Origin of the sequence: Pseudoalteromonas sp. SR44-2, from assembly GCF_014163745.1 — a bacterium.
Taxonomy (GTDB): domain Bacteria; phylum Pseudomonadota; class Gammaproteobacteria; order Enterobacterales; family Alteromonadaceae; genus Pseudoalteromonas; species Pseudoalteromonas distincta.
This window is the reverse complement of sequence record NZ_JACJDW010000017.1, coordinates 57,672-99,439: the sequence shown is the minus strand read 5'-3', so window position 1 is coordinate 99,439 and position 41,768 is coordinate 57,672. Positions and strand designations below refer to the sequence as shown.

The window sequence follows — 41,768 nt, the reverse complement described above, 5'->3', positions numbered from 1 at the left end:
TGTTTGGCATTAATGCTACGTTATCGCCCATTTATGGGGAATAACCACACTACATAGGCTCTGCCTTGCCTAAATACCAAACAGACTGCTGCAAATTTAACCTTGAAAGATCAACAGACCCTAATCGGATTGGTATAAAACACTTAGATTACAGACACAAAAAAGCCGTATTCAGATTGAATACGGCTTTTTAAACTCTTAATTTTAAAGTTTATTTAAATTAAGAAATGATTTCGTGTAGTTCAACATCAAATACAAGCGTTGAGAAAGGTGCGATTGCAGCACCTGCGCCACGTTCACCATAAGCAAGCTCATGAGGAACGTAGATACGCCATTTAGTACCTACAGGCATCATTTGTAATGCTTCAGTCCAGCCTTTGATCACGCCACCAACTGGAAATTCAGCTGGTTGACCGCGCTCGTATGAGCTATCAAACACAGTACCGTTAATTAGTGTACCGTGGTAATCGACACGTACTGTAGACTCAGCAGTTGGTTTTTCGCCTTCGCCAGTCGCTAGTACTTCGTATTGAAGACCAGACTCAGTTACTGTGATTTCAGGACGTTTTGCGTTTTCTTCTAAGAATGCAATACCTTCGGCAGAAAGTACTTTAGATTCTTCTTCACGACGAGCTTGGATCTCTTCGTTAATCTTTTCGAATGCAGCTTGAATCTCAGGGATCTCAACTTGAAATGCGCTACCAGCGTACGCATCTTTCATGCCTTCAAATACTGAATTTAGGTTTAAGCCTTCAAAAGGATTAGACTTAAGTTGCTCACCCATTTGTAAGCCAATACCGTAACTTGCTTTTTCAGCATCTGTAGTAAAATTATCTGACATAATGTGTTTTTCACGTTTTGTTAGTTAAAAGACACGTATATGCTATCACAAAATAAACCCCGTTTGGGGCTAGTTTTTGCTGAGTTTTAGCTTAATTAGGCCAACAATATAACTACAAAGCGGTAAAGTGAATAAAATTCCAACAAGTAAAGGAGTAGCTAATAATCCAGGTTCGCCAGACAGTAAAAATGGCACTGCAACTAAGCCTACTAAACCAATAAAAGCAGAGCCAATTACTGGCCAATGTTTATCATATTTAGTAATAAGATGGGCAGCCAAAATATTAAAACCAAGACCATAAGCAAAAGCGGTAATTAATGGATATTCTGGCTGTGCGTCGACCGCCATTTTTGCCAACAAGCTAATAGCACTTTGATAGCAGTAACCAAATACCACCCATAATAAAAGATGTTTTATTAATAGCTGTGAGGTTGATAGGTTTGTTGCTTTAGTCATTAATTAAACTCCACAAAGCAAAAAACCGCCTATAAGGCGGTTTTTTTAAATAATGGTGGAGAGATAGGGATTTGAACCCTAGATGGGCTATAAACCCATGCCGGTTTTCAAGACCGGTGCATTCGACCACTCTGCCATCTCTCCGTACGGCGCGAATAATATGGTTAAACGTGTTACTTGTAAAGAGCTAAATATAAATTAATCATAAATAATAATTAAACGATTAAAAACAAGTCACATTGCTCTTTTGTTGCGCTATTTACTGCAACACGCTTATTAATTCAATACTCAGTAATATTGTTTAGGCCTGCGAGCAATCCAAGAACAAATTAAACAAGCCAATAAACTCAATGCCGCGAATGTTACACTTTGAAAAATTAAGTCAAATCGATTTAAATCATCACTTGGCACTATTACAAACATAAAAGCGGGGAGTACACTTAGCGCTAAAACATAACAACACACTTTAAATGCCCGTCCAAAGTCAAAACGTTTAGACTGTTGCATCCATAAAGTTAACAGTATTAGCATACCTATTGCAGAGCCTGCTATAAAATGCGCTGCATTTGTACTCATTGCAACATACAAGGTTACAAAAGCACCAACAATTCCCCAAATTGACCACGCAAGCCAGTTTTCTTTTTCCTGTAAAAATAAATTTCCCATTGTTTTCGTCTTCTTTATCGTTATTTTTATTAAGACTTTCCATAATGTATCAAAAAACAACCGATTAAAAAACAAACTGAAGAAGAATTATTAACTTTTGTGCTTCCAAGCGCTTCTCACAGCCAAACCACTAACTCTTTTATATTACTCTTAGTAACCTTAATGAATTATGACTATGCAAATTGCATAAAGTTCATACTATTTCACAAATTACTAAAATAATGTTCTGGTTTATGGCGAGGTGACTTTTTACACTCGACTTGAGGAGTACCTATGTATAAGTACCCTACTATTTCATCTTGCTCATGTAAGTTAAGCGCTTTTTTGACTGCTCTACTTTGTGCAAAGTAACCTGTGCGCCAAACACCACCTAAACCTTGAGCAAATGCAGCTTGTTGCATTGCTAATACACTACAGCCTGCACTTTGTACTTGCTCGATACGAGGAACTTTTGGGTGTTCTTGATATTTAGCGATTGCTATTACAATCATAGGCGCACGAAGGGGAAGCTCTTTAGCACGGTTAATTACTTTTTCTGTCTGTTGCTCTGCCACTGCACTTTGATGGTAAATTTCACCCAGTTTATTGCGTGCATCACCTTGAGCAATGATGAACTGCCACGGTGCTATACATCCATGATCAGGAACACGTAATGCTGCTTGCTTAATTATGTCGAGCTGCTCAGGCGTAGGACCCGGCTCTGTTAGTTTAGAGTCTGATTGGCGGGTAAGTAAAAGCTCGATAGCGTTCATAACGATTCCTCAAAATTCAAAACGATAGAGTAACATTTAAAACCTTAAATAATAAATACCGAGAAATTAAAAATGCAAAACGGCCGCAAAGGGTCAACTATGCAGCCGTTAATAAAATACATTTAATGCGTTATTTTTTTATAACGTTTCGCTTTAACCAGTAATCAATACTAACAAAACGCCCACCGCCCATAAAAAATAAACTTAGGAGCATAGCAAAATAAATTGCCGAAAATTCTATGCCATTATTTAAAATAGATGGTTTACCTTTTTCGTATAGGTAATCAGGAAAGCCATGCTCTTCAACTAAGCCTCGAATTTTCCCTATCCTGTCTTGTACTTCTAATGAGTTTTCGAGGCTTTCTTTTGCACCAGGGATAGATAGCCAATCAAGTACTTGCGCAGCACTTGTTTCTGGATTAGTCGGCGCTATTGCAAACCACCCGTTATGCCAATGTACTGAAGTAGCCGCTACAACCATTGTGAACATAAGCGGGATACTGACTAAGCGAGTTAAAAGGCCAAATAATAACAACCAACCACCTAAAAATTCACTCCATCCAGCTAAAAAAGCTAGTAAATCAGGAAACGGTAAGCCTAAACCCCATTCACTATTACCAAACCATTGAACGACATCAGGCGATGCTAAAAAGTTATTTAGAAAGCCTTCTGTTTCAGTGCTTATAGCAAGTTTGTTATAACCTGCGATGATCATAACAGGAGCTAAAATTAAGCGAAATAGTAAAGCAGGTAAACCATCTAAAAACGATAGTTTACCCAATATTGTGTTATAAAAACTGATTAGTTTATTCATGCGTATCCTGTGTGTTCAATGTTTATTAAGTTATAGACTATAAACAACAAAGACCGTATGAATTGATAAACTATTTCAATTTATTTACAAAGGTTAAATACTTCTCGCCACTTGTAGAGCTTCAAAAGTAGCGCGTTTAGCATCAATTGCAGCAGCCAATTTAGCTCCGCCTATCACATGCACTTTTGCGTTATCTGTGTAACCTTCTAGCACTTCGCTATTGGAAACCTGACCAATACACGCAATAACAGTATCTACCGGCAGTACTTGAACTTCTCCAGCAACATCAATTGTTAACCCATTTTTATCAAAACTTTGATATTGGCACTCAGCAATTTGTTTAACACCATGCTGTTTAGCAACTTGGCGATGTATCCAACCAGTGGTTTTACCAAGCTCACTACCAAAACGACCCGAACTGCGTTTTAACATATACAATTGGCGCTCATCTTTATGGGGTTGTGCTTCACACTCAATCCCCCATTGCGTTTTAAACTCGCTAATAGATTGTGATTTATGTTCACTTAAAAAAGCAACCATATCAAAACCAATACCGCCAGCACCTAAAATAGCGATTGATTTGCCCAATTCAACTTCGCCGCGTATGACTTCGTCATAAGCAAACACACGCTTATCATCACTACATTTAATAGAGGCTTCACGCGGCCTAACGCCTGTTGCAAAAACAATATCATCATAATCTTTAAGCATTGAATCGTCGTAAGCTTTACTAAGCTCCACAGTTACTTTTAATCGCTCGAGCTCATTAGTGAAGTAAGTAAGTGTATGGTTAAAGTCTTCTTTACCCGGTATCTGCATGGCTAAATTAAATTGGCCGCCCATTTGCGATTTTTGATCAATTAACGTGACGTTATGCCCTTTTTGAGCCAAGTAACAACTTGCTGATAAACCAGCAGGACCTGCACCGACAACTAATACATTTTTAGCTTTAGCTGCTTGCTCTAGCGGGTAATCTAGCTCAAATGCAGCTTGTGGATTAACTAAACACGTAGCACGTTTATTTTTAAATACGTGATCTAGACAACCCTGGTTACAGCCAATACAAATATTGATTTGTTTAGATTGATTGTTTACGTACTTATTAAAAAACTCAGGATCAGCTAATAATGGACGTGCCATCGAAATTAAATCAGCCTCGCCTGCATTTAAAATATCGTTAGCAATTTCTGGAGTATTAATTCGGTTAACAGCAATCACAGGGACATTAACTACGTCTTTTAAACGCTTTGATGCTTCTTTAAATGCACCCGGTGGCACCATACTCGCAATAGTCGGTACACGCGCTTCGTGCCAACCAATACCAGTGTTAAATATATCAACACCCGCTTTTTCAAGTTCGGTAGCTTGAATAACAACTTCCTCTGGTGTTGAACCGTTTGGAATCAAATCAATGACCGACAATCTAAAAATAATTAAGAATTTTTCAGATACTTTTGCTCTTACAGCTTTAACTATTTCAAGTGCAAGTCGCATTCTATTTTCTAAGCTGCCACCAAACTCATCATCACGTTTATTGGTGTGCGGCGCCATAAACTCATTAATCAAATACCCTTCAGAACCCATGACCTCTACGCCATCGTAGCCGGCTTTTTCAGCCATATAGGCAGAATGCGCAAAGTCTTTAATTGTTTTTTTAATCGAGCCAAGCGACATCGCTTTAGGTTTATAAGGATTAATAGGTGCTTTTATTGCACTTGGTGCTTGATTGAAAGGATGGTATGCATAACGTCCAGCATGTAATAATTGCAAACAAATTTTTCCACCGTGTTTATGCACAGCATCTGTGTAAGCCCGATGCTTAAACACATCGTAATAGCTATTAAATGAGGAAGAAATAGGTGTTAGCTTGCCACGTAAATTAGGGCTGTATCCGCCTGTAATTAACATTGCGGTGCCACCTTTTGCACGTGCTTCATAAAATGCGCGTAAGCGTTTGCGATTATGCCAGCCCTCTTCAAGACCTGTATGCATTGAGCCCATAACCAAGCGGTTACGTAATTGTGTGTGTTTTAGTTGTAATTGTTGTTCTAACATCTTGTGCCCCGTTAACTGGTCTAACCTGTATACATTAGCCAATTCTGCTTTAATGGCAAGTAATAAGCAATATGTGCATGCATTTAATTGAAAATAGCAGTAAAAACTTACGTTTATATAGGTTCATAAACACTTCGTTACGATTTAGCAGTTAAATTTATTTTTATTCTAGGCTAAGATGGAACTAATGTATTAACTGTACCAAATTAAGGAGCTATTTTGATAGCAAAGGTATTTAAAGGTATTTGGGCTGGAATTAATTTTTCTCGTCGCTTAATACTAAACATTTTGTTTTTATTACTGGTAATTGTTTTCTTTGTGTCACTTTCAAGTGACGATGATCAAATAATAGTTGAAAATGGCTCTGTACTTAGGCTTAACTTAAATGGCCCTATTGTTGAAGAGAAAACATATATAGACCCAGTTGAAGCCGCAATTAGTGATGCAACTTCTGGCTCTGAAGCACCAAGCGAAATATTACTCGACGATATTGTTGAAGTAATAAACGAGGCGACTAAAGACGATCGTATCACGGTGATATTGCTTGATTTACAAGAGATGCCTAAAGCACATTTAAATAAACTTAAGCAAATTACAAAGGCTATTGATGCCTTCAAGCAAGCTGGCAAAAAAGTAATTGCATCGGGTTATTACTATACTCAAGCGCAATACTATATTGCATCGCATGCTGACGAAATAGCTATGCACCCATACGGCAGCGTAGGTATTGAAGGTTATGGCATGTACCCGCTTTACTTTAAAGATGCACTTGAAAAGCTTGAAGTAACGCAGCATATTTTCCGTGTTGGTACATTTAAGTCAGCAGTAGAACCTTTTATTCGTAACGACATGTCCGATGCAGCTAAAGAAGCTAACCGCGTTTGGTTAGGCGCTCTTTGGAGCGAATACAAACAAGATGTTGCCGCTGTTCGCCCGTTTGATGAGTCAAATTTTGACGAAACAATGGACGTATATCTAGAAAAAATGAAAGCTGCCGATGGCGATGCAGGTAAATATGCACTTGATCACCAGTGGGTTGACTCTTTAAAAACAAATCAGCAAGTTCGCAAACAATTAATTGATTTAGTGGGCACACAAGAAGATGGTAAGACATTTAAGCAAGTTTCATTTCGTGAATACTTAAGCTTAATTAAACCGCCTATTGAAATTGATAACCCTATTACCGAAAAAGTAGCGGTAGTTGTTGCTAAAGGTACGATTGTTGATGGTGAGCGTAAAGCGGGCGAAATTGGGGGTGACTCTACAGCTGCCCTACTTCGTAAAGCACGCCTTGATGATAAAGTTAAAGCGGTTGTACTACGTATCGACTCTGGTGGCGGTAGTATGTTTGCCTCTGAAGTTATTCGTGCTGAAGTATTAGCGCTTAAGGCTGCTGGTAAACCTGTTATTGCTTCAATGAGTTCTGTGGCTGCATCAGGTGGTTATTGGATTGCCTCTGCTGCAAACGAAATCTGGGCAGCACCGAGTACTATTACAGGTTCAATTGGTGTATTTGGTACCTTTATGACATTTGAGAAAACCTTATCGAAAATTGGTGTTTATTCAGATGGCGTTGCAACAACCGAAATGGCTGGCTTTTCTATCACTCGTCCACTAAATGAAAAAATGGGTCAAGTAATTCAAATGAACGTTGAGGAAGCATACGGACGCTTTTTAAATGTTGTTGCTGATGCGCGTAATATGACGCCTGAGCAGGTTGACAAAATTGCCCAAGGCCGTGTATGGATTGCATCTCAAGCACTTGAACTAGGTTTGGTTGATAAGCTAGGCGACAAACAAGGTGCGATTGAAGCCGCTGCTGCACTTGCCAAGCTTAATCATTATGAAGTTAAAACTATTAAACAAGATTTAAGCTCGCAAGAAAAAATGATCCAAAACATTTTTGGTAATGCGTCTATTAAATCTATGCTTGGTTTGCAAACACAAAAAACATCTGTGTTAGCAACACAAGCTAATTTACAAAGTGTTATTAACCAATTAAGTACTGAAGTTGAAAACCTTAAAGATTACAACGATCCACAAGGTGTATACGCACGCTGTTTAGTGTGTAACGTTGCACAATAAAAGTGCATAGCTTCACCTAATCAGCTGTATTTAAAGCTACTTAACGTTATACTAGGCCCAGTTTTTTTACTGGGCTTTTTTTATGAAACGTAAACGCATTTATATCGCTTATACTGGCGGTACTATAGGTATGAAAAAATCGAGTCGAGGCTATATTCCGGCTGAAGGTTTTTTAACAGAAACCGTAGTGAATAACGCAGAATTTAATCGTGATGAAATGCCTTTGTTTGATATTCACGAATACTGCCCTCTTATAGATTCTTCAGATATGTCACCAGAGCATTGGCAACTCATTGCTAATGATATCAAAGATAAATACCAAGATTATGATGGTTTTGTGGTGCTCCATGGCACTGATACTATGGCGTATACAGCCTCAGCGCTGTCATTTATGTTCGAAAATTTGACTAAACCTGTGATTGTAACCGGCTCACAAATTCCGCTCTCACAATTACGTTCTGATGGCCAAGTAAACTTACTTAATGCCATGTATTTAGCTGCAAATTATCCTATTGCTGAAGTAAGTCTCTTTTTTAATAACCAACTGTTTAGAGGTAATAGAGCAACTAAAGCACACGCGGATGGGTTTAATGCTTTTGCCTCGCCTAATCTAGACCCCTTAGCGTTATCAGGTATTAATATTCAATTTATTAAGGGTCAACTTAGCCCATATGTTGAAAATGAGCTGCAAGTTACACCAATTACACCTCAACCTATCGGGGTGCTTTATTTGTATCCTGGCATTAGCCAAGAGGTAGTTAAAAGCTTGGTCAATGGCAATATTAAATCACTGGTGCTACTGAGCTTTGGTGTAGGTAATGCACCACAAGATCCGAGCTTTTTGTCAATACTCGAAGAAGCAAGTAAACGTGGCGTCGTAATTGTTAACTTAACTCAGTGCTTAAAAGGTCATGTAAACATGGGTGGCTATGCAACAGGTAATGCGCTATTAAATATTGGTGTAATAAGTGGGTATGATATGACCCTTGAAGCATGTTTAACTAAGTTACATTATTTATTTAGCCAAAAGCTTGAAGTCGAAACGATTCGTCATTTAATGCAAGATAACTTACGTGGTGAGTTAAGCCGATAATTTTTACGAGCTAAAAATACAAAAGGCACGCTAAATAGCGTGCCTTTATCGTTTTAAACAACTGTTTTTTATCTAACTTTAGCGTCTATATCTACTAAATCAGTTAAATGACACATTTCACCACTGTGGGTTTTTATGCCGTGCTCACCAAAGTAATCACGCTGGGCTTGAACTAAATGCCCATTACTCGGTGTAGTTAATGTTGCTAAATACGTTTGTGTAGCTCCCAATACAGGGAATGCTAAACCAGTCATTATTGCTTGACCGGTAATTTTTCGCAAAGAGTTAGACTCTTTTTCAAGAGTGTCAATAAATTCAACACCTTGTGCAACGCTATCAAGGTAGTCAGCACGGATTATACAACCAGCGCGCCACGTTTGAAGCGTTTTAGATAAATCTACTTTCCACTGATGAGTACGTGATGCACCTTTGATTAGCGCTAAACCTTGACGATACGCAAGTAAGCTTGCAAGTAAGAACGCGTCTTTTAGCTCTTCTAAATCAATTTCAACATTGTTCGTTGATTTAGATGCATATGTCATCTCTTGTGCAGCCGTTGTGTTACATGCATTAGTTAAATGACGAGCTTGAACAGCAGCAACAAGTGAAGGGACAGCAATACCAAGTTCGAGTGCATTTTGCGCAGTCCAAAGACCAGTACCTTTAGCGCCAACTTTATTATCAATTAAGTCCGCAAGCGGTACATTATTATGATTTTCAAGTGACAATATATGGCTAGAAATAGACAGTAAGTAACTATTTAATTGACCTTCTGACCAGTCATTAAATATCTCAGCTACTTCTTTTGGTGAACGATTAGTACCTAAACGAAGTAATTGGTACACTTCTGCAATAAGTTGCATCAGTGCGTATTCAATACCGTTGTGAACCATTTTTACAAAATGACCACTTGCTGATTGGCCAACACGTGCAAAACATGAATCGCCATTATAGCTAGCAGCTACTTTTTCAAACCATGGCTCAATACGTTCCCAACCACCTTCAGAACCACTTGCCATCATTGCAGGACCATGGCGAGCGCCTTCTGCACCGCCAGAAATTCCCATAGTGGCAAATTCAAATTTATTTTGGTATTTGAGTTTACGCGTTATACCGTCTTTATAATTACTATTACCGCAATCGACTATCATATCGTCACAATTAACGCCGGCCTCTACAAGTTCATTACAAACTGTATCAACTAACTCACCAGCAGGAACAAGTAATAAAATAGAACGAGGTGCCTCTAAACGCCTTACCATGTCACTTAAATCAGAGACAATGTGAAGCCTATCAGCCATGCCTTGTGATTTGGCACAACTTAGTAACTCTTCACCCGCATGTGGGTTTTTATCATAAGCGACTAGCGTTATCCCTTTTTCAATCAAGTTTAGGGCAAGATTTTTTCCCATAACGCCTAACCCTACTAATGCAACTTGCATCTAGTGTCCTCCTCGGTAACAACTATTTGGTTAGAAAATTCAGTGTATAAATTAAATAATACCGCGTGCATTATACTCATACAGTCATAAAATACTAACTATGAGCCCATACAACATGCTTTTTTATTACAGATAAATAAGCTACGTAATTATATCAAACATCAATGCTCTCGGGGTGACTAAAAGCAACGCTAATTGAAATTAAGATCATTGACGCACTCTGACACCGGTGTCATAATGATGACACAATAGTTTTGTATAAAATAGTGGCAAACCTTTGAAGTTTGCACATAATTAAAATATTTTAATCTAATATAGATGTTTTAATTCAACAAAATAACGTCAACATGCTTTCACCAAGCAAACAGGAGAAATTGATGCTAAGACGCACGAAAATAGTTGCTACCCTTGGACCTGCTACCGATAGAGATAACAACTTAGAAAAAATTATTATCGCTGGGGCTAATGTAGTACGTTTAAACTTCTCACATGGTGTTGCCCAAGATCATAAAGACCGTGCGCAAGCTGTACGCGATATTGCAAAAAAATTAGGCAAGCATATTGCTATCCTTGCTGACCTTCAAGGCCCTAAAATCCGCGTTTCTACTTTTAAAGAAGGTAAAGTAACGCTTGCTGTGGGTGCAAAGTTCACTCTTGATGCAAAAATGGAAAAAGGCGAAGGCGATGTTAACTCTGTAGGTATTGATTATAAAGAATTACCTAACGATGTTAGCCCTAACGACTTACTACTCCTAAATGACGGCCTTATTCAACTAAGTGTTGATGAAGTAGCTGGGCACTTAGTACATTGTACTGTAACTGTTGGCGGTGTTTTATCTAATAATAAAGGTATTAACCGTTTAGGTGGTGGCTTAACTGCTCCAGCATTTACCGAAAAAGATAAAGAAGATTTAATAACTGCCGCTGAAATTGACGTAGATTACATTGCCGTATCATTCCCACGTAGTGGCGACGATATGCGCTACGTACGTTCACTTGCTGAAGCAGCTGGTTCAAAAGCGCAACTACTTGCAAAAATTGAACGTGCTGAAGCCGTTGAAACGCAAGAAGCTGTTGATGACATCATTTTAGCGTCTGACGCAGTAATGGTTGCTCGTGGTGATTTAGGTGTTGAAATTGGTGATGCTGCACTTATGGGCAAGCAAAAACTAATTATTCGTCGTGCTCGTTCATTAAATCGTACTGTAGTAACAGCAACACAAATGATGGAATCGATGATCGATAACCCTATGCCTACACGTGCAGAAGTTATGGATGTTGCAAATGCTGTTCTTGATGGAACCGATGCTGTAATGCTTTCAGCTGAAACTGCAGCGGGTGATTACCCTGAAGAAACAGTGGCAACTATGGCACGTGTTTGTTTAGGTGCTGAGTCTCAAAAAGAAACGCATGTTTCTAAGCATCGTTTAGATAGTCGTTTTTCTAACAATGCAGAATCTATCGCACTTTCTGCTATGTATGCAGCTAACCACTTAGACTCTGTTAAAGCTATCATCACGCTTACTGAGTCTGGTAGCACGGCTAAATTAATGTCACGCATCAGCTCTGGCTTACCAATCTACTCGCTTTCACGCCATGCGAGTACATTAGGTCAAACAGCACTTTATCGTGGTGTTTACCCAGTATTTTTTGATTCTACAAAAACTGAAAAAGACGGTATGGTTAAAGCGGCACTTGATACTTTAGTTTCTCAAGGTTCTTTACAGTCTGGCGATACAGTAATTATTACTCACGGTGACTCAATGGAAACTGTGGGTGCAACTAACACAATGAAAATTGTAACTGTTGCGTAATTAATTAGTAAATATAAAAAATGCGAGCTTAGCTCGCATTTTTTGTGCCTGTAATAAAAGCGTTAGCTTTAACTTGCTAATGCTGCTTTAACCTTATCACGGTAGCTACGGCTCACTTTTAATTCTTGGCCATTTTCAAGCACAAGTAAATACTCGCCACTTACTTGTGTAACCAGCTTACTAATTTGTTTTGTATTTACTATTGCACTGCGGTGTACACGTACAAATAACTGAGGGTCTAGCTCTTGCTCAAGCTCTTTCATTGTTTTACGAAGTATATGCGTTTGTCCATCTTCACAATGTAAACACATATAATCACCTGCAGCATCAACCCATTGGATAGTCGCTACAGGTACCCGTATAATTTCACCCTGCTCTTTTACTGCAAGCGATTCTGGGTAACGTCTATCTGTTAAGGTATCGCCAGTGGCTAATTTTTTTAATATTTCTTCGCAATTATTACCAGTAATACCGGCTACAAAACTCGCTAGTTTTTTCTTATGGGCGTTGTCTTGCTGCGTTTTTAAATAAGTATGCACTTTTTCTACCGCCTGTTTTAATCTGTTATCATCAACGGGTTTTAAAATGTAATCGAGAGCATGAATTTCAAATGCTTTTACAGCAAACTGATCAAAAGCAGTTACAAATACAATAGCAGGTAGTACTTTTGTACTTTCGCTAAGCGCTCTTGCCACCTCAAAGCCATTCATACCTGGCATCTGAATATCTAAAAAAACCAAATCGATTTTCTCGCTTTGGCACATTTCAATTGCATCAGCGCCTGAACTACACAATTTAATTACTTCAATATCAGAATATTCTTCAAGTCTTACCGCTAAACCTTTTCGCGCTAACGGTTCATCATCAACAATGAGTGTTTTTATTTTAGTCATTTTTCACAGCCTTCTCAAAAGGTACTCGCAGATTAACTTTTAATCCACTTGGCGTATTATGTGATAATACAAACGAATAATTATTTTCATACAACGTTTTTAATCTATCTTTGGTGTTAGCAACACCTACACCTTGAGCGTTAACTAATTGGCCATCAAGTATTTCAGTGCCTGGGCCGTTGTCACCCACTTCTAGTAATAATTCATTCGCAAATACTTGTGCTTTAATATCAATTACACCACCTTCTGTCAGATGGGCAATGGCGTATTTAATCGCGTTTTCTATAATTGGTTGCAAAATTAAGCTCGGTACTAAAGCCTCTTTTGCTTGCTCGCTAATATCTACATTTACTTTCAATCGCTCATCAAAACGGACGCGCTCTATTTCTAAATAAAGCATGAGAGCATGTAGCTCTTGCTCAAGCGGTACTTTTTTAATTGGATCGGTATTAAGTGTGTAACGTAAAAAGTCACTTAACCTTGCTACCATTAAGTTAGCATCTTTGTTTTCTTTAACCAAAATTAAAGTAGAAATAGCGTTAAGTGTATTGAATAGAAAATGGGGGTTGAGCTGATACCTGAGCATTTTTAGTTGCGCTTCGTGTGCCATCGTTGTGGCCTTTAACGCTTTTTGTCGCTCACTTTGTAATAACTGATAATATTTAACGCCAAAGTACAAACCACTCCAACATAAAATAATATAAACCGAATCTAAACCTTGCTGCAGGTAATAAAACCACTCCTCTGGTCTATAACCATGGCGGTATATTTCCCATAGATTGAATTTTTGAACGACAGCCCATAGAGTGCCCGTTATATAAGAGGCACCAAATACTACAATCATTAACACCCAGGGCGAGGCATTCCAAATTTTACGGTAAATATACCTAAGCGGCACTGTCATCAAACAACCAGCGTAAGCATTCAATAAAATAACAAATACATATATATCACGCATTTCAAATACTTTAGAGCCGATATAATTTACTAACGCGTAACCAATCCAGCCCGCGATTTGCAAAAGCCAAAAAAAACGTTGCCTGTTATCGACTAAAGATTGCCAGTTCAAAATAGATGTTTACTCCGTATGGTTAAAACTAATTCCATAAAATAGGCGTTTGTTATTTTTATTATTTTTACCTATGTAGGGCTAATTTTCACAAAATTAGGTAGTCTTATTATATAGATTTATGAGTTTGCATAGCACTACAGCTTGCCTTGCTTTTTAAGAGTCTTACCGCAAACAAATAGTCGAGACACTAAAAAAGCGAAAGGTTATCCGCCTTCCGCTTTTTAAATATCAATAGCCTTGTGTAAATTAAGCTAGTTTATCTGATGCTACTTTGTAGGTTGGATCTTCAATCACATTCACTTCAACTAAATCTCGTGCTTTATGAAGCAACTGCGTACAGTCTTTACTTAAGTGACGTAAATGAAGTTGTTTACCTGCTTTTGTGTATTTGTCAGCAAGTGTATCAATTGCTTCTATTGCACTGTGGTCAGCTACGCGGCTGTGTTTAAATTCAACAATCACATTTTTAGGATCATTTTTCACATCGAATAACTCAGAAAAGTTTTTAACAGAGCCAAAGAATAACGGACCATGTAGTTCGTACACCTTAGCGCCTTCCTGATCAATGTAGTTAGTTGTATATATCTGCTTCGCATGCTGCCAAGCAAATGCTAGAGCCGATACAATAACACCCACACATACAGCAATCGCTAAATCAGTAATAACAGTCACGCCCGACACAAGAACAATTACAAATGCATCAGATAATGGTACGCGCTTCATCATTTTAAAGCTTGCCCATTCAAATGTACCAAGTACTACCATAAACATAACACCAACAAGTGCAGCTAATGGGATCATTTCAATTAAGCTAGAGGCAAAAATAATAAAACCTAGTAGCATAAGTGCAGCGCTTATACCTGATAAACGAGAGCGACCACCTGAATTTATATTGATCATTGATTGACCAATCATTGCACAACCACCCATTGCACCAAACATACCGCAGGTAATATTTGCAGCACCTTGACCAATACATTCTTTATTACTATGACCACGGGTTTCTGTAATCTCATCAATTAAGCTAAGCGTTAATAATGATTCAATTAAACCAATAGCCGCTAAAATAAGTGCATAAGGAAAAATAATTTGTAGCGTTTCGAAAGTAAACGGTACCATAGGAATATGAAATTCAGGTAAGCCGCCAGCGATTGTTGCTGTTTCGTCGCCTGTCATTCCTTTTAAGAAATCTAATACTGTATGCGCTTCTAAATCAAACCCAATCACTAATCCAGTTACAGTTACAATAGCAACTAGAGATGAAGGCACTGCTGTAGTCAATTTTGGCAAAAAGTGGATTATTGCCATGGTTAATGCAACTAAGCCAAGCATGATAAATAATGGATTACCTGTCATCCATTCTTGTCCGCCCATACCGTCTGGCACTTTAAACTGCCCTAGTTGAGCTAAAAATATAACAATTGCTAACCCGTTTACAAAACCAAGCATTACCGGATGAGGAACCATACGGATAAACTTACCGAGCTTAAATACACCCGCGAGAATTTGCAGTATTCCCATCAGCAACACTGTTGCAAATAGATACTCAACACCGTGATCAAGCACTAAACTTACCATGACAACAGCTAGTGCACCGGTTGCACCTGAAATCATACCAGGGCGACCACCAAAAATAGCCGTAATTAAACCAACGATAAACGCGGCATATAGACCAACCAAAGGTTCTACATTTGCAACAAAGGCAAACGCAACTGCTTCTGGCACTAAGGCTAACGCCACAGTTAATCCAGATAAAATATCGTTTTTAGCAGAGCTAGGCGCCCTACTGAGTAAGTTAAACATTGAGGTCCTCAAATGGTGTAATGGGTATCAAAAAAAGCGCTAAATTCTACCAAATTAGCGCTCAGTTAACAATTGTCATTATGTGGTTAAGCTAAACTAAAAATGGTTTAGCTTTTAAAAGAAGTGCTTTTACAAAGGAAGGGAAGTACTGCGTTTTACACATGTCATTGTTACATTAGAATGTACTTCTTGGACGTATTCTAAACTTAGTAAATTATCACGCACAAAATGCTCATACCCTTCTATGCCTTGTGAAATTATGCGTAGCATAAAGTCCATGGTACCAGCCATAGTGTAACACTCTGTTACCTCGTCGTAGCTCATAATCAGCTTTTCAAACTCAGCAAGATTCTTTTTACCGTGATTTGATAAACGCACATGTGCATATACAAGCATATCAAAGCCAAGTTTTTTCTCATCTAAAAGAGCCACTTTGCTTTTTATATAACCATCTTGCTCTAGCTTAGCGATTCGACGCCAGCATGGAGATTGAGACAAGCCTACTTTATCTGCAATTTCTGCGGTTGATAAACTAGCATCTTGTTGTAAAAGTGCCAATATTTGGCGATCTACGTGATTTAGAGACATTTTATTTCTTATTTATCAAATAAACTGGTTAAATTATACAACCATTTTAAAACTCAGTCTGCTTATTTTTAATGTTTATGCAGTTTGTAAACTTAAAATAAGCAACTTAACCAAACTTACCACTCACAAAAGGATTTGTTTTCTTTTCAAATCCCACCGTAGTGTCGCTACCATGTCCTGCCAATATTTTAGTATTATCAGGTAAGGTTAAAATATGCGCGTCAATCGACTCAATAAGTTGTTCACTGTTCCCCTTAGGGAAATCAGTGCGCCCTACTGAGCCTTTAAAAATAACGTCACCGACAATAACGCACTCATAGTCTGGTTGGTAAAACACTATATGACCGGGTGTATGCCCCGGGCAATGTTTAACTAAAAAGCTAAGTTTTCCTACGCTCACTGTGTCGTTATGGTTTAGCCAAATATCCGGATAAAACGGTTCAATGGGTTTAAATCCAAACATCTGTGCTTGCATAGGTAAGTTTTCAAACCAAAAGTACTCATCTTTTTGTGGACCAATAATTTGTACGTTAAATTGATTTCGTAAAATATCAGCCCCACCCACATGATCTAAATGCCCGTGAGTTAACCAAATAGCACTTAATACTAGTTTATGCTCATTAAGGGCTGCTACTATTTTATCAGTGTCGCCACCTGGGTCGATAACCACAGCGTGTTTAGTTTCGCTACACCAAATAATACGGCTGTTTTGTGCAAAGGCAGTGACAGGTATAGTTATGATTTCCATATTAAATTTCTTTACTTTTTTGATCTGGAATAACAACTTCTTCTTCGAATGACATAAGTATTGGATACTTTAAGTACGCTTGATCATAAAATGGACTTTGCTCATATAACCAGTTTAATCGAGCTTCTGCGTCACTCGCGAATGATTTATCTTTAAGTTTTTCATCAAACTTAAGCGCAAGCTTTGGGTTATCTTTTAGCATTTGGCGTGCATACGGAATTAGCGCATAGTTTTCCATATATTCAGTACGCTGAAAAATAGTATTAAACTCACCCCACGCAAAAAATGAATCAGGGGCTTCCGGGTGCAACAAATGAACTGCTAATTCACCTGCTTTTTGTTGAGTATTGACTTGATACCAACCATCTAAATCTACATTTATAGCAGGGACGTAATCAAAAGTTGCTGATACTCTAAAACGCCCTTCAAATGGTGCTTTATCAAACGTGTAGTCTGCCACCTTTGCAACTTTCAAAGGCTGTGTGTTTGCCCCTTCAAGTTTATTAATAGAGACACCATGTAACTTTAGTTTCTCAATAATGTTGCTATATACAGGCGGAATAAAAAAAGCTTTAGGTACTTCAACTGTATGTTGTACATCTTTTTGCCAATAAATAGGTAAGTCAGTATATGTATGTGCTTTACCCAAATACTTCACTTCATTTTGACCCGAAAGTGAATTCATGCTTGATGAATATTCAATACCTTTAAACTGCGCAATCGTATCAGCTTGCTTGGCATAGCCACGCTTTACTATTAACTGTTTAGGAACAAATTCTTGTTCTTTTTTTACTGCATTAGCTAATTCATGACTGTGCTTTGATAGCGCAGTAATAGCACCATCTAAAAATACATAAGTTCCCAATACACGTTGCTTGTAAGGCTTCAATGAATGATTTTCGACTAAAATAGTCGGCAATGACTTTAAATCCCCCCAACCATTTGAAAAACGTGGCGTAGCAACCCAGCCCGCTAACCCTTTTTTAAAGTCGCGCTTGTCCATAACAAAAACAAGTGGTCCTGGGATGTGTCCTTGCTTCGCTAGCGTATCGTCAATGAGAGGTTTAAAAAACTGGTTTAATGTATCTGATACCGCAGGCGATTCGCTCGAAAATACCGGATTGTAACCATAAGTCACATCGTATTGGTAATCTGCGCCGTCGGTAACGTGTACATCAATGTATAAATTTGGGTTGTAGTCGTTAATAACCTTTAAAACACTTCTAACTTCTGGGGTATCTAATTTAGTAAAATCACGATTTAAATTAAGGTTATTAGCATTTGTTCTAAAGCCCATTTTTGCAGGGCCCCGTTGATTAATGCGATTGAATGCACTGCTACGTTCGTGGCCATCTACATTTAAAATAGGAATAAATAATATGTTTACCTTTTTTAAAATGTCACGGCGCTTACCCGTCGCTATATCTCTGAGTAACATGAACATGGCATCTTTACCGTCTATTTCCCCAGAATGTATTCCTGCCTGGATAAAAATAGTTGGCTTAGTGCTATTAGCCATTTGCCTTGCTTCAAAAAAACCTTGCTCACTGGCAATTAGCATTTTTATTGCACGCTTACTATTACTATAGCCAATGGTTTGAGATCGAAACTGAGTAGGGTTTGCAGCAACTAACCTATCTACAAATGCCATTGTATTTGCATAATCGGGCGACGCTTCACCTGCAGATAACTCAAAGTCAGTAGTTAACGGCCCTTGTTTTTGTAAAAGCTCTACGCTTTTCCCCTGCCACTCAATGAGTGGAGGTAAGTGTGCGTCATACGCCACACTTGCAGATAAAATGAGTAAACTTGCAAACATATAATTCTCTAACAAACGCCTTAATTATATAAATTATATCAACTAAATTTTTTATAATGAGGAAACTGCGGTGATTCAACAAAAAAATGCAGCCAAATACATTTCACTCATTCACACCCGTGTTTTTAGGCTTTATAACCTTATTAAGTATTATACCAATGCGCAATAATACTTAATCATTTTGCGGAGCTAACCATGTCGCTACCTGCGTTAAAAAACTCTCATTTACGACTGCATGGATGCAGGAGCAATTGCCGAGAACAACTAAATAGCGAATTTTTTGCCTAGCTATCAATACGTTTTTACGCTCTCAAAATAGATCCTTTAATTAAGCGAATTGGTATTACTCATTGGTTTAAGTTACTAAATTACAGGCACAAAAAAAGGAGCCATAGGCTCCTTTTTAATACTTATATAAAAAAGCTTAAGCGGCTAGGCCTTCTTTTGCTTTTTCTACAAGCGCTGCGAATGCAACTTGGTCATAAACAGCGATATCTGCAAGGATCTTACGATCGATTTCTACAGAAGTCTTTTTAAGACCATTGATAAAACGGCTGTAAGACAGACCATTTTGACGTGAAGCAGCATTGATACGTGCAATCCATAATTGACGGAAAGTACGTTTCTTCGCACGACGGTCACGGTAAGCGTATTGACCCGCTTTAGTAACAGCCTGGAAAGCTACGCGGTAAACACGTGAACGTGCTCCGTAGTAACCTTTTGCTTGTTTTAAAACTTTTTTGTGACGTGCACGTGCGACAACGCCGCGTTTAACTCTTGCCATTTCTAAAAACCCCTATTAAGCGAACGGTAACATACGTGAAACTAGACCATGGTCATTTTTATGAACCATCATCTTAGGACGTAGGTGTAACTTACGCTTAGAAGTTTTCTTAGTCAGAATATGACGAAGATGCGCTTGTTTACGCTTGAAACCGCCAGAAGCAGTCTTTTTGAAACGCTTAGCAGCGCCACTGTGACTTTTTAGCTTATAAGCCATTGCAATAACTCCAATTGTATTGCTTTTAAATTAGTAAGCAGGCGTGAGATATATTTCTATAGCTCCACTTTTAGGCCTAACTTACTGCCATGTTCCGGTGAAGACCCAACATAAATGCCGCAATCTTGCTTTAAGACCGGTTAACTCAGGTGAATATTCGCATATTGCTTGCAGACCTGAGCTAATTTCGGTGCGTATTATCGCTTAAAAATTATTTTTTAGCAACAGGCGCCATCATCATAACCATTTGGCGGCCTTCAACACGATTTGGGAAAGACTCAACTACTGCAAGCTCTTCTAAATCGGCTTTGATACGGTTTAATAATTCTATACCAATTTCTTGGTGAGCCATTTCACGACCACGGAAGCGGATAGTAATCTTAGCTTTATCACCAGCTTCTAAGAACTTACGTAAGTTGCGAAGCTTAACCTGATAATCACCTTCATCCGTACCAGGACGGAATTTGATTTCTTTTATCTGGATTTGCTTTTGCTTCTTCTTCTGCTCTTTTAGTTCTTTGCTTTTTTCAAAGATGAACTTACCGTAGTCCATGATTCTACAAACAGGCGGCTCAGCGTTTGGACTGATCTCAACAAGATCAACACCCGCTGCATCGGCCATAGTTTGCGCGTCTTGTAATGACTGAATTCCAGCTTGTTCGCCTTCAATGTCAATTAAACGAACTTCTTGCGCTGTAATTTCTTCGTTAATACGATTTTTTTGAGCTGTTTGTTGCCCTTTCTTGCCGCCTCTAATAGTACGTTCCTCCAAGAATATCAATAATATAAGCGTGTAAATGGCTGTTTGTTAATGCCTTACACGCTCGATTTTTACTGTCGATTTTTAATTTCTTCACTAATTTTAGCTACAAAATCATCAACATTAAATTTGCCAAGGTCTTCACCTGTGCGAGTACGCACTGCTACTTCTTGCTGTTCAACTTCTTTATCGCCAACAACAAGTAAATATGGAATACGCTTCAGTGTATGCTCACGGATTTTAAAGCCAATCTTCTCATTTCTCAAGTCAGCAGCGGCTCTAATTCCAAGTTTATTTAATTTTTGTACAACTTCTTTAACATAAGGAGCCTGTTTATCGGTAATATTCATAATTACCACTTGCTTTGGTGCAAGCCACGTCGGGAATAAACCAGCGTACTCTTCAGTTAAAATGCCAATAAAGCGTTCAATAGAACCTAAAATAGCACGATGTATCATTACAGGTGTACGACGCTCGTTATTTTCTGCTACATAAGTAGCACCTAAACGACCCGGTAATGCAAAGTCTAATTGCACTGTACCACACTGCCACGCTCTGTCTAAACAATCGTACAAAGTAAATTCAATCTTCGGACCGTAAAACGCGCCTTCGCCCGGAAGATAATCAAATTCAATATCGTTTAGCTTAAGTGCATCAGCTAAAGCAAGCTCTGCTTTATCCCACATATGGTCTTCACCAATGCGTTGTTCTGGGCGAGTAGATAGCTTAACTACAATCTTCTCAAATCCGAATGTTTCATATGTATCATAAACCATCTTAATACACGCTGACACTTCGTCCATTATCTGCTCTTCAGTACAGAAAATGTGAGCATCATCTTGTGTAAAGCCACGTACACGCATTAAACCGTGTAGTGCACCTGATGGTTCATTACGGTGACAACAACCAAATTCAGCCATACGAAGTGGTAAATCACGGTACGATTTTAAACCTTGGTTAAAGATTTGCACGTGACCAGGACAGTTCATAGGTTTAATTGCGTATTCACGTTTTTCAGACTCAGTGGTAAACATTGCTTCTGAATATTTTTCCCAGTGACCTGATTTTTCCCAAAGTGAACGGTCCATCATCATTGGACCTTTTACTTCTTCGTACTCATATTCGCGTAATTTTTCACGTACAAATTCTTCAAGCTCGCGGTAAATGCTCCAACCATCGTTGTGCCAAAATACCATGCCTGGTGCTTCTTCTTGCCAATGCCATAAATCAAGCGCTTTACCAATACGACGGTGATCGCGTTTTTCAGCTTCTTCAAGGCGCTTTAAATACGCTTTAAGTTGCTTTTTATCGCCCCACGCGGTGCCGTAAATGCGTTGTAGCATTTTGTTTTCTGAATCACCACGCCAATATGCACCCGCCACTTTCATTATTTTAAAGTTTTGGCAAAATTTCATGTTAGGAACGTGAGGTCCACGACACATGTCTACATATTCTTCGTGATGATATAACCCAGGGCGGTCATCTTTAGCGATGTTTTCGTCCAGAATTTCTATTTTGTATGTTTCGCCACGCGCTTCAAATGTATCGCGTGCTTCTTGCCAGCTTACTGTTTTTTTCACTACGTCGTAGTTGGTTTTTGCAAGTTGCAGCATACGCTTTTCAATTGCTTCAAGATCATCTTGTGATAATGAGTGTTCCATATCGATATCGTAGTAAAAACCGTTATCAATGGTAGGACCAATTGCCATTTTTGCGTCTGGGAAAAGTTGCTTAACGGCATGACCAATTAAGTGAGCACAAGAGTGACGAATGATTTCAAGGCCGTCATCGTCTTTAGCGGTAATGATCTCAAGACGAGAATCTTCACAAATTTTATCACATGCATCAACACGGTCGCCATTTACACGGCCCGCAATGGTCGCTTTAGCTAAACCAGGACCAATGTCGTTTGCAACATCAAGCGTGCTTACAGGGTTTTCAAAACTACGTTGACTTCCGTCTGGAAGAGTAATAACTGGCATTATAAATCCTTGCTACAGTGGTGACACCTACAATGTATCACGTGTATTTTTAATAAATTAAATGAGAATGACTCGACAACGCTTTTACGAATAAGCATTGACTAATATATGTAGATGAGGAGTCTATTCAACTACAAAGATATATTGTCTCGTGCCGCGCATTTAATTACAAGTTTAAAGGGGTGAAATCCACCCGTTTTATCCACAAAATGTAGCTTTTAAAGCAAAAAAATCATTTTATTAAAATATAAAAGCATCAATGCATTAATTACGTGCCTACAACTATACCCACACTCGCATTTTAATGTGCGTTGCGTATAATACTGCGTAATTAAGTTATTTTAGAGAATAGACATGAGAACATGTGGTGTAGAAATTACCGGTAGTGATGTACTACTTTGTATTTTAAGTAAAGATAATGACGTATTTGATATTCGCGATGTGCGCCAAACACGCTTTACCTTAGGTAACGGTAACGACACTGAAGTAATGCGTAAATTTCAATTCGATTTTGCAAAATTAATGCAAGATTACCAAATTGATTCTGTTGCAATTCGTGAGCGTCAGCCTAAAGGTAAATTTGCTGGCAGTGCAAAAGGCTTTAAAATGGAAACTGCAATTCAATTAATCGACAACTTAGATGTACGTTTATTTACTACAACTGAAGTTAAAGAGCAGTTAAAACGCAACCCCATCCCTATTGATTTTGAAGAAACAGGCCTTAAAAAGTACCAAGAAAATGCTTTTGTAAACGCTTACGTTTACATCATGAAAAAAACATACCGCAGCGACGAAATGTAAACTCATTACTCGTTTAAAAACGCGTACTTACATTGTAAGACGCGTTTTTTGGTGTCTAAAAAGTAGTATTAGCTTTTATTAATCTAATAATACATTAGTCTAACTGCACTTCTCTTTGTCGACAATATGTGTTTATTTTAACTTTGTAGTTTACATAACTCACACACATTTTCATGGAGAGAGCAATGCACACACACACTATTGCGGTAAAAGAAGTAGAGAAAATAAATCACTTGCCGTTAGCTCAAAGCTACTTTAAAGGTATACAAAGCACACCTTTAACAAATTCAACTATAGGCGAGTACTTTGACTTTATTGTCGACAAAAACCCAGAGGCGTTAGCTGTTGTAGTTCATCACCAAGGTATTCGCTTAACGTATAAAGAATTTCAAAAAGAAGTTAATCAACTTGCTATGGGGTTGCTGGCACTTGGCGTGAAACCAGGTGAGCGCGTTGGTATTTGGTCTCCTAATAATATTGAGTGGTGCTTAACCCAATTTGCAACGGCAAAAATTGGCGCAATAATGGTGTGCATCAACCCGGCCTACCGTCCTAACGAATTACAATATGCTTTAAATAGTGTTGAATGCTCTACTCTGATCACAGCATCAAATTTTAAAGGCAGTGATTACTTAGAAATGCTTAATTGTTTAGCGCCAGAACTTGCAACTTGCGATAAAAACACACTTAATTTAAAAGCACTACCCACTCTTAAAAATATAATCCGCATTGGCGATGAAGCATCACCTGGTATGCACTCTTTTAATGATGTTATTAACTTGCCAACAGCAGCTCATGAGCTTGAATTAAAAGCAATAGGTAAAAACTTAAATGCTGAGCAAGACATCAATATACAATTTACATCAGGCACAACAGGCAACCCAAAAGGCGCAACGCTCACGCATAAAAATATTTTAAATAATGCGCTATTCGTCGCCGAATCTATGCACTTTACGAGCGATGACAAGTTATGTATCCCTATCCCGTTATATCATTGCTTTGCAATGGTATTGGGTAGCTTATTGTGTGTTAGTAAAGGTGCAGCAGCCATTTACCCAAGTGATTCGTTCGACGCAAAAACCACACTAGATGTAGTTCAACAAGAAGGATGTACAGCGCTGCACGGTGTACCTACTATGTTTATTAGTGAGCTTGAGCTGAGTAATTTTACCGATTATGACCTAAGCACTTTACGCACGGGTGTAATGGCAGGCTCTACATGCCCAGAGCAAGTAATGCGCAAAGTACAAACACAAATGAACATGCATCAAGTACTGATTGCTTACGGGCAAACGGAGTGCAGCCCCATAAACAACATTACCGAAACAGACTCTTCAATTGAGCGGCAAGTAACGACAGTTGGCCGCGCCCTTGCCCATACCGAGGTTAAAATAATTGACGAGCTGGGTAACATTCAAAAAATTGGTCAACCTGGCGAAGTGTGTAGTAAAGGTGCAGGCATAATGCGCTGCTATTGGAATGACGATGCTAAAACAAAAGCCACAATAGATGAAAGTGGTTGGCTACACTCTGGCGATTTAGGTGTCATGGATACAGAAGGGTTTGTCACTATTGTTGGCCGTATTAAAGATATGATTATTCGCGGCGGCGAAAACATTTACCCGCGCGAAATAGAAGAAGTACTTTACACCTACCCTGGCATTCAAGATGCTGCCATATTTGGTATAACCGATGAAAAGTATGGCGAAGAAGTGTGCGCTTGGATCCAACCAAAAGAAGATGCTGTACTTGATGAGCAAGCAATTCGTGAGTTTTTAAAAGACAAACTAGCCTACTTTAAAATGCCACGACATATCCGTTTTGTAGAAAACTACCCAATGACAGTAACAGGTAAACTGCAAAAATTTAAAATGCGCGAGCAAATGCAAGAAGAGCTAAGCGACAACGCTTTTTCCTAGTTTCGTCTTTAAGTAACTGAGGCTCTGGATAGGGAATTTATCTCAGAGCTATGTTCAGAGCTAGCAGCGTTAAATTTACGTATGTTAGGACTAATACTAAAAAGCACAGCCAATTGGCTGTGCTTTTTGTATACTAAATTTATTATAAATCTAACATTCTCTTTTTTAAACGTTCTAAATCAATCGCACTCGAGCGCACTGTTAATTTAATATGGCTGTATTCATATTCTTCTTTAACAACACTCATACTCGATCGGATTTCGCCCACGATACCTTTGGCTGTGTACGGTATAACAATCTCTTCTTCAATCATGTCCTCTTGAGCAATGCCAATAATGTATTTGTGCAGTTTACTAATATCATCTGGATTACGTGTAGAGGTCATCATCGCATCAGGAAATTCATCCATTAGCGACTGCTGCTGCTCAGTACTTAATTGGTCTGACTTATTCAATACTAATAGTTTTTTGCTACCTTCTACCCCAACTTCTGCCAGTACTTTATGTACTACTTCAAGTTGTGAGCGAAAAGAAGGATCTGAAGCATCTACAACATACAACAATAACGACGCATCATGTGCCTCAGCGAGCGTTGAATGAAATGAAGCAACCAAATCATGAGGTAATTTTTTAATAAAACCAACCGTATCTGAAACCAATATACGAGGCTGGGTAATCGGATACAGCGCGCGAACAGTGGTATCTAGCGTTGCAAATAGTTTGTTTTCGCCTTCTACATCACTACCTGTAATTGCGCGCATCATTGATGACTTGCCCGCATTGGTATAACCAATTAAAGCCACTGAGAATAGCTCAGAGCGCTGCGTACGTCTGTCCATCATCACATCTTGAACACTAACAAGTTCGCGCTTTAATTCTGCTAACTGATCGCGCACCTTACGGCGATTAAGCTCAAGTGTGGTTTCACCCGCACCTTTACCCATTTGGCGTTCTTTATCACCTGTTGATGTTTCACGCAGTCGTGGCGCTACATAATTAAGGCGAGCTATTTCAACTTGTAATTTTGCAGTTTTAGTACGCGCATGACGACTAAATATTTCAATGATAATACCGGTGCGGTCAAATACTTCTACACCTAGCTGGTTCTCAACATTACGTAGTTGAGAAGGCGTTAAATCGCAGTCAAATACCACTACATCAGCACATGCAAAATCTAAATCGTTTGACGGAATTTCTGAGGATATTTCGGTTAAAGGGTCTTCATCAAGTAAATCATCTTCTTGCTCGTTTTCAACCATCCCTTTATTACCGGTAAGGTGGGCTATTTCAGCTAGTTTACCTGAGCCCAGTACATTAACTTTTTGAGTTGAGCTTTGCTTTTGCGATTGCGTACCTACTACTTTAAATCCTAACGTAGTCACCAAACGAGCAAGCTCTGCAAGCGACTCTGTTGCTTCGTCGCCTTTAAATTGTGGTGTGCTAATAGAAATAAGTAACGCATTAGGAAGTGATGGTTTTGCAGTTAGTTGCATAATTTTTTGTCTTAATGCACCTAAAGTGCAAACCTAATTTTCATTCGAAAGTAACTTGATCCTACGCTGTTATAGCCCAGCTTTATAGGGTTATAGTTCACTAATGGCGTTAATATTTAAAACTAACCATAATATACTCAATTTTATGGCTAGTTTTAAAATCACATTATAGTAAAGCCTTATGTTCAGCTTTAATATTAAACGACGCCCTGCTCAATCATTGCATCGGCGACGCGCCTAAAGCCTGCAATGTTAGCGCCTAATAAAAGATTTCCAGGCTCACCAAATTCTGTAGCGGTATCGTTGGCGGTAACAAATATATTTTTCATAATTTGTTTTAGCTTTTCATCAACTTCTTCAAAGGTCCAACTTTGCATACTCGCATTTTGTGCCATTTCTAATTGGCTTGTCGCAACGCCGCCGGCATTGGCCGCTTTACCTGGTCCATACGCAATTTTTGCAGCAATAAAGCAATCAATAGCTTCTTTTGTTGAAGGCATGTTTGCACCTTCACTTACTAATAAACAACCGCCGGATAATAATGCGTTAGCGTCTGCCTGTGTTAATTCATTTTGTGTGGCGCACGGAAAAGCAGCGGCAGCATTAAAGCGCCAAACAGCGTGCCCATCTTTAGGGTAGTCATTTACAGGAATATAAATAGCATCGGGGTGAGTTTGTTTATATTCGCTCAAGCAATCACGCGATTGCTCTTTCAAACATTTAATAAGATTTAAATCTATACCCGACTCATGATACACAGTGCCACGAGAGTCACTGCAACTTACTGGTGTTGCCCCCATTTGATAAAGCTTTTCCATGGCATAAATAGCAACATTACCTGCGCCCGAGACCAAGCAGCGCTTACCTTGTAGGCTATCGCCGCGCGCTTGCAGCATATAGTCAGCAAAATAAACAGCGCCATATCCCGTGGCTTCTTTTCGTACAAGCGATCCCCCCCACAATAAGCTTTTACCTGTTAAAACACCTTCATAGCGCCCAGTCAAACGCTTATATTGACCAAACAAGTAACCTATTTCTCTCGCCCCTACTCCAATGTCTCCAGCGGGTACGTCGGTTGTAGGGCCAATATGGCGATAGAGCTCGCTCATAAATGATTGGCAAAAACGCATTATTTCAGCATCTGAGCGCCCTTTTGGATCAAAGTTTGCCCCGCCTTTACCACCACCGATCGGTAAACCTGTTAAAGCATTTTTAAATATTTGCTCAAACCCTAAAAATTTAATTATGCTGGCATTCACACTTGGGTGAAAACGTAAGCCTCCTTTATAGGGGCCAAGTGCAGAGTTAAACTCAATTCTGTAGCCTTTATTTACCTGAATATTGCCTTCATCATCAACCCAAGGAACTCTAAACATAATTTGGCGTTCAGGCTCAACTAAGCGTTGTATAATGGCATTTTTTTTGTATTGTTCTGAGTTTTCTAAGATAGGTTCGAGTGATTCAAGTACTTCTTCAACAGCTTGATAAAACTCGCATTGTGCAGGACTGCTATTTTTTAATTGTGCGATTGTGCTATGGATATAATTCATAATTATTCTTCCGTGTTAATAATAAAAGTATTTATCAGATGTTAAAGTAAACGTGATCAAGTTTATGATTCATGCTTTAAGGTCTTAATTTAATATAATTAACTATTACCTTAGCATGAAAAATTGAGATATTTAACGCGTGCTGCGTGAATTATTTTTGATTGGAAGTTTGATTTTTATTTATTAAAGATGAATTTAAATTCACAGATTTAAAATTAGAACAGTGCCAAGCGAATTTTTATATTTTCAAAAGGGAGTTTTAGAAGTATTAGGTTAGGTATGGGTTTGTTTGAAAATATAACAATTAATGGGTTTTATACTGCATTGCGCTCGCAAAAAACCCACTAACTAAAAGCTAATTAGCTAAAACCAGTTACTCAGCAGACTCTTCTGGGCGATGCTGCTTTTGTACGCCAGTTAAAAACAAACGTAATATTTGATCGTTACAAACTCGGTAATGTTTGTTATCTACTTTACGAGAAAATGCGCTTAACTCATGCTTACTTAAATCAAAATCAACAAGTGCAAGTGTTGCTATAACATCTTCTGCTTTCATGTTTAACGCAATACGTAGCTTCATAAAGATAATATTGTTGTTTAGCTTTTTCTCTGGCTCTGGTTGCTCACCTTCGCGTTTGCCACGTTGGGTATTAATAAACCCATTTAAAAAGCTAGCAAACTCAGTATCACTTATTGGGGTAAAAGCCTCTTCACCTTCTTTAGTTAACCATGCAATTACTTGCTCTTTGGTGACCGTATGCTCTGCTGATGCAAAAACATTGACCATAGCAGTATCAGTTAAGTTAAAAGTGTAGCGAATGCGGCGTAAAATATCGTTATTAGTCAAAGTAAATCCCAAAGTGAGGTATAGCAACCAAGCAGTTATTGCTTAATTTTAAATAAGCACCTAGTTTAACAGGTTTACTAATACCACCCTATTAATTTTTATCTGAGCTTCTTATACCTAGTTACCAAGCACTTTTGCAGGATCTACGCGCGTTGCTTGCCATGCAGGATAAATAGTGGCAAGTATCGCAAGCAAAAACGTAACAATCACTGTAATACCAATGTCTTCAAGTACTAATTTACTTGGTAAAAACTCTATAAAATAAACGCCCTCAAGTGGATTGGCTCCAAATAATTGGCTTATCCACGTAAAAAGCTCACTTATATTAAGCGCTAATACTACGCCAATTAGTGTCCCTAGTGCCACGCCTACAAATGCTTGCATTAAGCCTTGCATTACAAAGGTGGCTAAAATAGTACTGTCTTTCGCGCCCATGGTTTTTAAAATTGCGATATTGCCTTGTTTTTCGCGTACTTCCATCACTAAGGACGATACAATATTAAAACTGGCTACCGCTATAATTAAAAACACCACAATATAAACAATGGTACGTACCATTTGAATATCTTGATAAAGGCTGCCTTGGGTTCTAAACCAACTAGAAACATACACGTAGTCGTCAATAGTTTGGCCCACTTTTAGCGCTATTTGGTGCGCCGAAAACACATCATCAACACTTAACCGCAGCCCTGTTACTTGAGTTTCATCGTAACCCAATGTTTGCTGCGCTTTATTAAGATGTATAAACGCAGCGGTACTATCAATCGGTCCGCCCATTTCTATAACACCTGCAAGGTTAAGTGTTACGCGTTTAGGCGCTAATAATGACTGACCTTTTTGGCCTATTTGCGGAATAAGTAACGTAATGTTGTCGCCTACTTTTGCATCTAACTGTTTTACTATTTGCTTACCTAAAATTACATCGTCAAGGCCTAACTGACTCACTAATTTACCACTGGTAAACTGGTTTACCGCCGATACATTACTCTCGAGCGATGGCTCAACACCTCGAATTTCTATCGCTTTTAGCTGGCTTTTATATTGCGCCATCCCATTCACTGCAATAAATGGCGCAGCACCTGTTATATGCGGTTGTGTTTGTAAATCCTCAACCTTTTGCGACCAATTTGCAATGGGTCTACTTGGTGCTACATATTCAACCTGCGGCACAACACTTAGTAATCTATGTACTAGTTGCTGCTCAAAACCATTAATTACCGACAGCGCTACAATTAAAACCGCGACACCTAATAAAATACCAATAGTCGACGCTTTAGCTATAAAACTAACAAAGCCGTTTTTTTCATCTTTGTGACCTGAATAGGCTCTAAAACGTTTACTTAAAAATGCACTAAGCAACATGCTGCGACTCTTTAATAGCTAGTTTTCCATCGTCTAAATAAGCTATTTTTCCTAGCTTATCGGCAAGTTCTAAATCGTGTGTAACTACCACAAAACTCGTGTTTAAGCTTTGGTTAAGCTCATTAATTAAATCGTAAATTTTAATCGCATTTTGTTTATCTAAATTACCGGTTGGTTCATCAGCAAGCACAAGCGCAGGTTTTGTAACCAATGCACGGGCAATAGCAACGCGTTGGCGCTCTCCACCTGAAAGCGCAGACGGTTTATGCGAGCTGCGATGTCCAAGGCCTACTTTTTCGAGCATATCGAGCGCTTGAGCTTTGGCTTCTTTTGCACTCAAGCCTTTAATTAATAATGGCATAGCCACATTTTCAACTGCGCTAAACTCCATTAATAAGTGATGAAATTGATAGATAAAGCCCAAATTTTGGTTCCTAAATGCGGCTTGCTCTGTTCGCGAAAGTTTTGCAACTTCTTGGTTTTTAATTTTAGCGCTACCTGAGCTTGCGGTATCTAATGTGCCAAGTATGTGTAAAAGCGTACTTTTACCAGAGCCAGAACTCCCCACAATAGCGAGCATTTCACCTTGCTGAAGCGCTAAATCAACGCCTTTTAATACTTCAACTTGGTTGCTGCCATCTTGATAAACTTTACTTAAATTTTCACAACTAATTACTAAATCATTCATAACGTAATACCTCTGCTGGTTTTACTTTTGCGGCTTTACGCGCAGGATATAAGGTAGCTAAAAAGCTCATAGCAATACTGGCAAACGCTATTATTACTAAACTCAAAATATCAAATTTTACCGGAAGCTCTATACCCGCCAATAAGTTTAAGCCCACTAATGCAAGTAGCTCATTTATATATAAACTAAATATTACACCTAAAAATGCGCCTATTGCGGTACCAATTACGCCGTTATATAAGCCTTGCACCATAAACACTTTTTGCACTTGCGAAGGTGTTAAACCTAACGTTTGTAGTATGGCTACCTCACCTTGTTTTTCGCTTACCATCATGGTCAGTGCTGATACAATATTAAACACAGCGACCAATACAATGAGGGCAAGCAACATAGACATAATGCGTTTTTCCATAGCAACGGCTGCAAATAGAGTACCTTGGGTACTGCGCCAATCACTGTAATTGTGATCTTTTAAAATACGTTGGCTTGCTTCAATAAATTCATCTAGTTCGAAAGGTTCGTGCAATGAAACACTTAAATTTGGTGCAGTGTTTTTATCCAGCTTTAACACCCGCTGTAGTGAAGCGCCACTTGTAAACGCAAGTGCCATATCTATCTCAGATCCTGTTTCGTATATTGCGGCCACTTTAAATAAACGCTGGCTGGGTACTCGCCCAAGAGGTGTATACGTTGAAGCATTAGGCATAATAACGCGAAGCTTATCACCCACGCTAACGCCTAATTTACGACTCAAATAACGACTTATAGCAATGTTGTAATTTTTGTTTAATACAGTTTTCCAATCGCCTTGCACTATTTTATCGGTAATTTTATACAAAGAACCACTATCGTTATAAAGGCCTTGTAGTAAAACGCCGTGCAAGTCTTTATTTGTTTGCAAAATAGCTTCGCCGTGGCGATATAAGCTTACATGATCAACATAAGGAGATTGTTCGAGGTCGGTTTTTAGGGTGTTCATTTGGGTGGCAGTGTGTTTACCTGCGCTAACTTCAACATGCGGAATAAGTCCAAGCATATTGGTTTTTAGGCGATTTTCAAACCCGTTCATTACACTGCTTACCGTAAATAATGCCATTAAACCAATAGCGATACCGGCAATAGAAAAAAACGAAATAAACGATATAAACGCATTTCCTTTAGAGGAGCGACTATATCTAAGCCCTATAAATAAGCTAACCGGTTGAAACATATTATTTTTAACACTTATCGTAAAAGTATTGAGCAATAGTAGCACGAAAAAAGTGCCTTTGGGTATGGCGTAAAATGTAAGAAATAATTTAAAAATCTGATACTTGGCTATATTTACAGCAATACATGCTTAACCATTAATTCGCGATTAAGCTTTCAGCCCTTTAACTAAATAATCGAGCAATACCCGTACATTAGTCGCCACAAACTGCCTTGGTGGATATACGCCCCATACCCCTTCTTGCTGTGGTTGATAGGGTGTTAAAATAGGCACCAATTGCCCTGAGTTAATTTCGTTTTCAATGTAGTAGTCTGGGAGCTGTACAATACCAAGCCCCTTTTTTGCGCCATCCACCAGCGCCCAACCACTATTACACTGTAGCCGTCCCGCTATTTTAATGTGTTTATCGCGCCCATTTTCGTTTACGCGCCAGTAGCTACTATTCCCAATTAAACATTCATGGCTGTTTAGCTCGCCTAAAGTATGCGGCTCACCAAATCGCGTTAAATACTGTGGTGCCGCGCACATAATAAAACGCCGCGCACTTAACCTACGCGCTTTTAAGCTCGAATCTTTTAAGTGCCCTAGCCTTATGGCTAAATCAAATCCGCCCTCTAATAAATTTTCTTGCTCGTTACTTAGTGTGGCAACAACTTCGACCTCGGGATGATCCTTCATAAAATTATGCACTATGGGCATAATAAAGCTCTCTCCGTACATAACTGGTGCTGTGAGCTTTATTTTACCTTTAGGCGTACTTTGTTGCTGAGCAAGGCCTTGAGTTGCCTCGTCCATAGCGTGTTGTAAGTGCTTTATTTGGTGTAAGTACACTTCACCTTCTTTAGTTAAAACCACTTTACGGGTTGTACGAGTTAATAGTTGTGTATTTAAACGTTGCTCAAGCGCTGTGACATGGCGGCTAATATGCGCAACCGAAAGCCCAAGCATTTTTGCAGCCGCAGTAAAGCTACCCTCTTCACCAACCGCTATAAACTCATCAATTCCATCCCAACGCGCCATTATTACCATACTGTAAAAGTGTTTTAATAAAATTGAGATTATCATTATTTGAGAAACAAATACAATAAGCCCATCACCCAAGCAAATTGGGTCTACAATTATTTTTTAATAGCCAGTTAAAGGAAATAAAACACATGTCTGAATTTATTAAATCAAAAGCCGCCATTGCTTGGGGTCCTAATCAACCACTTAGTGTTGAAGAAGTTGATGTGATGATGCCTAAAAAAGGCGAAGTAATGGTAAAAATTACCGCTACAGGTGTATGTCACACCGATGCATTTACATTATCAGGCCAAGATCCTGAGGGCATATTTCCTGCTATTTTAGGTCACGAAGGCGCTGGTGTTGTCTATGCAGTTGGCGAAGGCGTAACGAGTGTTGAAGTTGGGGATCATGTTATTCCTTTATACACTGCAGAATGTGGCGTATGTAAAATGTGTACTTCAGGTAAAACTAACCTGTGTTCAGCCGTGCGCGAAACACAAGGTAAAGGCCTAATGCCAGACGGCACTACACGCTTTTTTAAAGATGGCCAACCAATTTATCACTACATGGGGACATCAACGTTCTCTGAGTACACTGTATTGCCAGAAATCTCACTTGCTAAAGTAAATAAAGAAGCATCACTAGAAGAGATTTGCTTACTAGGCTGTGGTGTAACAACAGGCATGGGCGCAGTTACCAACACCGCTAAAGTAAAGCCTGGCGACACTGTTGCTATATTCGGCTTAGGCGGTATTGGTTTGTCTGCGATTATTGGCGCAAAAATGGCTGGTGCAAGTCGTATTATTGGTGTTGATATAAACACCACTAAATTCGATTTAGCTACAAAACTAGGTGCAACTGATTTAATTAATCCAAAAGATTTCGATAAGCCAATTCAAGAAGTTATTGTTGAAATGACAGATGGCGGCGTTGACTACTCGTTTGAATGTATCGGTAATGTTGACGTAATGCGCTCAGCGCTTGAGTGCTGCCACAAAGGTTGGGGTGAGTCGGTAATTATTGGTGTGGCAGGTGCAGGCCAAGAAATATCAACCCGTCCGTTTCAGCTGGTAACTGGGCGTGTATGGCGTGGTAGTGCATTTGGTGGCGTTAAAGGCCGTTCACAACTCCCTGAAATTGTTGAGCGTTACATGGCAGGTGAATTTGCTCTTAGCGACTTTATTACTCACACAATGAGCCTTGAAGATATTAACGAAGCGTTTGATTTAATGCACGAAGGCAAAAGTATTCGTACAGTCATTCATTACTAATAAACTGCATTCGTAAAATAGCTTATTAATAAGCCGTAATACTTTTAAGTTTACGGCTTTTAAGGATTAAGTATGTTAGAAAATATCTCAAGTGTAAAAGTGTCTGGCGGTTGGCATAAGCAATATACTCACAGCTCGCAAAGTACACATTGCACTATGCGCTTTGCCGTATTTTTACCACCAGGCGCAAGTGAAACAAATAAAGTACCGGTACTTTATTGGTTATCGGGTTTAACCTGTACCGATGAAAACTTTATGCAAAAAGCCGGTGCATTTAAAAAAGCAGCAGAGCTAGGCATTGCTATTGTAGCGCCTGACACCAGCCCGCGTGGCGAAAACGTACCCAATGAAGACAGTTACGACTTTGCACAAGGCGCAGGCTTTTACGTAAATGCCACGCAAGCTCCTTACAACACCCATTTTAATATGTACGATTATGTTGTTAGTGAATTACCAGCATTGATTGAACAACATTTTCCGGTAACAAGCACAAAAGCAATTAGCGGTCACTCTATGGGCGGGCACGGTGCATTAATGGTCGCACTTAAAAACCCGACTGCGTTTGTAAGTGCCTCGGCTTTTAGCCCTATTGTAAATCCGATTGAATGCCCTTGGGGTGTAAAAGCATTTACTGGTTATTTAGGAAATGATAAAGCGCTTTGGAAGCAATACGACAGCTGCGAGCTGATGAAAAACGCAGAGCAAGCTAATTACTTACCTATGTTAGTGAGTCAAGGTGATGCCGATGGTTTTTTACAAGAGCAACTTAAGCCAGAAAACTTAGTCGCTATTGCAGATAAAAAAGGCTACCCGCTTACACTTGAAATGCAAGCAGGCTACGACCATAGCTACTTTTTTATAAGCAGCTTTATTGACCAACACTTATTATTTCATCATCAGTTTTTAACTGCTTAGACTCATTAGTGTGTAGAGATGACTTTTCTACCTCTACACACTCTTTTAGACTTTTAGTGACCTGCCTACATACTTGCGTAGTAGTGCTTTCCCCTTTAACTAGGCTAACAAGAGCCGAATCTATCTTTAATCCCATATCAGTAAAGTTAAATCCGTTTTTATCTGTAGGTACTGGCTCTAGTGGGTTTTTATAAGGTGTTGACTGCGCCGGGCTAATACTATTTTTATCATTACGCGCCTGAGATTGTGCTTGCCCATCAATAATAGCGCCCGCAACTGTACAGCCAGAAAGGCAATAAAAAAACAAAAGTACAATAATTGTTTTCATCATTCATCCTAAACAAAATATTACCTAAATTGTATACGTTTTTTATTGTAACTCTGTAAAAAAATGTAAGTATTACTACCTAAAATCATTTATAAACTCTCTTGTAACACCCACCAGCTGCTATATAAAAAATGGCGATCCTAAATAACCTAAAGTTTTATTAATGGTAGGTTGTAAGTGTTCTGTGAGAAATTCAGGAAATAAAAAAGCAAAAACAGATAACCCAGCGCAAAATAGTAACGCTGTTTTTTAAGTTTAGTTGTTGTGATTAATGTTTTATTTAAAGGTAAAAGGTTCACATAGGTGTCTTTTAGGTAGGATAAAAGAATACGGGTCTTTAAAACTCAGATCAAATTAACTATCGCGTAAAATAGTAATAAAAACATGTAAAAGTTTCCTCAATAATTTTTATTAAACTCAGCTTCCTACAATAAACCATTGATTATTAGTTATTTATGCAATGGCCCGTTGTTTGCTTGTTATTAACAAAATTAACCCGCATAGGCTCAATAATGGAAATTGATTTACAGTGGAATGAAATCATCGATAACTTAATACATTTAGGTATTGCATACCTACTTGCGCTACCTATGGCTTACGACAGAGAGCGTAGCCATGATGGTGCAGGCCTTCGTACCTTTCCTCTTGTTGCGGTTGCATCGTGTGGGTATGCATTAATAGCTATGTCGGTTTTAGATGGCGCAGAAGCTCAATCTAAAATGTTACAAGGCATCATTACTGGCATTGGTTTTATAGGCGGTGGGGCTATTTTGAAAAATAACAAATCAACCTCCGGCACAGCAACCGCTGCAAGTATTTGGAATATGGGCTTAATTGGTATAGCCGTAGCCTACAGCCGTTACGAAATAGCCATTTTACTTGCCATTATTAATTTTATAACGCTAAGGTATGTAAAAAAGTTTAAGTGATAATTAGCTGTATTATTACAAGTAATGCGAGCAAATATTGGTCGCATTGCGTGTGTATAATCACTGGCAAAATATAAATACACGGTTTTAATTTGATACTATATAACATATAATAAATACAGTTTTAAATCACTCTATATAGCTCTCTTATGTCGCTACCTTCAACCGATAACCGCTTACATCATATTGATATATTACGAGGCACTATAATTTTATTTATGGTTATTGACCATGGTATGTATTATTGCCTTAATTACTCAGTTACCGATCCGATGACCATTCCAGGGACTGATCCCGTTACCTTTTTTACGCGTTTTGTTTCTCACTTTTGCGCACCACTCTTCGTATTCTTAGCAGGTCTATCTGCGGCTATAACAGAGCATAAATATGTATCCACTAAAGCATTTTCACAGAGCTTGATTATTCGTGGTTTAGTCCTAATTTTGTTTGAATTTACTATTGTTTCGTGGTCTTGGAGCTTTAACCCATTATATCCAATGCTATACGCACAAGTTATTTGGGCTATCGGCTGGGGCTTTGTGATTTTAGGACTGCTGCGTTTCCTTGGCATTTATGCCATTTTTGTAGCAGGCTTATTACTCGTGTTTGGGCATAATTTATTTGATGGCACAAGCTTTGAGCCTAATACATTTGCACATACTGCTTGGTCTATTGCACATCAAAAAAATGTACTTGATCTCCCATTTGATTTTCAAATTAGAACAACCTACCCAGTTGCCCCCATTGTTGGCTTAATGGCATTGGCATATTGCGCTGGTGTTTATTACAAAGCGCAACAATACAGTAAAAAAGTGATGAATCACGCATTATTATTAGGCGTTACTTGCCTTGCGCTTTATGGCGTTTTACGGGGATTTAACTTATACGGTGATATGTCACAGTTTGCTATAAATACAAGCTCATTACTCACTGTTATGTCGTTTCTAAACCCAACAAAGTATCCGCTTTCGCTGCAGTTTATGCTACTTACAGTAGGCCTTGGACTTATTTCTTTAAAAGCATTAAGTGGTTTAAAAACCGATTTTTCGCATAACTTTTTACAAGTACTGGGTAAAACAAGTATGTTTTCATACCTTGTGCATTTGTATTTATTACATGCTATTGCTTGGTTACTTATACCTATTCTTGGCTTTAATTTTAGCGATATGACCTACGCAGATACTCTCGTTGGTTTGCCTGAAGGTTATGGCATGAGTTACACAGCAACACTTTTATTTATAGCCGTTGTAATAGGGCTAACAACCCTACTCGCTAAGCGATACATTGTTTGGAAGCGAAGCCACAAACATAGCTTAATTGCTAAATATATATAAGTAAAAACACAAACCCCGCATAATATTTGCGGGGTTTTATGTCATTAACCAATACGTAAAACTTATAAAAAGCTATCACCACTTTGCTTTAGCGTAACAGTTTGTGCTTGAGCGCTTTTAATTAATAACCCACAACGCACATCGTTTTGTGAAATTACAATTTTATCAATTGTGCTTGTATCGTAATTTACTACTTTGTTCTCGCAGCGTAACTGGACTTTAGTTAGCGGCATTTGCGCTTCAAGCGCTACTTCACTTTTTGACAATAAAGGTAATACCGCCTGCTTAGGCAATAGCTCTATTTGTTGTTTTATATCGCCAGAACTTTTATAAATGTCATTAACTTGAGCTAATAACTGCTCCTTATTTTGCTGTGTAAAAGTGATGGATTCAATATTGCCTAACGCATCTATTGCGTCATAGGCACGTACATAATCTTGTTTTGATATAAACCATTGTAATGCATTTTTTATCACACGCTTTTGAATTTGATCTGGTAGGTTACCTCGAAATAAAAACGCTTCGTTGATGTGCTGATCAAAGCTCTTCCAATCTTGTACAAAATAGCTGTGCTGGCTTTTAAGCCATGCAAGCAAAACAATCTCAACCGTATTTTTCGTATGTTCGTTTTCTAACTCATCAATACGGCTTTTAGCTTCATCGTATTTCTTTTCATCGATTAACTTACTAGCTTGTTCATAATCATTAAAAAAGCCGCGAGACGCTTTGTCATTTGAAAAACCAGCATGTAAATTTTGCGAACTTACAGTAATAGTTTTTGCTACAGGTATAGTCTCGCCATTTAATTTTGCACTTTTGTAGTTGAGCTTAGACACGTAGTCCATTACTTCTCTTTGATACTTTTTTTGACCAGCTGTAGCTACAATTTCGATATCGCTCACTTGGCCGTTTTCATCAACAAGATAACTACTTAAATTAATTCCTTCTAATCGAGACGCACGCGGTGAGGTATTAGTAAGTTGATCGTAATTTTTATTAATCACCTCTGCAGGGACAAAGTCGTCAGCAAACGCAGGGAGTTGAGTAAAAGCAGAAGTAAAAGAAAGCGCTAATATGAGTTTTTTCATCGATTTTATCCATCCTAGATAGTGTTTATATAATAGAAACAAACGATCGATATAAAAGCAAGTGTAAATACAAAAAATTAGTTTATTTAATGAGCTTTACTTAGAAAGAACTTAATAGATAAATATATTTATGGCATTAAAAAAGGCGCTTAAAAAGCGCCTTGCTAACAAGTATGTGTGCTTAAAACATATCTTGATAGGAGTTTGTTGTGCTAAACGTAATTGCTTTTTCAAAGCCTGGTAACTGAATACTTTGCTCGTCTATTACAATGTCGTTGTCGTCAATAAGTCCGTCGCCAAAGCGATAAATAAGCTCATATTGGCCTAAATCTGCTTGCGTTTGATACGTTTTCTGCGAAGCGCTAACCACACTATTTTTCTGTGTGTAACTAGTCATAACATCATCGCCATGGCGCTTAGCAAGCATTTGCATTGTTACTTTTGGTGAAAGTACAGTCGCTGTTGCATTGTTTCCGCCAAAGCCTTTTGAATTTATAAAAGCAATATCCATATCAGCGCACTCGTAATGGCTATTACGAATATCAAGATGGTCGCTATAAACATCATCAGCCACTTTATCAATTGTGGTAATACCCGGCATAATATTATGGCTAAATATGCCTAACGCAATCGCTAACTGGTCACCGCTTGCAGGTGCAATAGTATGGCCAACATACGCTTTTGGCGCTGTTACTTTCCAGTTATCTATAGCAAACGTTTGCGCTACTTTATGATAAATCAAAGACTCTGTTACACGGTTTTGCGGTGTACTAGAACCATGGGCTAAAATAAAGCTACGTTCTTGCAGTGCTTCTTTACCTAATAAGCTGCTAGCAAGTGCGGCTGATTTTGCCATTGTAATATAGTTACCAGGTCCAGGTGATGTAATCGACTTTTTAACGCCATCTGCATTTACAAACACATCCGGTACGCTGCCCATAATATCAGCGCCCAACTCAAGGGCTAAAGCATCATCCATTAAAATAGCAACTTGCGCGCCTTCACCTAATGTAAAGCCACAGTTATCGCCAAATGGGCGGCTGCTATTACGGTAATCAGGTTCTTCATCATTTGATAAGTTATCTAAACGGCGCAAACCTTCAACGTTTGCAAGTGCGCTCATGTTACCAAAGCCTTCTACAACTTCTGGTGTAATAGCACACTCAACACTTGCGACAACCGCAACGCGTGTACGCCCTGCTTGTATGTCATTAACCGCTGCACGTAAATTATATAAAAACGTTGCACATGCGCCCGAGGTCGAAAACGTAGTCCCTACATTGCCCGTAACATAGGCATTAATAAAATCGGTAGACATTGTATTTAAGCCCAGTGCTAACTGCTTAGTGCTAACACGGTCGCCTTGTTGGCGCGCTTTTACTAAACCACCTAGGCCTTTGTCGTCCATTTGGCCAATTACCGATGCTGAATAGGTACCAATTTTATCTGGCTCTACGCTATTCATAATATGCTGCCAATCAAGCCCTGTTGATTTAATCGCATCTGTAGCTGCAAAAATAGTGGCTTGCAAACCACGAGGCTGATAGCGGCTGTTATACATAACTGATGGATCAAACCCAGTCGGAAATTGCCCAGCAGATTTAATTGGGTTATCGCGTGTTGAGTCGTGCTTTACGTCTAAGTCGGCTGCAATAGTTACTTTAACTTTTTTGCCTTCAAGCTCTTCAACCTGCCAGCTAGCTGGAACAGGTGCAGGTAAGTCGCGAGTACGCGTTTCAAACACAATTGCGTTATCGCTTGATGCGGTTAGTGTCATTTTTTGCTGCCACGGTGTGGCATCGGCATCAAAGTGTTCTTTTTCAATTTTACGAATAAGTGTACCAGCAATAATTTGCTCACCAAAGCGTGCTTCTATGTCGCTTTGCTCAACATTATTACCTTGTGTATCTTGTAATTGGCCGTTTACAACGCTTACTAGATTCATCAGTGTGGCGAGGCCTAAAAATGTTTCACTGCGATCTTGAGCATTTAAACTATCTAACACGATACGGCGATAACCTTGATGAAAAGAAGTACGGCCAGCGGCGTTAATGCCACCCATGCCTACTATAACGGGTAATGCTGTCATAATTTACCTTTTAGAAACGTGTTATAAGGAGAAGAGGCAGTTTAAATGGATTATGCACCACGCATTGTGCTTTAATAGCCAAATATTAAGCACAAAAGGCCAAAAGGTACTGGTCGGAGCATTTATATGACTGATAAACACACTAATCCACCTCTAAACATTGCTATAGCGGTATATCCGCATTTATTAGTGACTAGTTTAACGCTGCCTATAGAAATGCTAAGAGCCGGCGAGGCCTTTGCTAAAGGGCATCTTGA

General features: G+C 38.8%; 37 protein-coding genes and 1 tRNA gene (1 of these 38 only partly in view). 10 read left to right on the top strand and 28 right to left on the bottom strand.

Annotation, left to right across the window (positions count from 1 at the left end; genetic code table 11):
- Positions 1-220 precede the first annotated feature (220 nt).
- From H5115_RS12070 to H5115_RS12040, 7 genes are all read right to left on the bottom strand, one after another.
- Positions 221-841: an FKBP-type peptidyl-prolyl cis-trans isomerase gene (locus H5115_RS12070; protein WP_002962890.1), complete on the bottom strand. Its 621-nt coding sequence runs from the start codon at positions 839-841 to the stop codon at positions 221-223.
- 69 nt (positions 842-910) lie between these two features.
- Positions 911-1,297 carry a hypothetical protein gene (locus H5115_RS12065; RefSeq protein WP_182755490.1) on the bottom strand — a complete coding sequence of 129 codons (387 nt, stop codon included), beginning with the start codon at positions 1,295-1,297 and terminating at the stop codon, positions 911-913.
- A 53-nt stretch (positions 1,298-1,350) separates the two neighbouring features.
- Positions 1,351-1,441 (bottom strand) — tRNA-Ser (locus H5115_RS12060).
- 144 nt (positions 1,442-1,585) lie between these two features.
- Complete coding sequence (locus H5115_RS12055) at positions 1,586-1,963, bottom strand: hypothetical protein (protein WP_024596649.1); 378 nt, start codon at positions 1,961-1,963, stop codon at positions 1,586-1,588.
- 203 nt (positions 1,964-2,166) lie between these two features.
- Complete coding sequence (locus H5115_RS12050) at positions 2,167-2,715, bottom strand: NAD(P)H nitroreductase (RefSeq protein WP_138489000.1); 549 nt, start codon at positions 2,713-2,715, stop codon at positions 2,167-2,169.
- Between the two features lie 130 nt (positions 2,716-2,845).
- A complete protein-coding gene (locus tag H5115_RS12045) occupies positions 2,846-3,529 on the bottom strand; it encodes a DoxX family protein (RefSeq protein WP_182755488.1) in 684 nt (227 codons plus the stop codon).
- A 93-nt stretch (positions 3,530-3,622) separates the two neighbouring features.
- Positions 3,623-5,584 carry an FAD-dependent oxidoreductase gene (locus H5115_RS12040; protein WP_182755486.1) on the bottom strand — a complete coding sequence of 654 codons (1,962 nt, stop codon included), beginning with the start codon at positions 5,582-5,584 and terminating at the stop codon, positions 3,623-3,625.
- A gap of 219 nt (positions 5,585-5,803) precedes the next feature.
- Here H5115_RS12040 and sppA point away from each other — a divergent pair, with 219 nt between their 5' ends.
- Positions 5,804-7,669, top strand: a complete 1,866-nt coding sequence (gene sppA / locus H5115_RS12035) for a signal peptide peptidase SppA (RefSeq protein WP_039489813.1) — start codon at positions 5,804-5,806, stop codon at positions 7,667-7,669.
- 82 nt (positions 7,670-7,751) lie between these two features.
- Entirely contained in the window at positions 7,752-8,762 is a 1,011-nt protein-coding gene (gene ansA / locus H5115_RS12030) for an asparaginase (RefSeq protein ID WP_182755484.1), read from the top strand.
- Positions 8,763-8,830: 68 nt separating this feature from the next.
- Here the strand turns inward: ansA and gndA are convergent, their stop codons facing one another.
- The gene (gndA, locus tag H5115_RS12025) at positions 8,831-10,204 is read right to left on the bottom strand and encodes an NADP-dependent phosphogluconate dehydrogenase (RefSeq protein ID WP_165743572.1); all 1,374 of its coding nucleotides are present in this window, start codon (positions 10,202-10,204) and stop codon (positions 8,831-8,833) included.
- Positions 10,205-10,581: 377 nt separating this feature from the next.
- Between gndA and pyk the strand changes: the two genes are divergently transcribed.
- Positions 10,582-12,018 carry a pyruvate kinase gene (pyk, locus tag H5115_RS12020; RefSeq protein WP_039489818.1) on the top strand — a complete coding sequence of 479 codons (1,437 nt, stop codon included), beginning with the start codon at positions 10,582-10,584 and terminating at the stop codon, positions 12,016-12,018.
- 68 nt (positions 12,019-12,086) lie between these two features.
- Here the strand turns inward: pyk and H5115_RS12015 are convergent, their stop codons facing one another.
- From H5115_RS12015 to thrS, 10 genes are all read right to left on the bottom strand, one after another.
- Positions 12,087-12,911: a LytTR family DNA-binding domain-containing protein gene (locus H5115_RS12015; RefSeq protein WP_024596642.1), complete on the bottom strand. Its 825-nt coding sequence runs from the start codon at positions 12,909-12,911 to the stop codon at positions 12,087-12,089.
- Positions 12,904-13,980 (bottom strand): sensor histidine kinase, encoded by a 1,077-nt coding sequence (locus H5115_RS12010; RefSeq protein ID WP_024596641.1) that lies wholly within the window; start codon positions 13,978-13,980, stop codon positions 12,904-12,906. Before H5115_RS12010 ends, H5115_RS12015 begins: the two co-directional genes overlap by 8 nt.
- A 249-nt stretch (positions 13,981-14,229) precedes the next feature.
- Complete coding sequence (locus H5115_RS12005; protein ID WP_182755481.1) at positions 14,230-15,786, bottom strand: SulP family inorganic anion transporter; 1,557 nt, start codon at positions 15,784-15,786, stop codon at positions 14,230-14,232.
- A 129-nt stretch (positions 15,787-15,915) separates the two neighbouring features.
- Positions 15,916-16,374 carry an Lrp/AsnC family transcriptional regulator gene (locus H5115_RS12000; RefSeq protein ID WP_002960703.1) on the bottom strand — a complete coding sequence of 153 codons (459 nt, stop codon included), beginning with the start codon at positions 16,372-16,374 and terminating at the stop codon, positions 15,916-15,918.
- Positions 16,375-16,480: 106 nt separating this feature from the next.
- A complete protein-coding gene (locus H5115_RS11995) occupies positions 16,481-17,122 on the bottom strand; it encodes an MBL fold metallo-hydrolase (RefSeq protein WP_182755479.1) in 642 nt (213 codons plus the stop codon).
- 1 nt (position 17,123) lies between these two features.
- On the bottom strand, positions 17,124-18,941 hold the full coding sequence (locus tag H5115_RS11990) for a M14 family metallopeptidase (RefSeq protein ID WP_182755477.1): 1,818 nt from the start codon (positions 18,939-18,941) through the stop codon (positions 17,124-17,126).
- 424 nt (positions 18,942-19,365) lie between these two features.
- Positions 19,366-19,725: a 50S ribosomal protein L20 gene (gene rplT, locus H5115_RS11985; RefSeq protein ID WP_002960711.1), complete on the bottom strand. Its 360-nt coding sequence runs from the start codon at positions 19,723-19,725 to the stop codon at positions 19,366-19,368.
- 15 nt (positions 19,726-19,740) lie between these two features.
- The gene (rpmI, locus tag H5115_RS11980; RefSeq protein WP_002960713.1) at positions 19,741-19,941 is read right to left on the bottom strand and encodes a 50S ribosomal protein L35; all 201 of its coding nucleotides are present in this window, start codon (positions 19,939-19,941) and stop codon (positions 19,741-19,743) included.
- 211 nt (positions 19,942-20,152) lie between these two features.
- The gene (gene infC / locus H5115_RS11975; RefSeq protein ID WP_002960714.1) at positions 20,153-20,713 is read right to left on the bottom strand and encodes a translation initiation factor IF-3; all 561 of its coding nucleotides are present in this window, start codon (positions 20,711-20,713) and stop codon (positions 20,153-20,155) included.
- Positions 20,714-20,772: 59 nt separating this feature from the next.
- Positions 20,773-22,683 (bottom strand): threonine--tRNA ligase, encoded by a 1,911-nt coding sequence (thrS, locus tag H5115_RS11970; protein WP_024606251.1) that lies wholly within the window; start codon positions 22,681-22,683, stop codon positions 20,773-20,775.
- A 354-nt stretch (positions 22,684-23,037) separates the two neighbouring features.
- Here thrS and H5115_RS11965 point away from each other — a divergent pair, with 354 nt between their 5' ends.
- Both H5115_RS11965 and H5115_RS11960 read left to right on the top strand, forming a co-directional pair.
- Positions 23,038-23,484: a DUF3010 family protein gene (locus tag H5115_RS11965; RefSeq protein ID WP_002960715.1), complete on the top strand. Its 447-nt coding sequence runs from the start codon at positions 23,038-23,040 to the stop codon at positions 23,482-23,484.
- Positions 23,485-23,669: 185 nt separating this feature from the next.
- Positions 23,670-25,403, top strand: coding sequence for an AMP-binding protein (locus tag H5115_RS11960; protein WP_182755475.1), 1,734 nt, complete (start codon positions 23,670-23,672; stop codon positions 25,401-25,403).
- A gap of 142 nt (positions 25,404-25,545) precedes the next feature.
- On the opposite strand, the gene hflX is transcribed toward H5115_RS11960, so the two are convergent.
- The 7 genes from hflX to H5115_RS11925 form a co-directional block, all read right to left on the bottom strand.
- On the bottom strand, positions 25,546-26,895 hold the full coding sequence (gene hflX, locus H5115_RS11955; RefSeq protein WP_182755473.1) for a GTPase HflX: 1,350 nt from the start codon (positions 26,893-26,895) through the stop codon (positions 25,546-25,548).
- A 197-nt stretch (positions 26,896-27,092) separates the two neighbouring features.
- On the bottom strand, positions 27,093-28,445 hold the full coding sequence (gene gdhA / locus H5115_RS11950) for an NADP-specific glutamate dehydrogenase (protein WP_182755471.1): 1,353 nt from the start codon (positions 28,443-28,445) through the stop codon (positions 27,093-27,095).
- Positions 28,446-28,818: 373 nt separating this feature from the next.
- A complete protein-coding gene (locus tag H5115_RS11945) occupies positions 28,819-29,292 on the bottom strand; it encodes a DUF1456 family protein (protein WP_002960721.1) in 474 nt (157 codons plus the stop codon).
- Between the two features lie 117 nt (positions 29,293-29,409).
- Positions 29,410-30,654 (bottom strand): lipoprotein-releasing ABC transporter permease subunit, encoded by a 1,245-nt coding sequence (locus H5115_RS11940; protein ID WP_182755469.1) that lies wholly within the window; start codon positions 30,652-30,654, stop codon positions 29,410-29,412.
- Positions 30,644-31,342, bottom strand: coding sequence for a lipoprotein-releasing ABC transporter ATP-binding protein LolD (gene lolD, locus H5115_RS11935; protein ID WP_182755467.1), 699 nt, complete (start codon positions 31,340-31,342; stop codon positions 30,644-30,646). Before lolD ends, H5115_RS11940 begins: the two co-directional genes overlap by 11 nt.
- On the bottom strand, positions 31,335-32,552 hold the full coding sequence (locus tag H5115_RS11930; protein WP_182755465.1) for a lipoprotein-releasing ABC transporter permease subunit: 1,218 nt from the start codon (positions 32,550-32,552) through the stop codon (positions 31,335-31,337). The genes lolD and H5115_RS11930 overlap by 8 nt, the downstream gene beginning before the upstream one ends.
- A 147-nt stretch (positions 32,553-32,699) precedes the next feature.
- Positions 32,700-33,572 (bottom strand): LysR family transcriptional regulator, encoded by an 873-nt coding sequence (locus H5115_RS11925; protein WP_182755463.1) that lies wholly within the window; start codon positions 33,570-33,572, stop codon positions 32,700-32,702.
- Between the two features lie 134 nt (positions 33,573-33,706).
- Between H5115_RS11925 and H5115_RS11920 the strand changes: the two genes are divergently transcribed.
- Both H5115_RS11920 and fghA read left to right on the top strand, forming a co-directional pair.
- Positions 33,707-34,828: an S-(hydroxymethyl)glutathione dehydrogenase/class III alcohol dehydrogenase gene (locus H5115_RS11920; protein WP_182755461.1), complete on the top strand. Its 1,122-nt coding sequence runs from the start codon at positions 33,707-33,709 to the stop codon at positions 34,826-34,828.
- Between the two features lie 72 nt (positions 34,829-34,900).
- Positions 34,901-35,743 (top strand): S-formylglutathione hydrolase, encoded by an 843-nt coding sequence (fghA, locus tag H5115_RS11915; protein ID WP_182755459.1) that lies wholly within the window; start codon positions 34,901-34,903, stop codon positions 35,741-35,743.
- Here the strand turns inward: fghA and H5115_RS11910 are convergent.
- Positions 35,697-36,071, bottom strand: coding sequence for a hypothetical protein (locus H5115_RS11910; RefSeq protein WP_008134020.1), 375 nt, complete (start codon positions 36,069-36,071; stop codon positions 35,697-35,699). The two genes, fghA and H5115_RS11910, sit on opposite strands and share 47 nt — an antisense overlap.
- Before the next feature lie 512 nt (positions 36,072-36,583).
- Between H5115_RS11910 and H5115_RS11905 the strand changes: the two genes are divergently transcribed.
- A complete protein-coding gene (locus H5115_RS11905; RefSeq protein WP_002960738.1) occupies positions 36,584-37,000 on the top strand; it encodes an MgtC/SapB family protein in 417 nt (138 codons plus the stop codon).
- A 149-nt stretch (positions 37,001-37,149) separates the two neighbouring features.
- On the top strand, positions 37,150-38,334 hold the full coding sequence (locus H5115_RS11900) for a DUF1624 domain-containing protein (RefSeq protein ID WP_182755457.1): 1,185 nt from the start codon (positions 37,150-37,152) through the stop codon (positions 38,332-38,334).
- Positions 38,335-38,396: 62 nt separating this feature from the next.
- On the opposite strand, the gene H5115_RS11895 is transcribed toward H5115_RS11900, so the two are convergent.
- Both H5115_RS11895 and H5115_RS11890 read right to left on the bottom strand, forming a co-directional pair.
- Positions 38,397-39,422 carry an energy transducer TonB gene (locus H5115_RS11895; protein ID WP_182755455.1) on the bottom strand — a complete coding sequence of 342 codons (1,026 nt, stop codon included), beginning with the start codon at positions 39,420-39,422 and terminating at the stop codon, positions 38,397-38,399.
- Between the two features lie 181 nt (positions 39,423-39,603).
- Positions 39,604-41,511: a beta-ketoacyl synthase gene (locus H5115_RS11890; RefSeq protein ID WP_182755453.1), complete on the bottom strand. Its 1,908-nt coding sequence runs from the start codon at positions 41,509-41,511 to the stop codon at positions 39,604-39,606.
- 126 nt (positions 41,512-41,637) lie between these two features.
- On the opposite strand from H5115_RS11890, the gene H5115_RS11885 reads away from it, so the two are divergent.
- Positions 41,638-41,768, top strand: partial view of a GlxA family transcriptional regulator gene (locus tag H5115_RS11885; RefSeq protein ID WP_138488986.1) — the 5' portion only. The gene runs 880 nt beyond the window's last position; the window shows 131 of its 1,011 coding nt (coding positions 1-131); the start codon lies at positions 41,638-41,640; its stop codon lies off the right edge, out of view.

Coding starts and splice junctions, on each gene's coding strand:
- H5115_RS11890 (WP_182755453.1), bottom strand. CDS start 41,511: ATGACAGCATTACCCGTTATAGTAGGCATGGGTGGCATTAACGCCGCT.
- H5115_RS12045 (WP_182755488.1), bottom strand. CDS start 3,529: ATGAATAAACTAATCAGTTTTTATAACACAATATTGGGTAAACTATCG.
- H5115_RS12070 (WP_002962890.1), bottom strand. CDS start 841: ATGTCAGATAATTTTACTACAGATGCTGAAAAAGCAAGTTACGGTATT.
- H5115_RS11940 (WP_182755469.1), bottom strand. CDS start 30,654: ATGTTGCTTAGTGCATTTTTAAGTAAACGTTTTAGAGCCTATTCAGGT.
- gndA (WP_165743572.1), bottom strand. CDS start 10,204: ATGCAAGTTGCATTAGTAGGGTTAGGCGTTATGGGAAAAAATCTTGCC.
- H5115_RS12015 (WP_024596642.1), bottom strand. CDS start 12,911: ATGACTAAAATAAAAACACTCATTGTTGATGATGAACCGTTAGCGCGA.
- H5115_RS11900 (WP_182755457.1), top strand. CDS start 37,150: ATGTCGCTACCTTCAACCGATAACCGCTTACATCATATTGATATATTA.
- H5115_RS11905 (WP_002960738.1), top strand. CDS start 36,584: ATGGAAATTGATTTACAGTGGAATGAAATCATCGATAACTTAATACAT.
- lolD (WP_182755467.1), bottom strand. CDS start 31,342: ATGAATGATTTAGTAATTAGTTGTGAAAATTTAAGTAAAGTTTATCAA.
- H5115_RS12000 (WP_002960703.1), bottom strand. CDS start 16,374: ATGTCTCTAAATCACGTAGATCGCCAAATATTGGCACTTTTACAACAA.
- H5115_RS12055 (WP_024596649.1), bottom strand. CDS start 1,963: ATGGGAAATTTATTTTTACAGGAAAAAGAAAACTGGCTTGCGTGGTCA.
- H5115_RS11960 (WP_182755475.1), top strand. CDS start 23,670: ATGCACACACACACTATTGCGGTAAAAGAAGTAGAGAAAATAAATCAC.
- H5115_RS11930 (WP_182755465.1), bottom strand. CDS start 32,552: ATGTTTCAACCGGTTAGCTTATTTATAGGGCTTAGATATAGTCGCTCC.
- H5115_RS11990 (WP_182755477.1), bottom strand. CDS start 18,941: ATGTTTGCAAGTTTACTCATTTTATCTGCAAGTGTGGCGTATGACGCA.
- H5115_RS12040 (WP_182755486.1), bottom strand. CDS start 5,584: ATGTTAGAACAACAATTACAACTAAAACACACACAATTACGTAACCGC.
- H5115_RS11895 (WP_182755455.1), bottom strand. CDS start 39,422: ATGAAAAAACTCATATTAGCGCTTTCTTTTACTTCTGCTTTTACTCAA.
- thrS (WP_024606251.1), bottom strand. CDS start 22,683: ATGCCAGTTATTACTCTTCCAGACGGAAGTCAACGTAGTTTTGAAAAC.
- gdhA (WP_182755471.1), bottom strand. CDS start 28,445: ATGAATTATATCCATAGCACAATCGCACAATTAAAAAATAGCAGTCCT.
- H5115_RS12005 (WP_182755481.1), bottom strand. CDS start 15,786: ATGTTTAACTTACTCAGTAGGGCGCCTAGCTCTGCTAAAAACGATATT.
- ansA (WP_182755484.1), top strand. CDS start 7,752: ATGAAACGTAAACGCATTTATATCGCTTATACTGGCGGTACTATAGGT.
- H5115_RS11995 (WP_182755479.1), bottom strand. CDS start 17,122: ATGGAAATCATAACTATACCTGTCACTGCCTTTGCACAAAACAGCCGT.
- H5115_RS11925 (WP_182755463.1), bottom strand. CDS start 33,572: ATGGCGCGTTGGGATGGAATTGATGAGTTTATAGCGGTTGGTGAAGAG.
- pyk (WP_039489818.1), top strand. CDS start 10,582: ATGCTAAGACGCACGAAAATAGTTGCTACCCTTGGACCTGCTACCGAT.
- H5115_RS12065 (WP_182755490.1), bottom strand. CDS start 1,297: ATGACTAAAGCAACAAACCTATCAACCTCACAGCTATTAATAAAACAT.
- hflX (WP_182755473.1), bottom strand. CDS start 26,895: ATGCAACTAACTGCAAAACCATCACTTCCTAATGCGTTACTTATTTCT.
- rplT (WP_002960711.1), bottom strand. CDS start 19,725: ATGGCAAGAGTTAAACGCGGCGTTGTCGCACGTGCACGTCACAAAAAA.
- fghA (WP_182755459.1), top strand. CDS start 34,901: ATGTTAGAAAATATCTCAAGTGTAAAAGTGTCTGGCGGTTGGCATAAG.
- H5115_RS12050 (WP_138489000.1), bottom strand. CDS start 2,715: ATGAACGCTATCGAGCTTTTACTTACCCGCCAATCAGACTCTAAACTA.
- H5115_RS11965 (WP_002960715.1), top strand. CDS start 23,038: ATGAGAACATGTGGTGTAGAAATTACCGGTAGTGATGTACTACTTTGT.
- rpmI (WP_002960713.1), bottom strand. CDS start 19,941: ATGGCTTATAAGCTAAAAAGTCACAGTGGCGCTGCTAAGCGTTTCAAA.
- H5115_RS11910 (WP_008134020.1), bottom strand. CDS start 36,071: ATGAAAACAATTATTGTACTTTTGTTTTTTTATTGCCTTTCTGGCTGT.
- H5115_RS11920 (WP_182755461.1), top strand. CDS start 33,707: ATGTCTGAATTTATTAAATCAAAAGCCGCCATTGCTTGGGGTCCTAAT.